At 63.6% G+C, this 57,368-nt stretch carries 51 protein-coding genes (1 of these 51 running past the window's edge); 22 read left to right on the plus strand and 29 right to left on the minus strand.

Going from position 1 to position 57,368, the window contains the following annotated elements; genetic code table 11:
• On the minus strand, positions 1-518 hold a 518-nt coding region (locus ACTJKX_RS28265), incomplete at its 3' end, for a DUF1269 domain-containing protein (RefSeq protein WP_440727283.1).
• Positions 519-671: 153 nt separating this feature from the next.
• Positions 672-1,100 carry a VOC family protein gene (locus tag ACTJKX_RS28270; protein WP_440727284.1) on the minus strand — a complete coding sequence of 143 codons (429 nt, stop codon included), beginning with the start codon at positions 1,098-1,100 and terminating at the stop codon, positions 672-674.
• 68 nt (positions 1,101-1,168) lie between these two features.
• Here ACTJKX_RS28270 and ACTJKX_RS28275 point away from each other — a divergent pair, with 68 nt between their 5' ends.
• The 4 genes from ACTJKX_RS28275 to ACTJKX_RS28290 all read left to right on the plus strand — a co-directional run bounded on the left by ACTJKX_RS28275 (position 1,169) and on the right by ACTJKX_RS28290 (position 5,231).
• Positions 1,169-1,765, plus strand: a complete 597-nt coding sequence (locus ACTJKX_RS28275; RefSeq protein WP_311935261.1) for a TetR/AcrR family transcriptional regulator — start codon at positions 1,169-1,171, stop codon at positions 1,763-1,765.
• A gap of 11 nt (positions 1,766-1,776) precedes the next feature.
• Complete coding sequence (locus ACTJKX_RS28280) at positions 1,777-2,790, plus strand: phosphotransferase family protein (RefSeq protein WP_440727285.1); 1,014 nt, start codon at positions 1,777-1,779, stop codon at positions 2,788-2,790.
• A complete protein-coding gene (gene eno, locus ACTJKX_RS28285; protein WP_311935258.1) occupies positions 2,787-4,088 on the plus strand; it encodes a phosphopyruvate hydratase in 1,302 nt (433 codons plus the stop codon). Before ACTJKX_RS28280 ends, eno begins: the two co-directional genes overlap by 4 nt.
• 642 nt (positions 4,089-4,730) lie before the next feature.
• Positions 4,731-5,231, plus strand: a complete 501-nt coding sequence (locus ACTJKX_RS28290) for a DUF523 domain-containing protein (RefSeq protein WP_311935256.1) — start codon at positions 4,731-4,733, stop codon at positions 5,229-5,231.
• A 16-nt stretch (positions 5,232-5,247) separates the two neighbouring features.
• Here the strand turns inward: ACTJKX_RS28290 and ACTJKX_RS28295 are convergent, their stop codons facing one another.
• Together ACTJKX_RS28295 and ACTJKX_RS28300 are read right to left on the minus strand one after the other, a co-directional pair.
• Positions 5,248-5,700: a GNAT family N-acetyltransferase gene (locus tag ACTJKX_RS28295; protein ID WP_415082385.1), complete on the minus strand. Its 453-nt coding sequence runs from the start codon at positions 5,698-5,700 to the stop codon at positions 5,248-5,250.
• Between the two features lie 31 nt (positions 5,701-5,731).
• Positions 5,732-6,547, minus strand: coding sequence for a phytanoyl-CoA dioxygenase (locus tag ACTJKX_RS28300; protein WP_311935252.1), 816 nt, complete (start codon positions 6,545-6,547; stop codon positions 5,732-5,734).
• On the opposite strand from ACTJKX_RS28300, the gene ACTJKX_RS28305 reads away from it, so the two are divergent.
• The 4 genes from ACTJKX_RS28305 (at position 6,546) to ACTJKX_RS28320 (ending at position 8,836) form a co-directional block, all read left to right on the plus strand.
• On the plus strand, positions 6,546-6,803 hold the full coding sequence (locus ACTJKX_RS28305; protein ID WP_394308257.1) for a hypothetical protein: 258 nt from the start codon (positions 6,546-6,548) through the stop codon (positions 6,801-6,803). The two genes, ACTJKX_RS28300 and ACTJKX_RS28305, sit on opposite strands and share 2 nt — an antisense overlap.
• Before the next feature lie 51 nt (positions 6,804-6,854).
• The gene (locus ACTJKX_RS28310) at positions 6,855-8,120 is read left to right on the plus strand and encodes an AGE family epimerase/isomerase (RefSeq protein ID WP_440727286.1); all 1,266 of its coding nucleotides are present in this window, start codon (positions 6,855-6,857) and stop codon (positions 8,118-8,120) included.
• 117 nt (positions 8,121-8,237) lie between these two features.
• Entirely contained in the window at positions 8,238-8,519 is a 282-nt protein-coding gene (locus tag ACTJKX_RS28315) for a type II toxin-antitoxin system RelE/ParE family toxin (protein ID WP_394308261.1), read from the plus strand.
• A 20-nt stretch (positions 8,520-8,539) separates the two neighbouring features.
• On the plus strand, positions 8,540-8,836 hold the full coding sequence (locus ACTJKX_RS28320) for a HigA family addiction module antitoxin (RefSeq protein ID WP_394309429.1): 297 nt from the start codon (positions 8,540-8,542) through the stop codon (positions 8,834-8,836).
• Between the two features lie 45 nt (positions 8,837-8,881).
• Here the strand turns inward: ACTJKX_RS28320 and maiA are convergent, their stop codons facing one another.
• The 4 genes from maiA to ACTJKX_RS28340 all read right to left on the minus strand — a co-directional run bounded on the left by maiA (position 8,882) and on the right by ACTJKX_RS28340 (position 13,674).
• Positions 8,882-9,517, minus strand: coding sequence for a maleylacetoacetate isomerase (maiA, locus tag ACTJKX_RS28325; RefSeq protein WP_394308263.1), 636 nt, complete (start codon positions 9,515-9,517; stop codon positions 8,882-8,884).
• A 95-nt stretch (positions 9,518-9,612) separates the two neighbouring features.
• Positions 9,613-10,920, minus strand: a complete 1,308-nt coding sequence (gene fahA / locus ACTJKX_RS28330) for a fumarylacetoacetase (RefSeq protein WP_440727287.1) — start codon at positions 10,918-10,920, stop codon at positions 9,613-9,615.
• Positions 10,920-12,278: a homogentisate 1,2-dioxygenase gene (hmgA, locus tag ACTJKX_RS28335; RefSeq protein WP_440727288.1), complete on the minus strand. Its 1,359-nt coding sequence runs from the start codon at positions 12,276-12,278 to the stop codon at positions 10,920-10,922. The genes fahA and hmgA overlap by 1 nt, the downstream gene beginning before the upstream one ends.
• A gap of 52 nt (positions 12,279-12,330) precedes the next feature.
• A complete protein-coding gene (locus tag ACTJKX_RS28340; RefSeq protein ID WP_440727289.1) occupies positions 12,331-13,674 on the minus strand; it encodes an MFS transporter in 1,344 nt (447 codons plus the stop codon).
• Positions 13,675-13,781: 107 nt separating this feature from the next.
• Between ACTJKX_RS28340 and ACTJKX_RS28345 the strand changes: the two genes are divergently transcribed.
• Positions 13,782-14,216 (plus strand): MarR family winged helix-turn-helix transcriptional regulator, encoded by a 435-nt coding sequence (locus tag ACTJKX_RS28345; RefSeq protein ID WP_440727290.1) that lies wholly within the window; start codon positions 13,782-13,784, stop codon positions 14,214-14,216.
• A 28-nt stretch (positions 14,217-14,244) separates the two neighbouring features.
• Here ACTJKX_RS28345 and ACTJKX_RS28350 read toward each other — a convergent pair whose 3' ends face one another.
• The 7 genes from ACTJKX_RS28350 to ACTJKX_RS28380 form a co-directional block, all read right to left on the minus strand.
• Entirely contained in the window at positions 14,245-17,418 is a 3,174-nt protein-coding gene (locus ACTJKX_RS28350) for an efflux RND transporter permease subunit (RefSeq protein WP_440727291.1), read from the minus strand.
• Complete coding sequence (locus ACTJKX_RS28355) at positions 17,415-18,854, minus strand: efflux RND transporter periplasmic adaptor subunit (RefSeq protein ID WP_394308272.1); 1,440 nt, start codon at positions 18,852-18,854, stop codon at positions 17,415-17,417. Before ACTJKX_RS28355 ends, ACTJKX_RS28350 begins: the two co-directional genes overlap by 4 nt.
• Entirely contained in the window at positions 18,851-19,255 is a 405-nt protein-coding gene (locus ACTJKX_RS28360) for a FixH family protein (RefSeq protein WP_394308274.1), read from the minus strand. Before ACTJKX_RS28360 ends, ACTJKX_RS28355 begins: the two co-directional genes overlap by 4 nt.
• A 223-nt stretch (positions 19,256-19,478) precedes the next feature.
• Positions 19,479-19,835 (minus strand): hypothetical protein, encoded by a 357-nt coding sequence (locus ACTJKX_RS28365; RefSeq protein ID WP_440727292.1) that lies wholly within the window; start codon positions 19,833-19,835, stop codon positions 19,479-19,481.
• A gap of 106 nt (positions 19,836-19,941) precedes the next feature.
• On the minus strand, positions 19,942-20,685 hold the full coding sequence (locus ACTJKX_RS28370) for an ATP-binding cassette domain-containing protein (RefSeq protein WP_311935226.1): 744 nt from the start codon (positions 20,683-20,685) through the stop codon (positions 19,942-19,944).
• Positions 20,682-21,719 (minus strand): ABC transporter permease subunit, encoded by a 1,038-nt coding sequence (locus ACTJKX_RS28375; RefSeq protein ID WP_394308278.1) that lies wholly within the window; start codon positions 21,717-21,719, stop codon positions 20,682-20,684. Before ACTJKX_RS28375 ends, ACTJKX_RS28370 begins: the two co-directional genes overlap by 4 nt.
• An 88-nt stretch (positions 21,720-21,807) precedes the next feature.
• Positions 21,808-22,785: an ABC transporter substrate-binding protein gene (locus tag ACTJKX_RS28380; protein WP_311935222.1), complete on the minus strand. Its 978-nt coding sequence runs from the start codon at positions 22,783-22,785 to the stop codon at positions 21,808-21,810.
• A 459-nt stretch (positions 22,786-23,244) separates the two neighbouring features.
• On the opposite strand from ACTJKX_RS28380, the gene ACTJKX_RS28385 reads away from it, so the two are divergent.
• The 4 genes from ACTJKX_RS28385 to ACTJKX_RS28400 all read left to right on the plus strand — a co-directional run bounded on the left by ACTJKX_RS28385 (position 23,245) and on the right by ACTJKX_RS28400 (position 26,793).
• A complete protein-coding gene (locus ACTJKX_RS28385) occupies positions 23,245-24,249 on the plus strand; it encodes a LacI family DNA-binding transcriptional regulator (RefSeq protein WP_311935217.1) in 1,005 nt (334 codons plus the stop codon).
• Positions 24,250-24,278: 29 nt separating this feature from the next.
• Complete coding sequence (locus ACTJKX_RS28390; protein WP_311935216.1) at positions 24,279-25,544, plus strand: D-tagatose-bisphosphate aldolase, class II, non-catalytic subunit; 1,266 nt, start codon at positions 24,279-24,281, stop codon at positions 25,542-25,544.
• Positions 25,545-25,615: 71 nt separating this feature from the next.
• On the plus strand, positions 25,616-26,161 hold the full coding sequence (locus tag ACTJKX_RS28395; RefSeq protein WP_440727323.1) for a sigma-70 family RNA polymerase sigma factor: 546 nt from the start codon (positions 25,616-25,618) through the stop codon (positions 26,159-26,161).
• Positions 26,158-26,793 carry an NrsF family protein gene (locus tag ACTJKX_RS28400; protein ID WP_440727293.1) on the plus strand — a complete coding sequence of 212 codons (636 nt, stop codon included), beginning with the start codon at positions 26,158-26,160 and terminating at the stop codon, positions 26,791-26,793. Before ACTJKX_RS28395 ends, ACTJKX_RS28400 begins: the two co-directional genes overlap by 4 nt.
• A gap of 232 nt (positions 26,794-27,025) precedes the next feature.
• Here ACTJKX_RS28400 and ACTJKX_RS28405 read toward each other — a convergent pair whose 3' ends face one another.
• From ACTJKX_RS28405 to ACTJKX_RS28450, 10 genes are all read right to left on the minus strand, one after another.
• Positions 27,026-28,078 (minus strand): response regulator transcription factor, encoded by a 1,053-nt coding sequence (locus tag ACTJKX_RS28405; RefSeq protein ID WP_440727294.1) that lies wholly within the window; start codon positions 28,076-28,078, stop codon positions 27,026-27,028.
• A 237-nt stretch (positions 28,079-28,315) separates the two neighbouring features.
• Positions 28,316-29,140, minus strand: a complete 825-nt coding sequence (locus tag ACTJKX_RS28410; RefSeq protein ID WP_440727295.1) for an SDR family NAD(P)-dependent oxidoreductase — start codon at positions 29,138-29,140, stop codon at positions 28,316-28,318.
• Between the two features lie 9 nt (positions 29,141-29,149).
• A complete protein-coding gene (gene betC, locus ACTJKX_RS28415; RefSeq protein ID WP_440727296.1) occupies positions 29,150-30,664 on the minus strand; it encodes a choline-sulfatase in 1,515 nt (504 codons plus the stop codon).
• Positions 30,661-31,167, minus strand: a complete 507-nt coding sequence (locus tag ACTJKX_RS28420; protein ID WP_440727297.1) for an acetone carboxylase subunit gamma — start codon at positions 31,165-31,167, stop codon at positions 30,661-30,663. The genes betC and ACTJKX_RS28420 overlap by 4 nt, the downstream gene beginning before the upstream one ends.
• Positions 31,168-31,342: 175 nt before the next feature.
• Complete coding sequence (locus tag ACTJKX_RS28425) at positions 31,343-33,538, minus strand: hydantoinase B/oxoprolinase family protein (protein WP_440727298.1); 2,196 nt, start codon at positions 33,536-33,538, stop codon at positions 31,343-31,345.
• Between the two features lie 178 nt (positions 33,539-33,716).
• Positions 33,717-35,870, minus strand: coding sequence for a hydantoinase/oxoprolinase family protein (locus ACTJKX_RS28430; protein ID WP_440727299.1), 2,154 nt, complete (start codon positions 35,868-35,870; stop codon positions 33,717-33,719).
• A gap of 111 nt (positions 35,871-35,981) precedes the next feature.
• The gene (gene panE, locus ACTJKX_RS28435) at positions 35,982-36,893 is read right to left on the minus strand and encodes a 2-dehydropantoate 2-reductase (RefSeq protein ID WP_440727300.1); all 912 of its coding nucleotides are present in this window, start codon (positions 36,891-36,893) and stop codon (positions 35,982-35,984) included.
• 82 nt (positions 36,894-36,975) lie between these two features.
• Entirely contained in the window at positions 36,976-37,449 is a 474-nt protein-coding gene (locus ACTJKX_RS28440) for a DUF2269 family protein (RefSeq protein WP_394308292.1), read from the minus strand.
• A complete protein-coding gene (locus tag ACTJKX_RS28445) occupies positions 37,446-38,738 on the minus strand; it encodes an SDR family oxidoreductase (protein WP_440727301.1) in 1,293 nt (430 codons plus the stop codon). The genes ACTJKX_RS28440 and ACTJKX_RS28445 overlap by 4 nt, the downstream gene beginning before the upstream one ends.
• 67 nt (positions 38,739-38,805) lie before the next feature.
• Positions 38,806-39,501, minus strand: coding sequence for a helix-turn-helix transcriptional regulator (locus ACTJKX_RS28450; RefSeq protein WP_311935195.1), 696 nt, complete (start codon positions 39,499-39,501; stop codon positions 38,806-38,808).
• Between the two features lie 135 nt (positions 39,502-39,636).
• Between ACTJKX_RS28450 and ACTJKX_RS28455 the strand changes: the two genes are divergently transcribed.
• The 5 genes from ACTJKX_RS28455 (at position 39,637) to ACTJKX_RS28475 (ending at position 44,037) form a co-directional block, all read left to right on the plus strand.
• Positions 39,637-40,092 (plus strand): MarR family winged helix-turn-helix transcriptional regulator, encoded by a 456-nt coding sequence (locus ACTJKX_RS28455; RefSeq protein ID WP_311935193.1) that lies wholly within the window; start codon positions 39,637-39,639, stop codon positions 40,090-40,092.
• Positions 40,089-42,182, plus strand: coding sequence for an FUSC family protein (locus ACTJKX_RS28460; RefSeq protein WP_394308296.1), 2,094 nt, complete (start codon positions 40,089-40,091; stop codon positions 42,180-42,182). The genes ACTJKX_RS28455 and ACTJKX_RS28460 overlap by 4 nt, the downstream gene beginning before the upstream one ends.
• Positions 42,179-42,388 carry a DUF1656 domain-containing protein gene (locus ACTJKX_RS28465; protein WP_068295920.1) on the plus strand — a complete coding sequence of 70 codons (210 nt, stop codon included), beginning with the start codon at positions 42,179-42,181 and terminating at the stop codon, positions 42,386-42,388. The genes ACTJKX_RS28460 and ACTJKX_RS28465 overlap by 4 nt, the downstream gene beginning before the upstream one ends.
• Positions 42,385-43,299 (plus strand): efflux RND transporter periplasmic adaptor subunit, encoded by a 915-nt coding sequence (locus tag ACTJKX_RS28470; protein ID WP_394308298.1) that lies wholly within the window; start codon positions 42,385-42,387, stop codon positions 43,297-43,299. The genes ACTJKX_RS28465 and ACTJKX_RS28470 overlap by 4 nt, the downstream gene beginning before the upstream one ends.
• 144 nt (positions 43,300-43,443) lie before the next feature.
• Positions 43,444-44,037 (plus strand): hypothetical protein, encoded by a 594-nt coding sequence (locus ACTJKX_RS28475; protein ID WP_394308300.1) that lies wholly within the window; start codon positions 43,444-43,446, stop codon positions 44,035-44,037.
• Positions 44,038-44,103: 66 nt separating this feature from the next.
• Here ACTJKX_RS28475 and ACTJKX_RS28480 read toward each other — a convergent pair whose 3' ends face one another.
• From ACTJKX_RS28480 to ACTJKX_RS28490, 3 genes are all read right to left on the minus strand, one after another.
• Positions 44,104-45,012 (minus strand): homocysteine S-methyltransferase family protein, encoded by a 909-nt coding sequence (locus tag ACTJKX_RS28480; RefSeq protein ID WP_440727302.1) that lies wholly within the window; start codon positions 45,010-45,012, stop codon positions 44,104-44,106.
• Between the two features lie 170 nt (positions 45,013-45,182).
• Positions 45,183-45,794: a LuxR C-terminal-related transcriptional regulator gene (locus ACTJKX_RS28485; RefSeq protein ID WP_440727303.1), complete on the minus strand. Its 612-nt coding sequence runs from the start codon at positions 45,792-45,794 to the stop codon at positions 45,183-45,185.
• Positions 45,795-46,643: 849 nt separating this feature from the next.
• Positions 46,644-46,811 (minus strand): hypothetical protein, encoded by a 168-nt coding sequence (locus ACTJKX_RS28490; protein ID WP_156771738.1) that lies wholly within the window; start codon positions 46,809-46,811, stop codon positions 46,644-46,646.
• A gap of 346 nt (positions 46,812-47,157) precedes the next feature.
• On the opposite strand from ACTJKX_RS28490, the gene ACTJKX_RS28495 reads away from it, so the two are divergent.
• Together ACTJKX_RS28495 and ACTJKX_RS28500 are read left to right on the plus strand one after the other, a co-directional pair.
• Positions 47,158-47,892, plus strand: a complete 735-nt coding sequence (locus ACTJKX_RS28495) for a LuxR family transcriptional regulator (RefSeq protein WP_082980089.1) — start codon at positions 47,158-47,160, stop codon at positions 47,890-47,892.
• 76 nt (positions 47,893-47,968) lie between these two features.
• Positions 47,969-48,607, plus strand: coding sequence for an acyl-homoserine-lactone synthase (locus ACTJKX_RS28500; protein ID WP_311935179.1), 639 nt, complete (start codon positions 47,969-47,971; stop codon positions 48,605-48,607).
• Positions 48,608-48,830: 223 nt separating this feature from the next.
• Here ACTJKX_RS28500 and ACTJKX_RS28505 read toward each other — a convergent pair whose 3' ends face one another.
• Positions 48,831-49,595, minus strand: a complete 765-nt coding sequence (locus ACTJKX_RS28505) for a 4'-phosphopantetheinyl transferase family protein (RefSeq protein WP_440727304.1) — start codon at positions 49,593-49,595, stop codon at positions 48,831-48,833.
• A gap of 758 nt (positions 49,596-50,353) precedes the next feature.
• Here ACTJKX_RS28505 and ACTJKX_RS28510 point away from each other — a divergent pair.
• Both ACTJKX_RS28510 and ACTJKX_RS28515 read left to right on the plus strand, forming a co-directional pair.
• Positions 50,354-52,246 carry an amino acid adenylation domain-containing protein gene (locus tag ACTJKX_RS28510; protein WP_440727324.1) on the plus strand — a complete coding sequence of 631 codons (1,893 nt, stop codon included), beginning with the start codon at positions 50,354-50,356 and terminating at the stop codon, positions 52,244-52,246.
• Positions 52,243-57,368: the 5' portion of an amino acid adenylation domain-containing protein gene (locus ACTJKX_RS28515; RefSeq protein WP_440727305.1), read on the plus strand. 2,932 nt of this gene lie beyond the right edge of the window; only the first 5,126 of its 8,058 coding nucleotides appear in the window; its start codon is at positions 52,243-52,245; its stop codon lies off the right edge, out of view. The genes ACTJKX_RS28510 and ACTJKX_RS28515 overlap by 4 nt, the downstream gene beginning before the upstream one ends.

Consider the following 57,368-nt stretch of genomic DNA (forward strand, 5'->3'; position numbering starts at 1 on the left):
GTCGGGGCAGGTGCTGCCGACAGGGCTTCCTGCAGCTTCTGCTCTTGTTCCGGCGACAGCGAGGTCTTGATCACCCGTCCCTTGAGGCCGCTGAATTCGGCCAGGACCTTCTCGGGTTGGACCTTGCGGACCAGCACGAACAGGGCGGAGGAATTGTTGGGAATGGTCTGGCCGAGCGACTTGATGAAGTCGTCGTCGATGCCGTAATCGGCGAGCGAACCGGAGAGGGCGCCGACGCCCGCACCGACGGCGCCTCCGATGGCGAAACCGGCCAGCGGGTTGAGGAAGAGCAGGCCGACAAGCCCGCCCCACAACGCACCGGAGAGCAGGCCGGAACTTGCACCGATGCCGGTCAGGTTGATGCTCTGCTTGAGATGAACCTTGCCCTCGGCATTGCGGGTGACCACCACCGCATCCTCGAGATCGACCAGATATTCCTTCTTGAGCGCGTCCAGCTTGAGCAGGACCTTGTCGGCCTCATCGATGGAATCAAAGCCGACGACAATAAGATCGGACATCAAGAACTCCTGTGTTCACCTGTCATGGCGTGTTGCGCCATGAAGGACGTTTATCCAGCAAGCCTATGGAATCCATGTGACCATTGTCGGGCACGGATCGTGCTTCCGGCACGTCGTGAAAACGTCTGCATAGATGCCCATCCTGCCTCGCCTTCACTGCGGCGCGGCATCGGGCGCATAGTTGCCGGCGAATTCCTGAGCGGGTGGAATGGGCGTGATCACGTCGATCAGCACGCCATTGGGATCGGCCGTGATGAAATGACGCTGCCCGAACGCCTCGTCGCGCAATTCCAGCAGGATCGGCAGGCCCACCTGTTTGAGCCTTGCATATTGGGCATCGACGTCGGCGACTTCGAAATTGAGCAGAAGACCGCCGACCTGCCCACCGCGCCCCTGTTCGGGAATGGTGTGGTGATCGCCGTCGAGCACGGCGAGATTGACCGTCTCGTCAGCTGCCGATTGCAGATGCACATACCAGTCCGCCTCGAACAGGATCCGGAAGCCCAGATGCTCGACATAGAAGGCCGCAGTCGCGGCCACTTGCCTGGTCATGATCACGGGATAATAGCTGGTGATCTTCATGGACTTTCCTGCGCCTCCCCTATAAACATACAGTCTGAATGTTTTTTGATAACATACAGGCTGTATGTATGCAAGAGGACGGCCGACGCTCCAACCAGGATCGCACGCTCAGAACGCGGGCGGCCTTGATCGCGGCTGCGCGGCGCCTGTTCGTCGCCAAGGGCTATGCCGATACGGGAACGCCCGAATTGGTGGCCGAGGCGGGCGTGACGCGCGGTGCGCTCTATCATCATTTCGTCGACAAGCAGGCGCTGTTCCGTGCTGTCGTCGAGGCAGAGAATGCTGCCCTGGCCGCTGAGATCGAACGGGCGGCACCGGAAGAACTCGGTGCGATGGAGGCGCTGATCGCCGGCGGCGAGGCTTTTCTGGCCGCCATGTCCGAACCCGGGCGTACCCGGCTCTTGCTGATCGAGGCCCCGGCCGTGCTGGGGCGCGAGACGGTGGATGCCATCGACGCCGCCCATGGTGGTCGCACGCTGCGAGAAGGTATCGCCGCAGCGGTCGCAAGCGGGTTGTTACGACCGGTACCCCTCGAAACGGCGGCGCTGCTCCTGTCGGCCGTCTATGACAGGGCGGCACTGTCGATGGCCGCGGGAGCGGCCGGAGAGGAATGGCGGGCGCTCATCCGGCGCGTGCTCGATGGCTTGCGCGTTCCGGCTGGATGAAGGATCAGAGGATGCATTCCAATCACCAATCCGATGATGCCTCGCTGACGATCCCTGCGGCTTTGCGCCGAATGGGGTTGCTCGGACCGGGGGAGACGGCGCGCTTTTCAGCCCTGACGGGTGGGGTTTCTTCCGACATCCATCTGGTCGAAACCGCGAGCCGGCGCTTCTGCGTCAAGCGGGCATTGGCCCGCCTGAAGGTAGCGGCCGTCTGGGAGGCGCCGACGAACCGCAACGCGGCGGAAGCAGCCTGGATCCGCCAGATAGGCCAGTGGTTGCCGGATGGCGTGCCCGCCTTGCTTGGCGAGGACGAGCAACTCGGCCTGTTCGCCATGGCCTTTCTGGCTCCCGAACTCAACCCGGTGTGGAAGGAGCATCTGCTGGAACAGCGGGTCGACAGCGCGTTCGCGGCGCGTGTCGGTGCCGATCTCGGCCTCATTCATGCAGCCAGCGCCCGGGAGGGAGAGCTTGCTCTGCGCTTTGCCAATGACACGACCTTCGGGCCGATCCGCATCGAGCCCTATCTCATGGCCACGGCCCGCGCGCATCCCGATCTGGCCGGCAGGATCGAGGCCATCGCCGCCCGCACGCTTGCCAGCAAGAAGGCGCTGATCCACGGCGACGTCAGCCCGAAGAACATCCTGTGCGGACGGAAGGGGCCTGTCTTTCTCGACGCCGAATGCGTCTGTTTTGGCGACCCGGCCTTCGATCTCGCCTTCTGCCTCAATCATCTCCTGTTGAAAGGGGCGCGGCGAGGCGTGCCACGCGCGGCCTATCGGGATGCCTTCGAAGCCCTTGCCGGCACCTATTTCGCCAGGATCGACTGGGAGGACCGCGTTGCTCTCGAGGCCAGGACGGCTGCCCTGCTGCCGGTGCTGTTCCTGGCGCGTGTGGATGGCAAGTCGCCTGTCGAATATTTGACGCAAGAGGACGAACGGGAAGCCGTGCGCCACTTTGCCAGACCGCTGATCGCCGACCCGCAGCAAGACCTGATTGCCATCGCCAATGCCTGGGCCCGCCAATGACCGATATATTCATCCGTAGACTTGATGCGCGCCGCATCTGGGATTCACGCGGCCGTCCCACCGTCGAAGCCGAAATCGAGCTCAGCGACGGCACTATCGCGCGGGGCATTGCTCCGGCTGGCGCCTCCCGGGGCAGCCGCGAGGCGCTCGAGCGCAGGGATGGCGGCGAAAGGCTGGGTGGCCTCGACGTCCAGGGAGCCCTCGCTGGCATGCGTGAGGAGATCGCGCCGCTTTTGATCGGCCGCGACCCGTTCGACCAGGCGGGGCTGGACGCGGCGCTGATCGCGCTGGACGGCACGCCGACCAAGCAAAGGCTCGGCGGCAATGCCACCGTCGCGGTCTCGCTCGCTGTGCTGCATGCGGCAGCCGCCAGTCAGGGCCAGCCGCTGTGGCAATATCTGGCGGGTGAGGGGAGCGTTACCCTTCCCCTTCCGGAAATCCAGATCTTCGGCGGCGGCGCGCATGCCGGCCGCCGCACCGATATCCAGGATTTCATGGTGATGGCGCCCAAGGCGGCGAGCTTTGCCGAGGCGCTCGAGATCACGGCCGAGGTCTATCTGGCGGCTGGAAGGATCATGGCCGAGCGCGGCCTGTTGCAGGGCGTTGCGGATGAAGGAGGCTGGTGGCCTGCATTTGCTTCCAACGAAGAGGCGCTCGACACGCTGGTGCTGGCCATCGAGCGAGCCGGCTTCACACCGGGTGACGACGCCGCGATCTCGCTCGATATCGCCGCCTCCGAATTCGGCCGCGGCGGGCGTTACCGGCTCGGCCTGGAGGGACGCGAGCTCGACCGGGACGGCATGGCGGACTATCTCCTGGGCTGGTGCGAGCGCTATCCCATCCTGTCGATCGAGGACCCTTTCGCCGAGGACGATGCCGAAGGGCTTGCCCGCTTTACTGCGGCCGTGGGCCACCGCATTCAGGTCATCGGCGATGATTTCCTGGTCACCAATGCCGGGCTGGTCGAACAGGCGGCGAGGAACGAAACCGTCAATGCGGTGCTGGTGAAGGTCAACCAGGCCGGCACGGTCAGCGAGGCCAAGGCTGCCTGCGAGGCGGGACGACGCGCCGGTTTCGGCACGATCGTATCGGCTCGCTCCGGGGAGACAGAGGATGTCGCCATCGTGCATCTCGCGATTGGCTGGCATGCCGGACAGCTCAAGGTCGGTTCCTTCGCCCGTTCCGAACGCATGGCCAAATGGAACGAGGCCCTGCGTATTGAAGAAGCCCTCGGATCCAAGGCCCGCTTTGCGGGTATCGACAGCCTGCCCTTCAAGCGTCGGCAGAGCGTTACTTGAGAGCCGCTGGCAGGGCTTTCCGGGGCCCTGCATGGGTGAGGTCGATGAGCTTGCTTGCCTGCAGGTCCGGGGGGAGGTCGGCTGGTCGGTAGACCTGGCGGGGTATCAAGCAAAGAAAAGCCGGAGGAGGAAGCGCCTGTCTTCCTCCTCCGGCGGGCATTTACTTGCATGACGTTAAGTTATTGCAATCGAAATCTGCGCTTGGATGCTAAATTTAAGCATCTCCTGGCAAATAAGGCGTCTGCGACTTCATAACTTCAGTGCAAGCTTGCGCCATCCCGTAACAAAGCTCGCTACGCTCATCAATACAAAAAATAAGCATGTCCGATGCCATCATCGGATAAATCGATTAACTGCTTGGATGGTCGAAAATTGTCTGACATGAACGCCTCAATATGTGAGAATCTTAAGACAATTCGTGCTCTTCGAGCCCGCCTGTATCCGCGAATCCCCACTGCATGCCTGTCAAGAATAGAACCAGAATGCGACTGGACTGATACCAGGACCGTACCAACGGTAACTTATCCGGCTGCAGCGCTGGGGCATTGACAGCCGGTAAGCCGGGAGCCGAAGTCGACGGTTGTCGCAGCCGGCACTTGGTCCTATCACAGCGCTGATGCTCAAGAGCGATACGGGGCGGCAATGACGGCCAAGATCCTGGTGAGCGCCTGTCTCGTGGGGCGGCCTGTTCGTTACGACGGTGCGGCGAAGACGCTCGATCACCCGGCTCTCACACGCTGGCGCGACGAAGGGCGTCTCGTCGTGGTTTGTCCCGAACTCGCCGGAGGATTCAGCGTACCCCGGGCCCCGGCCGAGATCGCCGGGGGACTGTCGGGCCACGACGTCCTGGCGGGCGCTGCGCGGGTGGTCGATATCACCGGCGCCGATGTAACCGCGCTCTTTCTCGACGGCGCCAGGAACGCCCTGGCTTTGGCGCAGACGGAGGGGTGCCGCTTCGCGCTCCTGATCGATGGCAGCCCATCCTGCGGCGGTGCCTTCATCTATGACGGGGCTTTTGCAGGGCGGAAACATGCCGGTGCCGGCGTCACGGCCGCGCTCCTGCGGGCGGAGGGCCTCGAAGTTTTCACGCCGGCGGAAATCGGTGCTCTCGAGGCCAGGTTGGAAAGCGTCGACGCAGACTGAAGGGGAACGGAGCGCATCAGCCCAGATCTTTCTCCATATAGACCCTGCGCAAGCCCTTTTCCTCGATGCGATGTGTCTCGGCATAGCCGCAGCGGCTGTAGAGCGCGATATTCTCCGTCATCGCCTCATTGGTGTAGAGCCGGATCCGGCGATAGGCCGCTTCACGGGCGAAGTCTTCGGCCGCCAGGAGCAGGCGGCGACCCAGTCCTCGCCCCTGCGCGGCGGGAGCGACCGCAACATTGTCCAGGAGCATCGCATCCGCTTGCGGGATCAGGACGAGTATGCCCTGGATATCGCCATCAAGGACGAGGACATGCAGATGCCCTGCCTCTACCAGCGCGGCGTAGTTGTCGAGCATGGGCCCGGGCTTGCGCCCGATGCGCACGACATAAGGCCTGTAGGCTGCCTCGACGATGTGCTCTATGGCCGGAAGATCGGCGGCGGTCGCGAGGCGCAGGGCTTGGACCATAATATCCTCCGGAAGGGGTGAGCGGTCATCGTCAGGTTGGGCCAGTCTCCGAGAGGGCGCGCCGGATGGCAATCTCCACGGGCGAATAGTCCCCATCGTCGCGTTGCAGCCGGAAAGGTTCCCTCGGTATCAACGGAGGCTGCGCCAGAAAGCGCGGTGTGGAGCCCCGATGCTTCTGCGCGGCGTGCACCAGGAAGGGGTGGCAAAGATAGACCGTGCCGGCCTCGCCCGTTGCCAGCGTCTGTTGGCGCCGAACACCCATCTGTTCCAGCTCCATGCGCGAACGCCCGGCTTCGCCCGCCGGAGCGAGGTAGCGCGCCATGTCGAGGTGCGAGCCGATGCGAATGCGGGTCGGCGCATCGTCCGGTCCCACGTCGGAGAACAGGAACAGCATCAGCAGGGCCCGCCCGCGTGAGGTGACGTTCACGCGCCAGGCCGAAAAGTCGGTGCGCTCATCGGGGTCGCAGTCCTCGCCAGGAAAAGAAAGGTCGACATGCCAGCCGGCGTCGCCGGGATCGTCGGGGTGGGGAAAGCGTATCGGGAAACTGCCGAGGCCGTCCCGTGGATGCCAGCGCCCTTTGCCGACGAGCTGGTCGAAGGCCGATTTGAGCACGGGTGTGTTGGCGGCCTCCCGGAACGGGCCTCCGCCATAGCCGCCGAGTCGGATCACGGGTTTTTTCCAGGTGGCGGAATCGTCGGGATCGCAGGGGATGTCCCGCCACAGGATGGAACGGGCCTGCACCGCCAGGTCGCGGGAAAAGGCGCCATCGATCCTCACGAAGCCGTCTTCGATGAATCGTTCGATCTGCGCGGCATCGAGAGCGCGCTCTTGTGGGAGTGTGGGCATGAGAAATCTCAATCATCGCGCCGTTGCGCCGCCACGGGTGAACGGCAACCGCCGTATGATTCACGGCGACAGGTCCGCCGGAGCGGACCGGCATCCAGTCTTTCCTCGGTTAGCGGACGAGGAAGAAGACGGTGGCGATGTTGAGTGTCTGCATCATCATGACCGCGGCAGCATAGGCCTGCGCAGGGCCGGGTCAACCTTGTCGGACGCTATTTCTTCTGACCAATCGGTGGCGCATGCGCCCGAGCTGTTCTAAGCAGGGAGCGGGCTCGACGCCCCAATCAGTGCCGCACCGAGGAGACTTCAGATGACGTCCGCCGCTTCCGCTCCCACCACGCCGAAATGGGTGACGTTGTCGAGCCACCGAGCCTGGCTCCTGCAGCAGGCGGATGCGCTGTTCTCCGTATTCGAACAGAACAGCCTCAATCCCCTGGGCGGCTTCTACGATCTCGACATGGCCTGCAAACCCTTCGTGCCCGGACAACCGCCCGGCAGCCTGCCGACCCGCCAGATCCACTCGACCACGCGCATGGTGCATTGCTTTGCCATCGCCCATCTGATGGGGCGCCCGGGCGCCGACGTGATGATCGATCACGGCATGGATTTCATCTGGAACGGCCATCGCGACAAGGACCAGGGCGGCTATTTCTGGGGCGTCGGCTATGAGGGGCCGACCGACGACACCAAGCAGGCCTATGGCCACGCCTTCGTGCTGCTGGCAGCTTCCAGCGCCAAGGTTGCCGGTCATCCCGACGCCGACCGGCTGCTCGCCGACATCTCCACCGTGCTGGATGAGCATTTCTGGGAGGAGGGGCCCGGTGCCACGGCCGAGGAATTCACGCGGGACTGGCAGTCCTTCGATACCTATCGTGGCCAGAACTCCAATATGCATCTGACCGAGGCCCTGATGGCTGCCTTCGAGGCAACGGGCGATAGCAGCTATCTCAACAAGGCCGAGCGCATCGCCGACCTGATCGTGCGGCGCCACGCCGCCGAGAATGGCTGGCACCTGCCCGAGCATTTCAGCCAGGATTGGCAGCTCAACAAGGATTATTCCGGCAGCCCGGTCTTCCGCCCCTACGGCACCACGCCGGGCCATTGGCTGGAATGGGCGCGCCTCTTGCTGCAGCTGTGGGAACTGGGCGGGCGCAAGCTGACCTGGCTGCCCGATGCCGCCGCCAACCTGTTCCGCCAGGCCGTCAAGGATGGCTGGGACCATGAAAAAGGCGGCTTCTACTATACGCTCGACTGGACCGGTGCGGCGCGCATTCGCGATCGCTATTGGTGGCCCTGCTGCGAGGGGATCGGCGCGGCGGCCTTTCTCAACGCCACCGACGGCGACGGTTTCTACGAAGAATGGTACCGCAATATCTGGAACTTCAGCGCCGCACGCTTCATCGACAAGGTGCATGGCGGCTGGTTCCCCCAGCTCGGCGATGACCTCAAGCCCAACACCGGCCCGTTCTACGGCAAGGTCGACATCTACCATGCGCTTCAGGCCTGCCTCATTCCGCTGCTGCCGACTACCGGCAGCATCACGCGCGGGCTGATCACCGAGGGGGTGAAGATTTGAAGGTGACGGCAATGATGGCCAGCGCAGAGAGAGGCAGGGGCGGCTGTATCGGATAGAGATACATTTCATTGTAAAATGTATCGTGGAATGATACATGTACCTTGCATAGGGTGAGACATGATCCGCTCATTCAAGGATAGGCTGACGGAAGCCGTCTTCAATGGCGGCGTTCCCAAGGGCTTTCCAACGGACATCGTCAGGATTGCCCGCCGTAAATTGGAAGCGCTTCATGCTGCTCATAGTCTCGACGACCTGCGCTCGCCACCAGGCAATCGTCTCGAGGTGTTGAGGGGAGATCGCGCCGGCCAGCATTCCATCCGGATTAATGACCAGTTCAGGGTCTGTTTCATCTGGTCGGATGGTGGCGCGGAGCGTGCCGAGATCGTGGATTATCATTGAGGAGGAGTATCGTGGTCGAAATCGTAGCGACCTTGCCGCCTATGCATCCCGGCGAAGTATTGCGGGAGGAATTCCTGATTCCTCTCGGCCTGTCCGCTGGCAGGGTTGCAACCGCAGCCGGCGTTCCTCGCACTCGAATCGAGCGAATTGCCAAGGAGGAGATGGGTATATCTGCCGATACCGCCATCCGTCTTGCCAAGGTGCTGAGCACCACGCCGGAGTTCTGGGTCAACCTGCAGAGCCGGTACGATATTCTGACGACGCGCGCGCGGCTTGGCTCCACTCTCGAAGACGTGAAATCACTGCACGCGGCATAGCAACGTCATGTCTTGCCTCGCTGCCGATCAAGGACAGCTACACTCTCACTCGCTGTCAGGCTGGTTCGCCGGATGCGCCTTGACGAAGGCGGGATGCCCTTCGGCCTCGGCCTCGACGCGGCGGATGCGAGGATAGGCGTCGAGCGGCACGCCGAAGCGGCGGGCGGCGTAGAGCTGCGGGATGAGGTAGACATCGGCCAGGCCCGGTGTTTCGCCGAAGCAATAGGGGCCGTCGCCGATCAGCGCCTCGACCGCCTTCAGCCCCGAGCCGGCCCAGGTCGTGATCCAGGCGTCGACCTCCGGCTCGGCCTGGCCGAGCGTCCGGCGCAGATAGGTCAGCGGGCCGAGATTGTGCAGAGGCTGGATATCGCAGCCGATGATCGCGGCGACCGCCCGCACCTTGGCGCGCTGCGCGGGGTCGGCAGGCAGCAGGGGCGGTACGGGATAGGCTTCTTCGAGATATTCGATGATGGCCGGGGACTGGGTCAGAGCGGTGCCGTCATCGAGCACCAGCGTGGGCACACGCTCCTGCGGATTGAGGGCCCGATAGGCCTCGGCATGCTGTTCGCCGCCATTGCGCACGAGATGTATGAAGGCCTGTTCCACTTCCAGGCCCTTGAGGGCAAGGGCGATCCGCACCCGATAGGACGAGGTGGAGCGCCAATAGGTGTAGAGTTTCATGGTCGCGTTGCCTTCCTGTCATGGCGATGCGCAGAGCGCGATACGCGCGAGATCGGCACACCAAACGTGCGCCAGCCTCCATCCTTATGACGAAACTACAGCGCCGGCCGGATCACTGCACGGCATTCCCCGAAGCCGATGGAAACAAAGCCTTCGCGGCGGCAGTGCCCCTTGAGGATAACCTCGTCGCCATCCTCGAGGAAGCGGCGCTCCTCGCCCGTTTCGAGGCGGATGGGATTCTTGCCGCCCTGGCTGGCTTCGAGAAGGCTGCCGCAGGCGTCTTGTCCTGGCCCCGAAATGGTGCCCGTACCGATGAGATCGCCCGGGCGCAGATTGCAGCCATTGGAGCTGTGATGGGCCAGCATCTGCGCTACAGTCCAATACATGTGCCTGGCGTTGGAGCGAGCCAGCAAATGGGCTGGGAAGCCCCGGCTTCGTAATTTGGCAGTCGTCAGCAGGACCGCCAGTTCGATATCGAAGGCGCCCTGGGCCTGGTCGCCGGCATCGGTGAGATAGCCAAGTGGCGCAGGATCGCCCTCGGGGCGAGGTGGCTGTGCAATGCGGAAGGGGGCGAGCGCTTCGGCTGTGATGATCCAGGGCGAGACGGTGGTGGCGAAGCTCTTGGCCAGGAAGGGCCCGAGAGGCTGATATTCCCAGGCCTGGATGTCGCGGGCCGACCAGTCGTTGAGCAGGCAGAGGCCGGCGATCTGGTCGCCTGCGGCCGATATCCCGATCGGGGTGCCGAGATCGTTACCCGGTCCCACCCACACGCCGAGCTCGAGCTCGTAATCCAGTCGCGCGCTCGGGCCGAAAGTCGGCGTCTCCGCCTCCGGCCGTTTCGACTGGCCGAGCGGGCGCTGGATCGCGATTCCCGAGGGAAGGATGGAGGAGGCGCGACCGTGATAGCCGATCGGCACATATTTGTAGTTGGGCAGGAGCGGATTGTCGGGGCGGAACAGCTTGCCCACGGCGGTGGCGTGGTGGATGCCGACATAGAAGTCGGTGTAGTCGCCGATCCGAGCCGGCAGTTGGAGAAGGCAGTCGGAGGCCTTGTAGAGCAGGGGCTCGACCCGGGGGCGCAGGGAGCTGGCTTCGGCCAGGAGGTTGGAGAGCGCCTGGCGCAGGGCGCGGCGCGGGCCGGCACCCAGCGCCAGCAGGCCGTTGAGATCGTTCCCCCGCGCCGCTTTCGCTGCTCGTTCGGCGGCACCGCTGAGGAGGCCGCCATCGAGAACGGCGCGCAGGTCGAGAATGGCATCGCCGATGGCGATGCCAGCGCGCGGTGTCGCGCCCCCCGGGCTGAAGATGCCCAACGGCAGGTTCTGGATCGGGAAATCGGCATGGCCGTTCGCCGAGGCGACCCAACTGGTCAGTTTAGGATCGTGCGTCTGGTCGAGTTCAATCATCACGGCCTGCTCGGATCGAAATGCTTGGTCATCTTGTGGCCGTAGCCGCCATAGTCCTTTTGCAAGGCGTCGGAGCCGGCCGCATAGGCGGACACGCGCTGCGGGAAGCGGCTCTCGAACATGAAGGCCAGCGTGTTTTCCAGCCGGTGCGGCTTGAGCTCGACCTGGCTGGCTTTCTCGAAAGCGTCGACATCGGGCCCGTGGGGCAGCATCATGTTGTGCAGCGAGGCGCCACCCGGCACGAAGCCGCCGCCGGTCTTGGCGTCGTACTGGCCGTAGACCAGGCCCATGAACTCGCTCATCACGTTCATATGATACCAGGGCGGGCGGAAGGTGTTCTCGGCCACCAGCCAGCGATCCGGGAAGATCACGAAATCGATATTGGCGGTACCCGGCGTTTCCGACGGCGAGGTCAGTACGGTGAAGATCGACGGGTCGGCATGATCGTAGAGCACGGGGCCGACCGGCGAATAGCGCCTGAGATCATATTTGTAGGGCGCGTAATTGCCATGCCAGGCCACGACATCGAGCGGCGACTGGTTGATCGCAGCCGACCAGAGGACGCCGCCCCATTTGACATAGAGGCGCGAGGGCACCTCCCGGTCCTCATAGGCGGCGACGGGTGTGAGGAAATCGCGTGGATTGGCCAGGCAATTGGCCCCGATCGGTCCTCGTTCGGGCAGGGTAAGGGCGCCCCCGTAATTCTCGCACAGATAACCGCGGGCCGGGCCATCCTGAAGCTCGACCCGGATCTTCACGCCGCGCGGAATGACGGCGATCTCGCCCGGCTCGATATCGATGATTCCGAACTCGGTCGCGAGGCGCAGCGAACCCTGCTGCGGCACGAAGAGAAGTTCGCCATCGGCATTGTAGAAATACTCATCCACCATCGAGCGGGTGATCAGATAGACATGCGCACCCATGCCGGCATGGGTGGCGGCGTCGCCGGCCGTGGTCAGTGTATGCACGCCGTCGAGGAAGGAAACCGGCTCGGCCGGGATCGGGAGTGGATCCCAGCGCAGCGGCGCGATCGGAACCTCGACCTCGGGAGCGGGGGCCGTGCGCCAGAGCCCGATATCGGCCTTGGCGAACGCACCCCAATGGCTCACCGTCGGCCGGATGCGGTAGAGCCAGGAGCGCTCATTGGTGGTGCGCGGCGCCGTGAAGGGCGAGCCGCTGAGCTGCTCGGCATAGAGCCCATAGGCGCAGCGCTGCGGGGAATTGCGGCCAAGGGGCAGGGCGCCCGGCAGTGCCTCGGTCTCGAAGCCGTTGCCGAAGCCCGACATGTAGCCGGCCTGGATGGCACTGACGGCTTGGCTCTTTTGATCGCCGCCTGGCGTGGGAGACTGGAGATTCATGATCGCCTCCTGCATTCGAACGTTTCAACTGTAATCGTTGCGTTTGTAACCATCAAAGCTGCGGCCTGCGCTGCAGATCCTCCTGCCCGAACGGACCGGCATTGGGTTGGCTGGAGATGTCGTCATCCGCGGTTCTACCACGGGTCTCCGGCGTCAATATGAGCACGAGCAAGGCCGGCACCACCATCAGCGCGGCGTAGATGGCGACCGACATCGGCGTGCCCGTGCGCTCGATCAGGAGGGCGCCGATCAGCGGGGCGACCGAACCACCGAGCACGGAGGCAGCCTGGTAGGAGGCGGAAAGGGCGGTGTAGCGCACGCGTGTCGGGAACATCTCGGTGACATAGGGGGCAAGGCCGCCGAGGAGGAACCCGTGGGTGCACAAGGCCAGGACGGCTCGAAGGTAGAGAGCCGATGGCGCCGCGCCCTGCACCAGGGTGAACAGGGCAAACGCGGCGATTGTGGCACCGATGAAACCCGCGATCATCACCGGCCGGCGCCCGATGCGGTCGCTGAACCAGCCCGAGCCGAGGATGACGGGCAAAGAGGCGAGCGAGGCGACGAGGACGACGTCGACGGCCTGGGCCCGGCTCAGCCCGAGCCGGGTCGTCGCCAGCAGCAGGACGAAGGTCGAGAACAGATAGAGCAGCGTGTTCTCGGCTGCCTTGACGAAAAAGACCTTGGCCATCGAGAGTTTCTGGGTAGCGAAGGCTTCGGCCAGTGGCGCATGCGCGACGTCCGTTTCGGCCTTGATCTCGAGAAAGGCGGGCGATTCATCGACCTGCCGGCGGGCCCAGAAGCCGAGGATGATCAACACGATCGACAGCAGGAAGGGAATGCGCCAGCCCCACGCCAGGAACGCCTCCTCGCCGAGCCAGAGCTGGACGAGGCCGAGAATGCCGAGGGCGAGGACATTGGCGGCCGGGCCGCTCGCCATCGGAAAGCTGGTCCAGAAACCGCGATGCCGGGCCGGCATGGATTCGGCCACGATGGTCAGCGCGCCGGTTGCCTCGCCGCCGACCGCAACGCCCTGGAAGATGCGGATGAGCAGGAGCAACAGGGGAGCGGCGACGCCGATGGTGCCATAGGTTGGCAGCAGACCGATGGCGACGGTGGCGATACCCATCATCAACAGGCTGACGATCAGCGTGTTCTTGCGGCCGAGCCGGTCACCGATCACGCCGAAGACGACGCCGCCGAAGGGGCGGGCGAGGAAGCCGGCGGCAAAGGTGCCGAGGCCGAGCAGGGTGCCCACGAAGGGATCGTCGGCTGGAAAGAACACCTTGTTGAAGACGAGCACGGTGCTCGCGGCGAAGATGAAGAAATCATACCATTCCAGTGTCGAGCCCAATGTGGCGGCAAGCATCACCTTCAGGCGGGACGCCATCGAAGCCATCTTCATCCTCCCGGTCGCGGATCGTTGGTTATGCGACCACACGTCGAGAAGCGGCCGCTCGTTTATGAAGTTGCAAGTGTAACTGTCGATAATGTAACTATCAAAGCATGGCCAAGCTCACGCTCGAGAACTTTCTGCCCTACCGGCTCAACCGCATCGGCGCCGCCGTGTCGCGCGATTTTCGCACCGTCTACGGGCCGGAGCACGACCTGACCGTGCCCGAGTGGCGGGTGCTGGCGACATTGGGCGAATTCGATGAGATGGGCGCGAAGGCGATCGGCGCCCATTCTTCCATGCACAAGACCAAGGTCAGCCGCGCCGTGCGAGCGCTGGAGGAACGCCGCTGGCTCAAGCGCCGCGAGAGCGTGGAGGACAGGCGCGAGGAGATCCTCAGCCTCTCGCCGCTGGGGCGGCGGGTCTATGCCGAGATCGTGCCGCGCGCGCTGGCTTTCGAAGCAGCCTTGCTGGCAGCCCTCGGCCCGGAGGCCGAGGCACTGTTGCAGGGCCTCGACAAGCTCGAAGCCAGCATGGACCTGTGCTGAGCGCGCCTGACCGAAGCTTGGCGCGTCCTTATGCAGCCCGATGCTCGACTGCAGGGGCGGGTGTCACGGCATCCGTCTCCTGCTGCCGGCCGGCGGGCAGGCGCCATCCCTTGATAATGCCGTAGATGGCGGGGATGACCACCAGGGTCAGCAGGGTCGATGACACCATTCCGCCGATCATGGGAACCGCGATGCGCTGCATCACCTCCGATCCGGCGCCCGTGCTCCACAGGATGGGGATGAGCCCGGCCATGATGGCGATGACCGTCATCATCTTGGGGCGAACCCGTTCCACGGCACCCAGCATGATCGCCTGCCGAAGATCCGCCCTGGTGAAAGGCTGGTCCTTGCGGGATCGCTCCGCCTTCACCTCGGCCAGGGCCTGCTGCAGGTAGATCAGCATGACGACGCCTGTCTCCGCAGCCACACCCGCCAGGGCGATGAAGCCGACGGCAACTGCCACGGACATGTTGAAGCCGAGCCACCACATCAGCCAGATGCCGCCGACCAGGGCGAAGGGCAGCGACAGCATGACGATCAGCGTTTCCGTCAAGCTGCGGAAGTTGAGATAGAGCAGCAGGAGGATGATCAGCAGCGTGACCGGCACCACGATCTTCATCCGGGCTTCGGCTCGCTGAAGATATTCATATTGGCCGCTCCATCCGACCGAATAGCCCGGCGGCAGCACGATTTTCGCAGCCACGGCCTTCTGCGCCTCGGCGACATAGCCGCCGAGATCGCGCCCGTCGATGTCGACGAAGATATAGGTTGCGAGCTGGCCGTTCTCCGTGCGGATGGAGGTCGCACCCCGCGTCAGTTCGACCTTCGCCACCTCGCCCAGCGGGACCGTGCCACCGCCTGGCAGGGGAACCTGCACGTCGGCGGCGATGGCCTGGCGGCTGGAGCGCAGATCGCGCGGATAGCGGATGTTCACGCCATAGCGTTCCCGTCCCTCGACGGTCGTGGTCACGGTCTCGCCGCCGAGTGCCGTGGCGATGACGTCCTGGACATCGCCCACGGCGAGTCCGTAGCGGCCGAGTGCGTCCCGGTCCGGCACGATGTCGAGATAATAGCCGCCGATGACCCGCTCGGCATAGGCGCTGGAGGTGCCCGGCACGGTTTTGAGAATGGCCTCGATCTGGCGGGCGATCTTTTCCATCTCGGCGAGATCCGTGCCGAAGACCTTGACGCCGACCGGCGTGCGGATGCCGGTCGAGAGCATGTCGATGCGGGCGCGGATCGGCATGGTCCAGGCATTCGACACCCCCGGAAATTGCAGCGCCTTGTCCATCTCCGTCTTGAGGCCGTCGAAGGTAACGCCCGGCCGCCATTGTTCCCTGGGCTTGAGGTTGATGATGGTCTCGAACATCTCGGTGGGTGCGGGATCGGTCGCCGTCATGGCGCGACCCGCCTTGCCGTAGACGGAGGCGACCTCGGGAAACGATTTGATGATGCGGTCCTGCATCTGCAGCAATTCAGCGGCCTTGGTGATCGAGATGCCGGGCAGGGTGGTCGGCATATACATCAGGGTTCCCTCGTCCAACGACGGCATGAATTCGGAGCCGAGCTGGCGCGCGGGCCAGATGCTGACGGCCAGCGCCGCCACGGCGAGAATGATGGTGAGAATCTTGGCTTTCAGGACCCCGCGAATGACCGGCCGGTAGAGCCAGATCAGGAGACGGTTGATCGGATTCCTGTGCTCGGGAATGATCCTGCCGCGCACGAAGATCACCATCAGCGCCGGCACCAGCGTGACCGACAGGAGGGCGGCGGCGGCCATCGCGAAGGTCTTGGTGAAGGCGAGCGGCCCGAACAGGCGCCCCTCCTGCGATTCCAGCGTGAAGATGGGAAGGAAGGAGACGGTGATGATCAGCAGGCTGAAGAACAGGGCCGGGCCGACCTCACTTGCCGCATTGACGAGGATCTGAACGCGGGACTGGCCGGGCGCAGCACGTTCGAGATGCTTATGCGCGTTCTCGATCATGACGATGGCGGCATCGATCATGGCGCCGACGGCAATGGCGATGCCGCCGAGACTCATGATGTTGGAGCCGAGGCCGGTCAGCTTCATGGCGCCGAAGGCCATGAGGATGCCGACGGGCAGCATGAGGATGGCGACCAGGGCGCTGCGCAGGTGAAGCAGGAACACGATGCAGACGAGGGCGACGATCACGCTTTCCTCGAACAGCGTTCCCTTGAGCGTCTCGATCGCCGCCTCGATCAGGTGGGAGCGATCATAGACCGGTACGATCTCGGTTCCCTTGGGCAGGCTTGCGGCGATCTCCGCCAGGCGTTGCTTGGCATTGTCGATGACGGTCAGGGCATTGGCGCCGAAGCGCTGTAGGACGATGCCACCGGCCACTTCTCCCTCGCCGTTGAGTTCGGTGATGCCGCGGCGCTCGTCCGGCCCGATTTCGACGCGGGCGACGTCCCTGAGACGAAGCGGTATGCCGGCGCTGGTCCTGAGCACGATGTTCTCGAGGTCGGCCGGTGATTTGACGTAGCCGCGGCCGCGCACCATGAATTCGAATTCGGACAGTTCCAGCGTGCGCCCGCCCACGTCGCGATTGCTGGCCCTGACCGCATCGCGCACCGTCGACAGGGAGATGCCCTGGGCCTGCAGCCGCAACGGATCCACCACGATGCTGTATTGCTTGACGAAGCCGCCGACGCCGGCGACCTCGGCCACGCCTTCCGCCTTGGAGGCGGCATAGCGCAGCTTCCAATCCTGCAGCGAGCGCAGTTCGGCAAGCGACATGTCCTTGGAAGTGACGGCATATTGATAGACCCAGCCGACCCCGGTGGCATCGGGACCGAGGCTTGGCGTTACGCCGGCGGGAAGGCGCTGCGCCGCTGCATTGAGATATTCGAGAACCCGGCTGCGCGCCCAGTAGGGATCGGTACCGTCTTCGAAGATCACATAGACGAAGGAGACGCCGAAGAAGGAGAAGCCGCGCACCACCTTCGACTTCGGGACCGTCAGCATCGCCGTCGTCAGCGGATAGGTGACCTGGTCCTCGACGACCTGCGGCGCCTGGCCGGCATAATCGGTGTAGACGATGACCTGGACGTCGGAGAGATCGGGAATGGCATCGAGGGGCAGCGTCTTCAAGGCATAAAGCCCGGATGCCACGGCAAAGGTGGTGCCGACGAGGATCAGCACGAGGTTGCGTGCAGACCAGGCGATCAGCCGGGCGATCATGGCGCGGCCTCCGGACTGGTCATGCCGTTCAGCGCGGCCTTGAGGTTGCTTTCGGCGTCGATGAGGAAGGTTGCGGCCGTCACCACGCGGTCACCGGCCGCAACGCCGTCGCGGATCTCGACGAAGCCGCCGCCCTGGGCGCCGACTTTGACCTCTCGCGGCTGGAAACGCCCATCTCCCCTGGCAAGGATGACCGTCTGGCGCGTGCCGGTGTCGATCACGGCGCTGTCGGAGATTGTCACCGCCTCCTTCGCATCGCCGGTTGCAATGTCGACATCGGCATACATATACGGCAGCAGAAGGCCTTCCGGGTTCTGCAACTCGATCCGCACCTTGGCGGTGCGCGTCTCCTTGACCACTTCGGGATAGATCAGCGCGATCCGTCCCTCGAAGACGCGGCCGGGCAGGCTGCGGATCCGGACGGTGACAGGGGCTCCGGGCCTGATGGCGCCGAGCTGATATTCGGGCACATCGGCCAGCACCCACACGGTCGAGATGTCGGCGAGGCGGAAGAGGATGTCGCCGGGCGCGGCTTTCATGCCCTCGGTCGCGTTGCGCTGGAGCACGATGCCGTCTCGCTGGGCTCGCCATGTCATTGCTGGCGGCACCTTCCGGTTTCGTTCGAGTTCGGCGATGGCTTCGGGAGGGACGCCGAGATTTTCCAGCCGCTGCCGTGCGCCGCCGCCCGTTCCGCCACGCCCGCCATTGCCAAGCTCGGTGAGGAACTGGGCGCCGGCAGCCGCGATTTCGGGCGAGTAAAGCTGAAGAAGCGATTCGCCCCTGGCGATCCGATCGCCCGTCGTCACATCCGAGACCTTGGTGATGAAGGCATCCGAACGCGTGGCGACCACGCTGATGCGACGCTCGTCGAGCTGCACGCTGCCCGGGACGCGCACGGGCCGGACGAGGGCGCGCATTGCCGCAATCTCGGTACGGACGCCCGTCTGCTGCTGCCTGCCTGCTGCGACCTTGACGGTTCCCGTTTCCGGTCCTTCCCCGGCAAGCACGGGGATGTAGTCCATGCCCATGGAATCCTTCTTCGGAACCGGTGACGTGTCCGCAAGGCCCATGGGGTTGCGGTAATAAAGGATGGGACGGGGGGCTGAGGCGGCGGGTGCCGGGGCCGCGTCGGCAGGCTTCCCGTCGAAGCTTACTTCCTCGCTGGCGTGGACGGCGACGAAGTCGCGGCCATCGGCTGTCCTGGCCGGCGTTGCCGAATAGGCGGGAGATCCATCGGGGGCGCGATAATAGATCACCGGCTCGCCAGGCCCTGCTGCCGCACCCGCCATGGGCGACGAAGGTCCGCCGGTTAGTGTGAGCATTTGCTGCCAGGCCGCAGCCGAGAGGGCCGGGCCATGCCGGCCTGCCCAATAGCCGCCTGTTCCGGCCGCGACGATCGCGATGAGGACGAGATTTGTTCGACCGACACGGCTCATGGCACGGCCTTGAAGACGAGCTTGCTTTCGAGCGTTCCGGTTTCGCCCTGGACCTTGGCGGCGAGCGACAGGCGCCAGCCGCCCTCCATGCTCAGCCTTGCCTTGAATCGATAGATGCTGGGTTCATCGGATGCGATGGCTTCGATCGGGGCCTTCATCGCGGCCATGCCGTCCGGCGCCATGTCGACGCGCTGGGTGAAAATCACCGCGTTGGGGACAGGCTTGCCAGAGCGCCTGTCGACGAGGCGTACGGCGATTTCCGATGTCTCGTTCAGCTTGATCTCGGGCCGGACGAGTTGAAATTCGTAGTCTGCGATATCGGCTTGTGCGGGGGAGGCGGTTGCGCAGGCAAGGCCGATCACTGCCGCAAGGGCGATGCGGTTGGTGCCAAATGACGTCATGTCTGAAATATTCCGGATTCATCCCTAGCCGACGAACGTCTCCCAGGCCTTTTGCGATCCGCCGTAATCGACGAAGAACGCAAGGTCGCGTCGGAGCGAAAGCCGGGATCGAAAGGCGTTCTCGCCTGGACCCGCTTTGCTCTGGAGGAGGTTCGACGGCTGCTAATGCTGCCCGGCCCCGAAGGCGCCGGACGGACTGCCCCAATACGGGGCGCGGATGAATTCAGGCGCGGGGAGGACGGTCCGGCGGCGCCGTGATGAAGGGCGTCCTGTCCAGGTCGTTGCCGGACGGGGCGAGGCGGCTGGTCTCGAAGAGAGGTGCTTGGGCCATTACCGCGATCGGATCACCGGGCGCGCATTTGGCCATGCAGACGATCGCCACTGGGCAGGACTTCTGCCCTCCGGGTAGCGAGGGGTTCTGTTCAGGGCAGCATGGCATGTCGGAAGCCATGGCTGCCTGGCTCACCGCGTGCAACGGCACGGCCGCCATGGCGGCCGAGAAGGGTGCCATCGGAGCGCTCAGCAGGCTTGCGATCATGACGATCGAGAGCAGGCGGGAAAGGAGATGCCAGCAGGTCACGCCAGAGTGATGTCACGGGCTGAGGGAAATGAGAAGTCCTGCCCTGATCACATTCTCGTCGGTGACCCAAGGCGGCAGAGCGGGCAAGGCGCCCGCTCTGCGGTTCTCAGCCGCCAACCATCAGCTTGACGATCTCGTCATGGTTGGTCTCGGCGATCTTGCGCTCGCCCGCCAGGGTGCCGCGGCGCAGGACCACGATGCGGTCGGAAACGGCGAAGATGTCCTGCAGATTATGCGAGATGAAGATGATGCCGCGGCCCTGGGCCTTGAGGGTCTTGATCAGGGAAACGACCTTGCGCTGCTCGGGCACGCCGAGAGCGGCGGTCGGCTCGTCCATGATCAGCACCTGCGCGTTCCAGTAGACGGCCCGGCCGATGGCGACAGCCTGGCGCTGACCGCCGGAGAAGTTGCCGACGGGGGCATCGAGGCGCGTCACGTGGAAGTCGAGCTGCGCCATGGTTTCCTGCGCCGCCTTGGCCATCTTCTTGCGGTCGAGCACGGGCAGGAAGCCGAAGGCCTTGGTCATCGGCTCGCGTCCCAGGAAGATGTTGGCGCCGATGGAGAGATTGTCGGCCAGAGCGAGGTCCTGGTAGATTGTCTCGATGCCGTGGCCGCGCGCGGCTTCGGGCGTGGCGAACTTCACCACGTCGCCTTTCAGGCGGATCTCGCCGCCATCAGCCTGGTAGACGCCGGAGATCGTCTTGATCAGTGTCGACTTGCCGGCGCCATTGTCGCCGGCAAGGGCAACAACTTCGCCGGCATTGAGCTGCAGTGAGACGCCGTTGAGGGCGGTGACGCCGCCGAAATGCTTGGAGACGTCGCGTATGTCGAGGAGGGGCTGGGTGCTCATGAACGGCGGCCTCCGGCGATGGAGCGCTGGGCCTGGTCGACCAGCACGGAAACAATGATGACGACGCCCACCGAGACGAATTGCCAGAAGGGCTCGACATTGATGTAAACGAGGCCGAACTGGATCACGGCGATGACGAGAGCCCCGGCCAGCGTGCCGGAGATCGAGCCCGAGCCGCCGAACAGGCTGGCGCCGCCGATCACCACGGCGGCGATCGAGTCGAGCAGGAGCGGCTCGCCGGCTTGCGCCGCGCCGGCAGTGAAACGGGCGGCATAGAGCACGCCGCCGATGCCGGCGCAGACGGCCGACAGGACATAGAGCTTGCGGGTGTGCCTGGAGACATTGATGCCGGCGCGAAGCGCAGCCTGCTCGCTGGCGCCGATGGCGTAGGTATGCTGGCCGAAGCGCGTCTGCGAAAGCAGATAATGCATGGCGATCAGGAAGAGGGCGGCCACGATGACCACGATGGGCACACCATAGAAGCGGCCATTGCCGAGCGCCGCGAACCAGGCGTTCGAAACCGGAACGGTGGTGCCACCGGCCAGCAGATAGGCGATGCCGCGAGCCACGCCATACATGCCCAGCGTGCCGATGAAGGGAGGGACCCGGAGCTTGGAAATCAGCAGGCCGTTGATATAGCCGGGGATGGTGGCGACGGCGACGCCGGCCACGATGCCGACCAGCATGGCCGGGAAGGGCGGCATGGAGGCGCCCATGAGATTGGCCGTGTGGGCTGCCACCACCGCCGACAGTCCCATGATGAAGCCGATCGACAGGTCGATGCCGCCCGAAATGATCACGAAGGTGGAGCCGAGGGCCAGCAGGAGCGGTGCGACGGCATAGATCGAGATCGATTGCAGCGTCGGGACCGAGAACACGAAGGTCGAGCCATAGGCGATCCGGGCCCAGCATTCGAAGAAAACCAGGAGCAGGACCAGGAAGAGCCAGGCCCTGAGCTCTGCGATGCGCAGAAGGATGGGATGGGGGCCTGCCGCGGGCTGCGCCCGGCTGAGGGAAGATTGGGCTGCCGACATCAGGCGCTCCGTTCAGGGGTCATGGAGAGGCCGCCGGGCCGGAGTGTCCTGCTCCAAGGGCTCCGGCGGCGCAGATGCGGGAAGGGCCTCATTCCTTATAGATGAAGGCGGCAACTTCCGGCTTGTCGACGTTGGACTTGTCCATCACGGTGAAGCCCGTGCCGATCGAAGCAGGGATCGACTGGCCGGTGAGATGGGCATAGGCGGAGAGCACGCCGAAATAGCCGATCTCGGCCGGATGCTGCGCGATGGCGATGTCGACCAGGCCCGACTTGATGTTGTCAACGATCGAAGCCGGGGCGTCGAAGGCGGCGACGCGGACCTTGCCGCTTTGGCCGGCCTGCTGCACGCCATTGGCGGCACCGAGTGCGGAGAACAGATTGGCGCCGAAGACGCCAGCGAGGTCGGGATTGCGTGCGAAGACCGACTGCATCTGCGAGGCGGCCTTGTTGGCGTCGTTGTCGTTGAATTGGGTTTCTAGGACAGTGATGTTGGGGTAGTTCTTCATCTCGTCTTTGAAGCCTTCCTCGCGCTGATCCGTGGTCGAGATGCCTGGCTTCACGTTGGAGACGTAGACCTTGCCCTTCTCATCGATGGCCTTGGCGAGGGCACGGGCCGCGATGCGTCCGCCCAGAATATTGTCCGAGGCGACATAGGAGAGCGGGAAGTCGGCGTCACCCGCGCCGGTCTGGTACTTGCCGGTGCCGATGAAGGTATCGACGGTGATCACCGGAATGCCGGCATCGGCGGCTTTCTTGAGGGGCTGCACGAGCTGCACCTTGTCCGTCGGTGCGATCAGGATCGCGTCGGGCTTGCGCGCGATCACGGCATCGAGCACGGGCGTCTGCGTCACCGGATTGAAATCGGGCGCGCCCTGGAACACGAGCTCGGCTCCCACCACCTTGGCGGCCGCCTCAGCGCCCTTGCGCATGGAGATATAGAAGGCGTCGGTGGTCAGGCCCGGGATGAGGGCGATGGTATATTTCTTGTCCTGGGCTTGCGCCGGGGCGGCAAGCACGCTGGCCCCGATGGCGAGAGCCGCGAGGGCCGTAAGCAATTTCCTCATATCGTTTCCTCGGTTTGACGAAGGGGTCGATCCCTCCGGCGCGGATCCTCCTCTAACGCGAGGTATCCTGCCGGCTACGGCGGACAGGGCCGCCGATCGAGTTGAGGAAAGGATGCCGGGTAAACGGCCGGGCACGGCAGGTGCGGTGCGCCTACGGTGCCATCTCCCTCCCTGAATTTGTTTTTGTCTTTTATGAATTGTCAGACTATGGTTTCGTGCCGTAGGCGTCAATTAAAGATATTGCGCGTGATAAAATTGACGAAATACCGCTTTGCGAATTGGAGAAAATGCAGAATAATATATTGAAAAACAATGATAATTTATAATGTGAAATGAAGCGGTATCGAATTCGATTGTCTCAATTTTACGGCATGTAAAAAACAAAATTGTTTGCTCGTGTAAAGATTTGAGGCAATTCGAGTGGAAGGGAGCGCCAGGACGGTGCGAAAGATCAGGAACATGGCGGAGTTCGCCGAACTCAGCGGGATCTCGCGGCCGACGGTGTCGAAATATTTCAACGACCCGGGCAGCGTCCGCAAATCGATCCGCATCCGTATCGAGAGGGCCCTAGCCAAATATGACTATCGGCCGAATCTGTTCGCGGTGAACCTCAATCGCAAGCGGCCCAAGATCATCGGCGTGATCGTGCCCGACACCTCGGACATGTTCTATTCGGAGATGGTGCGACACATCGAGCGGCGCTGCGCGCAGGACGGTTACTTCGTGCTGGTGCTCTCCTCGCGCGGGGATGCCTTGCATGAGGCCCGCTCGGTGGAGACGCTGCTTTCGCTCAAGATCGCCGGCGCGATCATCGCCCCCCTCGGCGCCTACACCGATGCGACGCGGATGGAGACCCTGCGCGCCCATATTCCCGTGGTCTATCTCGATTCCTCGCTGCAGGACGGCTCGCCCTTCGTCGGCACCGACAATGAGCAGAGCATCGGTCTGATCACCGATTATCTCTGCCGCACGGGGACGCCACCCAGCTTCTTCGAAATGCCGGCGGTCAATCACAATGCTGCCGAGCGCAGCAATGCCTATGTCCAGGCGATGGAGCGGCTTGGCTTCCAGCCGGAGATCGTTACCGTGGCGGGCAAGCCGGATTGGCGTTTCGAGGAAATCGCCTATGCCGAAGCCCTGCGAGTGATCGATGGGGCGGGATTTCCGACCTCGACGGTGCTGTGCGCCAATGACCGCATCGCCGTGGGGGTGATGGCCGCCGCCTTCCAGCGCGGCCTGAAGGTCGGGCGCGAGGCCGATTGCCGGCTGCGAGTCGCCGGCCATGACGACCAGCCCTATAGCCGCTTCGGCTGTCCGCCCTTGACCACAGTGGCGCAGGACTTTTTCCGCCTCGGCAATCTCGGCGTCGAACTGTTGCTCGCCCAGGTCGAGGGCGAAGAACCTTCACAGGGGCAGCAGCAATTGCGGCTCGGTGCCCAATTGATGATGCGGGCCTCGGCCTGATTGCGATCCTCATTTCACGGAGACCCGACATGACCACCCTTCTCGACCTGGCTCCCGCACGGCGCTCCGGAAAGCCACGGGGCATCGCTTCGATCTGTTCGGCTCATCCGGACGTGATCGGGACGACGCTGGCCCATGGCCGCGAGCGCGGACGCGAGGTTCTGATCGAGGCGACCTGCAACCAGGTGAACCAGGAGGGCGGCTATACCGGCATGACGCCGGCCGATTTCAGGCGTTTCGTGTTCGAGAAGGCGAAAGCGGCCGGCTATGATACCGCCAAGCTGATCCTTGGCGGCGATCATCTCGGCCCCAATCCCTGGCGCCAGTTCGAGGCGGAAGAGGCGATGGCCAAGGCCGAGGCGATGATGGCGGCCTATGTCGCGGCGGGCTTCGGCAAGATCCATCTCGATGCCAGCATGGGCTGCAAGGGCGAGCCCGAGGCGCTCGACGACGAAACCACCGCCGGGCGCGCTGCCCGCCTCACACGGGTGGCGGAACAGACCGCGCGCGACAACGGCCTGCCCCCGCCGGTTTATATCATCGGCACCGAAGTGCCGGTGCCGGGCGGCGCCTGGCACGCGCTCGACGGCCTGCAGCCGACCGCCGCGGGCGCGGCGCGCCAGACCATCGAAACCCACCGGACCATCTTTCGCCAGCAAGGCGTCGAGGCGGCGCTCGACCGCGTGATCGGCCTGGTGGTGCAGCCCGGCGTCGAGTTCGGGCATGAGGAGGTGGTGGTCTACCAGCCCGACAAGGCCCGTGACCTCGTCGGCGTGCTGGACAACGAACCTTCCCTCGTGTTCGAAGCCCATTCCACCGACTACCAGCCGCGGGAGAAGCTGACGAGGCTGGTAGCCGACGGCTTCGCCATCCTCAAGGTCGGGCCCGGCCTGACCTTTGCCTGGCGCGAGGCGCTCTATGGCCTCGATCTCATCGCCGGGGAACTCGATGCCTCCTATGGCGAGCGCTCGCTGGCCAAGGCGATGGAAGCCCTGATGCTGGCCGAGCCCGGCTACTGGCAACGTTATTATCAGGGCGATGCCGCCAGCCAGCATGTGCTGCGCCACTACAGCTACAGCGACCGCATCCGCTATTACTGGCCGCATCCGGTCGCGGCCGCCGCTGTGGCACGTTTGTCGCAGGCGCTGGCGGGGCGCGCCTTGCCGCCGACCCTGGTGCATCAGTTCGTGCCAGCCGTGACGGGGCATGAAGGCCCGCTCGACATGGCCACCTGCCTCTCTCTGGCCATACGCGCGGTACTGGATGATTATGCCGAGGCGACAGCGGCACAGTGAGTCGGTGCCGGTATTCGGTAGTAACAAAGCCGTGAGACCGACCGTAGAGAGGATGGCGCGTGCATAATCCCATGCGCGAAGAGGAGTGGGCGACATGGTTGCGGCAGTCGATCGCCGGGGATGCACCGGCCTATCGGCGGTTCCTGCAGGCTGCGACGCCCTATCTACGCGGGACGGCGCGTCGTTATTGCGAGCGCTTCGGCGCGCCGCCGGCGGAAATCGAGGATGTCGTCCAGGAAGTGCTGCTCGCCATTCACCTCAAGCGCGGAACCTGGGATTCCTCGCGCCCGCTCGGTCCCTGGTTGTCGGCGATCGTGCGCAACAAGATGATCGATACCATGCGCCGCAGGGGGCGGCAGGTGATGGTGCCGATCGAGGACGTGATCGAGGTTCTCGAGGCGGAGGAGCCGGCATCAGGACTGTCACAGCATGAGGCCGAGAAAATGCTGGCGCATCTGAAACCACCGCAGCGGGACATCGTGGAAGGCATCTCCCTCGGTGGCGTCAGCATCCGGGAGATGGCTGGACGGCTGTCGATGACGGAGGTAGCCGTTCGCGTCGCCCTGCATCGAGGCCTCAAGAAGCTCGCAGCGCTCTATCGGAGTGACCAGTCGTGAAGACCGACGATCTCATCAATGCCATTTCCGAGGATGCGCCGATCAAATGGTCCCTCGGCAGGGTTTTTGCGTTGGCGGTGATCGTCGGTACGGCTTTTTCGGCCGTGCTTTTCTTCGTGGGGTTCCGACCCCGTCCCGATATCGCTGCAGCCGCCGAGACGTGGCGCTTTCTGTTCAAATTTGTGGTGACGGCGTCCCTGGCCGTTTCGGCCGGTGGCCTGATCCTGCGCCTGGTCCGGCCGGGCGCCGGATCAGGGGGATGGCGCCTTGCCTTGATCGTCGCGCCCCTGCTCCTGGCCGCCGCAGTCGCTGTGGAATTGATGGTCATGCCGTCCGCGAGCTGGGGAGCGCGCTGGATTGGCGTCAATGCCCGTTACTGCCTGATGCTGATACCCTTGCTGGCGCTCGGGCCGCTGGCCTGCATTCTCTATGCTCTGCGCCAGGGTGCTCCGGAGAATCCCGGCAGGGCCGGGGCGGTAGCGGGTCTTGCTGCGAGCGGCATCGCGGCGACCCTTTATGCCAGCCATTGCGTGGACGACAGCCCGCTCTTCGTCGCCACCTGGTACAGTCTGGCCACCGCTATCGTCACTATCGTCGGATATGTTGCCGGCCGTCGTCTGCTGCGCTGGTAAGCGGGCATCCCGCCGTGACATCGCCAGCCGTCGCGGCGATGCGGGGGCTTCCGAATATTCAAGCAATATATTGATATTGTTGAATTTATTCGATTTGAAATCTGTCCTCGAAGGCGAGGGAATTCGCCAGAAGCCATCGCCGGGTGGCCTCGCCACCTCATCGCGAAGCGGATGATTTGGTTCGAATTTTATGGTTATCATACCGTAAAGACGAACTTTTCTTCTGAGGAGCCTACCCGTTCGCTCTGTGCCGCTGCAGCGCCTGGATATAGGTGAGGAAGAGTTCCCGCTCTGAGGTGATGTCCAGTTTTTCGTAGATGCGCAGCCGGTGGTTCTTCACCGTGCCGCGTTGGAGCTTGAGACGCTGGGCGATGGTGGCGGTGGGGTGACCTTCGAGCACCAGCTTGACGATATCGATCTCCCGAGGCGTGAGGGTCGGATTGAGCTTGGAGATGATCGCCTGGTCGTAATCTGTTGAAGAGGACGCCGATTTCTCCACCGTGAAAAGCCAGCCCTCCGGCGCGGAACTATGGGCCGGCGAGATACGAGTCCTGTGCAGAACGGTGGCGTCGTCCAGTACAGCCTCGCCGGCATTCTCGGCCGTCAGCCGTTCGGCGGCGCGCCGCAGGTTGGTATTCCGGCTCTCCAAGTCCCGCCAGGCCTCGGATGCGTGAATGACGCAGCCTTCGAGATCGCGCAGCATGATGGCCAGCGGCAGCGAGACGCCGCCTGCGCCGCGCCCGATCGCGGCCGCGAGGACGGCATTGACATGCGCGCTCTCCAGCCCGGCGAACAGGGGGTAGAAATCCTCCATCGCCGCTCGCTCGCTCTCGAGGAAACGGCCGATACGGCGTTCGAGAAACAGGGCGACGCTGGCCCGTCCCATCGCAGGCAGGAAGTAGCCGAGTTCGTCGGTGATGCTGGATTCCTGCAGGAATTCGCGGACATAGCGGCTCTGCCGGGTTGCCGTGGCCGGGAACATGTCGAGGCTGACCACGCCCGGCCGTTCGGTTTGCACCCAATAGCGATGGAACGGGTCGAAGACGTGGAAGGTCGTCTCATATTGGCGGGCCAGCGCATCCGAGAAGCCGTGATGCATGAGGAAGCTCGGCCGGCCGACCGCCGAGTAGCGCACCATGGTAGCGATGTCGTGCGAGACCAGGGAACGAAAGGCCGCGAGCAGGGCGGCATAGAAGTCGGATGTTCCCACCAGCCGGGCGGCCTCTCCGATAGCGGCATTGACGGTAGCAAGCGGCAGGCCGGAGGCGATCAGGGTCGATTTCATCCGCAGCCTTCCACGCCGAAGTGACGCTCGGCTATAAGCGTTATCTTACAATAAGTGAGACGCTGCCTTTGTCATGCCCGGGCTTGACCCGGGCATCCAGCGGCCCCGACTTCGATAACCGGAAGGGGGCTGGATTGCCGGGTCAAGCCCGGCAATGACAAAGGCCGAGCCAATTCAATACGTTTATTGACCGGCGAACTCGTAGCCGAAGGGGAGGGTAGCGTTCCCTGAAGCTCTCTACCAGAGCGCGCCTCCGGTGATCTGGATGTTTTCGGCGGTGATGCCCTTCGCAGCCTCGCTGCAGAGAAAGACTGCGAGACCAGCCACTTCGCCGGGTTGGATGATGCGCTGCTGCGGGTTCTGGCCGGCAATCCGCGCCATGGCGCTTTCCAGGCTTTCTCCCTTGCCTTCGCGCTCGGCGACCTGGGCGACGTTGCGGCGCATCAGCTCGGTCTCCACCCAGGTCGGCGAGATCATCACGGCCGTGACACCATGCGGTGCCCCTTCCAGTGCCACGCAGCGCGTCAGGCCCAGCAGGCCGGACTTGGAGGCGCAATAGGCCGGGTTGTCCTTCCAGCCGACACTGGCGGCCGTCGAACCGATATTGATGATGCGCCCCCAGCCGCGCGCGATCATACCCGGCAGGAGGCTGCGTGTGGTGCGAAAGGCCCCGGTGAGGTTGGTGTCGAGGATCTTCTCCCAGAGCGCGTCGGAATGACCGCTGACAGGCTGCTCGGCCGTGGTGCCGGCCGCATTCACCAGGATGTCGATGGGGCCGCAGGCGGCTTGTGCGGCCTGGATGAAGGCGTCGATGACCTCGCTGGAGCGCACGTCGAGATGGCCGGCATGCACCTTGACGCCCTCGGCCTGGAGCATGGCGCGTACGCGCTGCAGCTCGGCCTCAGCGGGATAGGCGGCGGCATCGCCCTGGCGCGCGCCTTCGCCGATATAGGAACCGACCGCGACATTGGCACCGGCTCCAGCTAGAGCCTGGGCGATGGCAAGGCCCTGGCCGGTGAGGCCGCCGGTGATCAGGGCGGTACGCCCTTTCAAGCTGGTCATGGTCTTCCCTTATGGCCGAATGAATTCACGGGCCTCGGCCTCGTGATACGACTTCGTTCCGCGATAATATTGCAACGATGCGTCGCTCCAGGGCTGATAATCCCAGGGCGTGACCTTGCCGGTGGTCAGTGCCTTGTAGACGAGGCGGCGCCGACGCTGGCTGGCGATGATTTCCCGCTTGAGCCTCGGCATGTCCCATCGGCGCTCGACCTCGCCGAGCATGTCTCGCACCACGTCCGCATGACCACTATCTCCCGCGAGGTCATGCATCTCGTCCGGATCGGCTTCCATGTCGAAGAGCTGGGGCGGATCGTGCTCGACATAGGTGAATTTGTAGCGGCCCCTGCGCAGCATCACATAGGGGGCCGCCACGCCTTCCGACATCAATTCGCTGACAGCGATGCGATCGTCTGCATCCTGCCTCAGGAGGGACAGCAGGCTGCGCCCGTCGGGGCGCTCGGGGTAATCGTTCCATTCCGGGCCGGCGGCGATCTCGACCAGGGTCGGCAGGATATCGACGAGCGAAGCATTCGCCTTGATGCGGGCGCCTGCCGGCACGTTGGGGCCGGCCATAAGCAGCGGCACGCGCGACGACCAGTCGTAGAAGCTCATTTTGTACCAGAGCCCGCGCTCTCCCAGCATGTCGCCATGATCGGCAAGGAAGATCACGATGGTGTCCTTGTCGTGCCCGGAGCGTTCGAGCGCATCGAGCACCTCGCCCACGCGCTCGTCCAGATAGGACACGCTGCCGTAATAAGCGTGGCGGGCCGTGCGCACATGCTCGTCCCCCACACCGAATTCACCGCGGTCATATTGCTCCCACAGACGCCGGGAATGGGCGTCCCGCTGGGCCGGCGGAATGAAGGGCACGCGGGGCATGTCGATCTTGTCGTGATCGTAGAGATCCCAGAAGCGCTGCGGCGTCACATAGGGATCGTGCGGATGGGTGAAGGAGGCAACGAGCAGGAAGGGGCGATCGTCGCTATCGCGCGCCTGATCGAACAGCCAGCGCCGGGCATTGTGGGCGACCTCCTCGTCATAGTCCTGCTGCAGGGCCCGTTCGGCGATGCCGGCATCGCTGACATTCTTCATGTTGTGGAACCAGTCCATGGTCCGCCAGGGATCGTCCCAGTCGGCCGTCCAGTTGAAGTCGGACGGGCAGATATCGGTCGTCACCCGTTCTTCGAAGCCGTGCAACTGATCTGGGCCGATGAAGTGCATCTTGCCGGACAGGCAGGTCCGGTAGCCGAGCACGCGCAGGTAGTGGGCAAAGGTCGGAACATCGGACGGGATCTGCGCGGCATTGTCCCAGGCCTGGATGTTCGAGCACAGCCGCCCCGTCATCAGGGCCAAGCGGGCGGGGGCGCAGAGGGGGAAGTTGGAGTAGAAATTGTCAAAGACCGCACCGCCCTTGGCGATGCGGTCGAGGTTGGGGGTCTTGACGATCGGATGGCCGTAGACGCCGAGCGCCGGAGCGCCCAGTTGGTCGGCCATCAGGATGAGAATGTTGGGCCGCCTGCTCACCGGCTCTCTCCTTCCGGTTCGAGGGGCCGTTTGAGCCATTCGCGATAGAAGCCCTCCAGGTCCGGCTCGAAGTCATGGACGATGGGATAGCCGGGAGCGGCCGCCTCGACCTCGTGAAGGGTGCCGCAAGACTGGCAGAGGAATTCGCGTATTTCCATCCATTCCGGATCGGGGATATCGGAATTGGGATAGATCTCGCGCAGGGCCTCCTTGGTCCGCCGCACGCGGATATGGGCGCCGAGCTTCCAGTTCTTCTTGTAATGCCCGAACTCCTGGCCGCATTCGCATTTGGTGACACGGCCATTCTGCGTGTCGGCGATGAAGAGGTGGTCGCCGACCGGCAGCAGGATCGGGTCCTTCCAGGCCATTCGCTCCTGCAGGACCTGGATATAGGTCTGAAAACGGTCATCGTCCTTGTAGGCGCTCATGATCTGCCGGGTCTGGTGCCAGGGCAGGGTACCTGCAACGAGTTCGCGAATGGTTTCCTTGGGATAGCTGGACATGCTGAGATCTCTTCTTACCCTCCCCTGGAGGGGGAGGGTCGACGCTTCAGCGTCGGGGTGGGGTGAGAAGTGGCACGGTTCTTCGATGGGAGCAGTTAAGACGGGACGAGATTTCTCATCCCTCCCCGGCCCTTAGGTCCGACCCTCCCCCTCCAGGGGAGGGTGATTGCGGCGTTCAATATTTCACGGTGAAGTCCTCGCTCAGCCCCCAGAACTTGCGGAAGTCGGCGGCAAAGCGCGGTGAAAGCTTCATCGCATTGGCATGCATCTTGGCGACCTCGGGCGCGAAGTCGCAGGCGGCGACACGCTTGGCCTCCTCGGCGATCCAGGCCGAAACAGGCACGGACGTCGTGATGCGTTCGGCCCGCATCTTCTCGCGCAAGGCGGCGGTGGCGGCAAGATCGGCCTCCAGCCGATCCGTCTGCGGGACTTCGCGGATGACGATGCCGAACACCTGCTCGGCTGCCTCCGGCGTCAGGAAGCCGTTCTCCACATCCTGCGCGGTCTTGATCGGATCACGCTCCAGCACGTCGCCATAACCGCCGCCGCCATTATAGGAGTGGGTGAAGATGTCGCCCGATTTATGCGGGGCGGTGATATAGGGACCTTCCTCTGTGACGTGCCGGCCCTCGACCAGTTTTTCCAGGTCCGAATGGGCCGGGTCGGTGCCGATGGTATGAGGCAGGGGCCGCTTCTCGGCGATGATCTCGGCGAGATTGGTATCGCGCACGGCCCGGTGCATCTGGCAGGTCGGTGCGGGATAGCCGCCGCACAGCCCGCCATTGTCGAACACGCGCGAGGAATGCTCGGAGGTGACCAGGCGCAGATGGTTGGACTTGCTCACCAGCCAGGTCGAGATGAAGGCGCAGCCGCCGCGATATTTGCCGGCGCCTCCGGAGTTGGGCAGGATCGAACGGCCGATATAGAGCATCGGCATGTTCTGTTCCCAGATCTCGATATTGCCCATGTCGGATTCCGGGTTCCAGCCGACATAGGCGGTGTCGAGCCCGTCCTTGATGGCGAGAGCGCCGGAGCCGGCGGCGGCGCATTCGAAATGAGCCATGCCGAACAAAGTGCCGTATTGGCTTTCGCCGCCCATCTCGATCATCGGGGAGTTGACCTGACCGACGAACACCTCCTCGATGAAGCCCCGGGCGAGGAAGCCGCGCGAGAGCAGGCGCTGGAACACGCCATAGGCGGGCAGCAGCAGGGCCCAGGACGTCGCCGTCGCCACCATCTCATTGTCGGGATTGGTCCAGGTGCCCTTGGGGATCTTCAGCTCGGTGGCGAGCCAGGCGCCGTCATTCACCAGCCCCTCGAAGTTCATGTGCTGGGTGAGGGTGACGAACATGCCGCCATCCATGCCGGCGGGCGTGCAGTTCATCGAGTGGTAGCCCCAGGGCTGGGTGCCCTCGAAGTCGAGCTTGATCTTGCCCTCGGTGGTGATCTCCATCTCCACCGGGATGTTGTAGAGCCAGTTGGGATCGGCCAGCGGCTGGAAGCCCGGCTTGCCCTCGGTGACATGGCCATAGAAGGTGTGGCCGCGATAGATGCCGGGCACGGTGAGCTGGCGCGTGCGGGCCAGCTGCGAAAGCCGGCCTTCCTCGATGAATTCCTTGGAGATCTGCTTCCAGTAGTCGAGGCCGATCTCGTCGACGAGGGCGATGAGGTTCTCGCGCATGTCGATGCAGGAAGCGACCTTGGCCTTCTCGTCCAGCACCCAGTAGATCGGCATGCGCAGATTGCGCTCGCAGCGGATGACGTAGTCGCGCCGGATCTCATCATTCTCGCCGATCTTTTCGGCGCAGACGAACAGGCCTTCCGTGAAGCGCTCCTGCGCGAGGCAGACGTCGCCGCCGGGGGTGATGCCGCCGGCTTCAAGCTCGTGGCAGACGGCGCCGGCCCAGCCGATCAGTTCGCCGGAATGGAAGATCGGCACCACGTCCATCACGTCGGGCACCTGCACCGTGCCGATGAAGGCGTCATTGTTGGCGAAGATGTCGCCCGGGCGGATGCCGGGATTGGCCTCGTAACCCTCGCGGATCATCCATTTGATGAAGCGGCTCATCGTGTGGACATGCACCATGATGCCGTTGGAGAGTGCGATGGCATCACCCTCCGGCGTGTAGATGGCAACCACCATCTCGCCGACCTCACGCACGCCGGGCGAGGCGGAGATGCGGCGCGCCATTTCACGGGCGGAGACACAGAAGGCGCGCAGCTTGGTGTGGAGGGTCTCGAATTTCAGCGGATCCTGCCTGCGCAGCTGCAGTGCGGTGATGCCGTCATAGCAGCCGGTCTCCTCCATCAGACGCTCGGATTCGAGCATCCTTTCGCGAAGCGGCATGTGGGCTTTCACGTGGTCCAGCATGGTGTCCTCATCTTCCACCCTCCCCCTGGAGGGGAGGGTCGAGGCGAAGCCTCGGGGTGGGGTGGCGGGGCGACATATCCAAGATGCCGCATGGATCTTGCTTGCTCGACGGGTGGAGGTTCTCACCCCACCCCGGACCTTCGGTCCGACCCTCCCCCTCCAGGGGAGGGTAGAGACGTCAGCCGTGGCGGTAATGCAGGAGGGTCCATTCGTCGACGAAGACGCTGTCGCCGGGGTGGACCACCAGGGTGGTAGCGGGGTGTTCGATGATTGCCGGGCCCTTCACTTCGTGGCCGGGCTGCAGATCGTCCATCTCGTAGAGATTGGCCTTGTGCCAGCGCCCGCCCAGATAGGCTTCGCGGCGGCCCTTATGCGCGGCAGCGGGATCGGCGCCGCCGAGCAGGCGCTTGACCAGCACCGGCTTGACCTTGTCGGCGGTGGCGATCAGGCCGAGCTCCATCACCGAATAGCCGACGGCGCCATAGCGCGAGACCCGATGATTGATCTTGCCGTAGACGGTTTCGAAGGCCTCGATGATCCGGCGCATGTCGTCGGCCGTTTGAGCCTGGTCGAGCGGGGCGGCGACCTCGACGTCTTCGAGCTGGCCGGTATAGCGCATCATCAGGAAGGGAACGGTGCGGACCTTCTCGCGCGGATGGCCATCGGCCACCATCTCCGCGATCGCGGCTTCCCGCAGTTCCTTCCAGACGCCTGAGATGCGTGCGGCATGAGCGGCCAGTTCGTCCTCGCCGGCGGCACTGGGAATGTCGATCTGGGTGGAGATCGAGTGGCGGCGCATATAGTCGGCCGTGGTGCAGCCAAAGGCCGAGAAGGCGGCGGCGAACTGGAAGGTGATGATGTCGCGAAAGCCGATGCCGCGGCTGCAACCGGCCAGGTGCAGTGGCCCCGAGCCGCCATAGGAGAGCAAAGTGAATTCGGAAGGGTGGATGCCCTGGCCGGAGATCACGCGCCGCAAGGCGTTGTTGGCGTCGTCCTCCAGCATGTGGATCATGCCCTCGGCGGCTTCATGCAGGGGCACGCCGAGGACGTCGGCGCATTGCTCCTTGAAGGCCCTGGTCGCCTTCTCGACGTCGAGCTTCACCTTGCCGCCGAGGAAATAGTCGGGGTTGAGACGGCCAAGTATGGCGTCGCAATCGGCAATGGTCGGGCGGGTACCGCCCCGATTGAAGCAGATCGGCCCGGGATCGGAACCGGCGCTCTCGGGACCGAGGCTGATCTTCCGGGTCAGCGGGTCGACCTTGAGGATCATGCCGGCCCCGGCGCCGATGGTATCGAGATGCAGCGTCGGCACGTTGAGCTTGAACCGATCCATGATCGGCTCGTTCTCGATGCGGGTCTGGCCGCGGGTGATCACCCCCATGTCGAAAGAGGTGCCGCCCATGTCCGAGCAGATCAGCGAGTCGTTGCCGATCAACTTGCCGACATAGGCGGCACCGAGAATGCCGCCGATCGGGCCGGAGATCATGGTCTCGTGCAGGCGGGGATGATCGATCGAGGTGAGGCCGCCGAAGGAGAGCAGGGTCTGCACGCGATAGCGGTAACCGTGCTTCTTCGAGATGTCCTCGATGCCTTTCAACTGCTTGCGCCCGCGCGAGGTGGCATAGGCCTCGATCAGCACCGAGTTGAGACGGGACTGCTCGCGGATGACGGGGCGCACCTCATGGCTGGTATAGACCAGGATCTCGGCGCCCGCTTTGGCGATCTCCTCTCGGGCGATCTCGGCGATGCGCTTTTCGTGCGTGGGATTGACGTGGGAGAACACCGTCATGATGCAGATGGCGTCGACCTTGTCGGCGATCAGCTTGCGTACGGACGCCACGACTTCGTGCTCGTAGAGCGGGATGATGATATCGCCGAACTGGTCGACACGCTCGGTCACGCCATGGGTGCGCCGGCGCGGCACCAGGGGATCCGGGTGGTGGTGGGTGATCGCATGCAGGCGATCGGCATAGGAATAGTCGGCCCAGGCCTGCAGGCCGCGGCCCATCAGGATCATATCCTCCAGGCCCTTGGTGGTAATCAGGCCGAGTTTGCGTCCCGTGCGCGAAAGCAGGGTGTTGAGCATGCCGGTGCCGGAGTAGAGCACCACGTCGATGCCGGAGAACAGATCGTCCAGCGAGATGCCCCAGGCCTCGGCCGCATCGGCGGCCGAGATAATGAAGCCTTCCGATTCGTCGCGCGGCGTGGTCGCCGCCTTGCCGATCTTGAAGTGGCCGTTGCCGTCGACCAGGATCGTGTCGGTCATGGTGCCGCCGGCATCGATGCCGATGACGATGGGATTGCCGATTGTCTGCGCGCCTGCCGTTGTCATCGCTGTTCCCGTCCCAGATGAGGTTGGGAACAGGCTAGGCGGGGGACGGCGCGATCCGCCATGTGCCTGCGGTCACTATTCGGGCGGACGTCGGCCGATATTCGCTCTCGGCTACCTGTTCTGATAGATCGCCAGATTTGTATAAGCCGCTGACAGCAATGGGGTTTCCATTCCAGCCTTCTGCGCGCGCGCCAGCAGATCCCCGATGATCTGGTCCGCCTCGATCGGCGCGCCCTTCTGCAGGTCGCGATACATGGAGGAAGCCATGACCGAGCCCTTCTGGGTCAGCATCGAGCATGCCATGTTCAGGATGGGCTCGCCCGGCAGCTTACCCACGGCTTTCACCACGCTCACCACCTCGTCGAAGAAGCGCAGCACGAAGGCCAGGCCGCCGGGTGCCGCCTCGATCTCGCCAACCGAGCCGCGCATCAGGCAGCAGATGCCGCCCAGGCTGGCGAGCGTGATCCACTTGCCCCACATGTCGCGCTCGATATCCTCGGAAAGCTTGGCGTTGAAACCGGCCCCCTGCATGGTCGCATCGACCGTCTCGATGCGTTTGGACCGTTCGCCGCTCATCTCGCCATAGATGAGGTTGTGCATGGGCGTGAGCTGTATGATGCGATCCTCGTCGTCGATGGTGGCGGCGATCAGGCAGACGCCGCCGAGCAGCGCCTTTTCGCCGAAGCGGGCCTTGATGACATCGACGTGGCGCATGCCGTTGAGAACCGGCAGGATCATCGTTTCGGAAGCGACGGCGGGTGCGATGTCATCGAGCGCGGCCTCCAGCCCGTAGGCCTTCACGGCAAGCAGCACGAGGTCGTAGGGCTCGGCGATACCGCCGCTGGTAACCAGCTTTGGTGCCAACTCGGCATTGCCGAAGGGGCTGACGATCCTGAGGCCCTCCGTCCGCAGCTTTTCCGCCCGCGCGGGGCGAACCAGGAAGGTGACGTCACGGCCCGCTTGCATTAGCCGGCCGCCAAAATAGCCGCCTGTCGCTCCGGCACCGACAACCAGGATGCGCATGGTCCCTCCGCCATTGGTGGCCGTATTCGTGCCTGAGGGTATAGGTCTCTGCGGGTTCGCAGACAAGCAAGCCAGGCTTGTACTATCCGAATTGCGGCTTGGTCAGCATCAGCCAGAGAATGGCGAGCACGGCGATGAAGGCCGGAAAGCCGCAGGCAAACCAGATGCGGAAAAGCCTGTAATAGTCTGGCGGCAGAGAGGAATTCTCTTGCACGGCTTTTCTGGCGAGATTCCGCATTTTGACCTGGATGACCACAACCGGAAGCCAGAACAGCCCTGTGAAGACGTAGAGCCCCAGGGACAGCACGATCCAGGGCGAGCTCAACGGCCAGCCGATCTCCTGGGCCAACAAGGCGCCGGTGAGGGGCTGCAGCACGACGGCAGTGGCGGTGAACAGAAGGTCCGCCGTAACCACGGTGCCGGCAACATGGGCGATCAGCCGGGCATCGTCGGTGCGATGGGCGACGAGCATGAAGAAGGCGATGCCCGCGCCGGTGCCCAGAAGCACGGTGGCACCGATGACATGGAGCCAGAGGAGCAGGTCGGCATAGGTCATCGCGCATCCTTGATGGTGAGCGCGACCAGAGCGAGAACGGCTGCCGGCAGCGTCTTGAGGAAGGGGCCGAGCGGGTCGAGCCAGAGATCGGGCGTGAACAGGCTGCCGGCGAGGAGATAGGCCAGGGTGACGCCGATCATGCCCGTCGCGGCGGCCGGCATGGTTCGTCGCCAGAATATGCCGGCGCCGAGAAGAATGTCGACGATGGCGCCGCCAAGCACGAAGAGAGCCGCCATCGCGGGCGAAAAGCCCCGTATCGTCAGCACGACTTCGGCCTGATCTGCCGCAAAGAGGCCGATCAGGCCCGAAAGCAGCCAAAACAAGCCCAGTGTCGCGATGATCACCGGCTTGAGCAGGAAGAGGCGGGCGAACCAGCGTTCGCGCACGGTGCCGCCGACGGCTTCGAGGATTTCCGGCAGGGCCTTGAGCGAGCGGCCGTTTGCTGCTCCGAGCGGTGTCGGATCGCCGTCGATGCCGGACAGTATCTGGTCGAGCGAGGTGGTGCGCATCGGCGGACGCCAGCCGAGCAGGCCCGCCAGATCGCCGAGGCAAAAGCCGAGCCGGAAGATCCACAGGGGCCAGCGGGCAAAACGGGCGGGAGGCAGACCGAGCCTGGCCCGTAAGGCAGCAACGATGTCCCGGAGGCTATGAGCCCTGTCCTCGACGAGATCGTAGATGCGCCGATGCGGCAGACGTGCTTCCACCGCGGCCAGCGCCGTTGCGGCGACGTCATCGAGCGCTACACTGCGGATCGATGGCGCTGGAGGCAGCGGAATGAAGCCGGGCAGGCTGGCCAGGGCGTGGAGCAGGGCGCTGCCGCCATAGGCCGACGAGCCCAGCACCAGGCCGGGCCGCAGGATGGTCCAGTCGAGCGACGAGCCTTCCAACGCCTCGTCGGCAATGCCCTTGCTGCGCATGAACACGGTGGCGGCATCGGGCGAGGCGCCGACGGCTGAGATCTGGACGAAGCGTTTTACACCGGCCTGCTCGCAGGCCTCGAAAAGCGCGACCATGGCGAGTGACTGGGTCACCATGACATCGTCGCCGGGGCCGTCTTGCAGCACGCCCGCTGCATTGATCACGGCATCGACATCGTCAAGGAGAGGACGCCAGGCCTCGGCGCTGACGAGGTCCTGGAGATCGTGCTGAAGCCACCGCGCGCGGGGTTCGCGCAGGCGCGCTTGGCCGACGGAACGACCAAGACCCGTGACCTCGTGGCCGGCCGCGAGCAGGGCCGAAACGATGGCCGAGCCGATCAAGCCGTAGCCGCCTGGAACGAGAATGCGCATGAGGGCCGTTTGCCCGGTTTGCCGGGGCGAGGCAAGGAAGAAGAAGAGCCGGTACCGGCCAGCGAGGCTAGCGCTTGGCGATTTGGTCCATCACGGCCCGCCAGGCCTTCACCAGCTGGCTGCGTCGCCCCGGATAGCGCTCGCCGATCTCGCTGGCTGCGGCGATGCGATCGGTACGGAAATGGCGAAAGTCTTCACGCAACTCGCACCAGGCGGCCAGCATGCGCGCCTCATTCATGAAGCCGATGGCGATCGGCCAGATCACGCGGGTGGTCGCCTGGCCATTGAGGTCGCCATAGTCGATGCGAAGCTTGGCCTGGGCGCGGATGGCACTGCGAAATACCTCGATAGCCACCTTGTTGTCGGGAAAGGCGTTCCGGCTGGGCCCCGGCAGGGCGACGGGGTTGCGGGCGATTTCCTGCGCAGCAGGCGGCAACACCGCCTCGATCTTGGAAAGTGCCTCGCGCGCCGCCTTGCCGAGCGTGTCGTCGCCGCGCTGTTCGACATAGCGCAGGCCGAGCACGATGGCCTCGGTCTCGTCCTCCGATAGCATCAGAGGAGGCAGGAACAGGCCGGGGCGCAGAATGTAGCCGATGCCGGCTTCGCCTTGGATGGGAGCGCCCTGCGCGACCAGTTCGGCGATGTCACGATAGAGCGTTCGTTCTGAGACGGCGAGTTCCTCGGCCAGGGAAGCCGCCGTCACCGGACGGCGCTTGCCGCGCAGGATCTGCAGGAGCGAGAGGAGGCGGCTCGTTCTGGCCATGGCGTCTCATCTGACGTGGAGCCATCATTCTATACGCCTGACTGACAGATGATGTCAGGAGGCTTTCTCTTTGGCGGCGATATCTGTTGCAATAAATAATTTGCATGCTTTTAATTAGGATGCTAATTATTAGACATGGAAAAGATTGACGCCTTGCGTTTCGCATTGACCGGCAAAACCCAACAGATCGGCCGCCATTGGCGCCGCCTGGTGCATGATATCGTCGCGACCCATGGCGTCTCGGACGCCGCGGCGGTGCCGCTCATCCAGATCGAGCGCATGGGCGGCGGCGTAAATCAGACCGAGGTCGCCGATGCGATCGGCATCGAAGGAGCTTCCCTGGTGCGCCTGCTCGACCAGCTTTGCGCCAGCGGCCTGATCGAGAGGCGCGAAGGTGCGGATCGCAGGGCCAAGACACTCTGGCTCACGGCCGAGGGCGAACGGGTAACAAGCGTGATCGAGCAGGAACTCGTCGGCTTGCGTACCCGCATTCTCGGTCATCTTTCGCAGGACGATATCGAGGCCACGCTGCGCGTTTTCCGCGCCATCGAAGAGGCGTCGGCCCGTCAGCAGGCGGAGGCGGCGACATGACCGCCGGCTTCGCCCTGCCAACCGTTCGGGACTGGATCTTCTCGCTCAAGGCTTTTTCGGCCTCGATGCTGGCACTCTATATCGCGTTGGCCGCCGGGCTGGAGCGCCCCTACTGGGCGATGGCGGCTGTTTATGTCGTTGCCAATCCCCTGGCTGGCGCCACGACGTCGAAAGCGCTCTATCGGGCCCTCGGCACCTTCATCGGCGCCTCCGGATCGATCCTGCTGCTGCCCATTTTCTCGTCGGCGCCGGAATTGTTCGTCATCGTGGTCGGCCTGTGGACCGGTGTCTTCCTGTTCGTCTCCCTGCTGGACCGCACGCCGCGCAGCTATGTCTTCATGCTCGCAGGCTATACGCTTCCCCTGATCGCGTTGCCGGCCGTCAGCGCGCCCGAGACCATCTTCGACGTCGCTGTTTCGCGCGCCGAAGAGATCACGCTCGGTATCGTTTGTGCCGCCCTGGTGAATTCCCTGTTCTTCCCGGCCCGGATCGGGCCGGTGCTCGGGCAGCAGATCAAGGGGTGGCTGCGCGATGCGGGAGCCTGGGCAAGCGCCGTACTGACCGACGACAATGGAGCCGGCGCGACGCTCGAACGCCAGCGGCTGGCCAGCGACATCCGCGCCATGGACATGCTGATCAGCCAGCTCAGCTACGACACGGCGAACCAGGCCACCGTGCGCGTTGCCCATGAGCTACGGGGGCGCATGGCGTTGCTGCTGCCTCTGCTGTCTTCCCTGGACGACCGCTTGGCTGCCTTGCGTGAGGCGGGCGGCGAGATCGTCGGCATCGAGGCCTTGCGTGCCCGCCTGCTCGACTGGATGCGCTCGGGCGAGGGCAATGAACGCGGTGAGGCCGATCAATTGCTCGCCGCGATTGCCGCACTGGAGCCGAAGGTCGACCCGGATGATGCCCAGGAGGCGCAATGGCCGGCCCTGGTGCTGTCGAGCACTCTGGAGCGCATGAAGGAACTGGTCGATCTATGGGAAGATTGCCGCCAGTTGCAGCGGCAGATCGAACTCGGCGACCGTATCAGCCGCTGGCGCCCGACCTTCCGCATGCGTCGGACCGTCGGCAAGGTCAGCCACTATGATTATGCACTGCTGGCCTTCCAGGTCGGCTCCGTGGCGCTCGCCACCATCCTGTCCGGCCTGATGTGGATATGGACCGGCTGGAGCGAGGGATCGGGCTGCGTGATCATGACGGCGGTCGGCTGCTCCTTCTTTGCCGCTATCGACAATCCCGTCAGCCAGATCCGCAGCTTCACGATATGGATGACCATCAGCGTCGGCTTGTCGGCGGTGTACCTCTTCGCCCTGCTGCCGCTGGCCCATGATTATGTCGGGTTGGTGGTGATGTTTGCCGTACCCTTCATCCTTGTCGGGACGCTGGTGTCGCGCCCGCAGTTCAACATGATCGCCATGCTGCTCGCGGTGAACACGGCGTCCTTCGTCGGGCTGCAGGCCAATTACAGTGCCGAGTTCGCGGCATTCATGAACTCGTCCGTCGCCTCGATCCTCGGCGGTGCCTTCGCCCTGGTCTGGACCCTGGCCACCAGGCCCTTCGGGGCGGCCATGGTCGCCAAGCGCCTGGTCAAGGCCGGCTGGGCGGATATTGCCGCGACCTCGCGCGGTGGGCGCAACGCCGATGCCGAGGCCTTCGCCGGCCGGGTCTTCGATCGGCTCGGTCAATTGGTGCCGCGGCTGGCACAGGGTGTCAGCGAGGACGTTGCGGCGGCCGATCTCCTGGTGGAACTGCGGGTCGGCATCAACGTGCTCGACCTGCAGAGGCTGCGCGGCAAGCTGTCATCGGCGCAACGTCGGCGCCTGCAGCAAGTGCTCGATGCCATTGCCCGCTTCTATGGCACGCGGGCGGCGACGGGCAGGGCGGTCGATCCGCCACCTTCGTTGCTGGGTGCCATCGACGAGGCCCTGTCGGATTTCGCCCAGGGAGTCGAGCCGGGCGTGCGGCGGAATGCGGTGCAGGCGCTCGTCGGCCTGCGGCGCGCCCTCTTTCCCGCCTCGCCGGCGCCCGTGAACCTCGCCGCGCCCGTGGCCATGCCCATCCTTCCCAAACTGGAGCTCGCATCGTGAACGCCGACATCGATATCTTTGGCGTCTATGTACCGAGCCTGATGATCCTCGCGCTCGTCGCCATCATCGCCAATCTTCTGCTTCGTTCTGTATTGGCCAGGGCTGGCGTCTATCGCCTGGTCTGGCACCGCTCCCTGTTCGATCTCGCACTGTTCGTGATCGTGCTGAGCGGGTTGTTTTCCATCTTTCAACGGTTCGTGTCGTGAAACGCTTTTTTGCCTCGCTGGGGCGAGTCCTCATCACCCTCATTGTCGTCGTCATCGCTGCCGGCTTCGGCTGGCGGTTGTGGGACTATTACATGAACGACCCTTGGACCCGGGATGGTCATGTCCGCGCCGATATCGTCGGCATCACGCCGGACGTGTCCGGCCTGGTCAGTGAAGTGCTGGTGCGCGACAACCAGGAAGTCCATCGCGGCGACGTGCTGATCCGCATCGATCCCAAACGCTTCGAGCTTGCCCTGCAGCAGGCCGATGCGGCCGTCTCCGGCACCAAGGCCACGCTGGAACAGGCGAAGCGCGACTATGTGCGCTACAGCGAACTGGGCAAGGACGTGGCCTCGGCCCAGAAGATCGAGCAGGCCCTGGCAAGCCAGGATGTTGCGAGCGCCAATTACCAGCAGGCCCTCGCCAATCAGGCCGTGGCCAAGCTCAATCTCGAACGCTCGGAGATCAAGGCGCCGGTCAATGGCGTGATCACCAACTTCAACCTCAATCCCGGCGACTATGTCTCGGCCGGCAAGGCGGTGACGGCGCTGCTCGATACCGATTCACTACGGGTCGAAGGCTATTTCGAGGAGACCAAGCTGCCCCGGATCGCGGTGGGAGATCCGGTCGACATCCATCTGATGGGCCAGCCGGCCGTCATCACCGGCCATGTCGAGAGCATTGCCGGCGGCATCGAGGATCGCGAACGCAGCGATGGTTCGAACCTCCTGGCCAACATCAACCCGACCTTCTCCTGGGTGCGCCTGGCCCAACGCGTGCCGATCCGCGTGGCACTCGACAAGCTGCCGGAAGGCTTTCACCTGGTGGCGGGACAGACGGCAACCGTCACCGTCAAGTCGAAGCCGCCGCAGGTCAGCGCGGGCGGATCGGCCGGAACGACCAGGTCCTGAGGAGAGACGACGAAGCGGCATCGGCTACGGAGGTGTCGCCCCGATCTTTCAAGTTCTCAAATTCAGAGCAAACAAGCATATGGTCGTGAATGCGCTTTGCTCCCGGTCTATGAAGTAACGTCCCTTTCCTGCAGAGGACTCTTCATGACCGCCTTGATGACAGCCGAACTTGCCTGGTACGCCACCGGGCGCTTCTACCGCGCCAATGATGGCTCACTGGCCGACTACGGCTACTTCCTGCATTTGCCGTTTGCAGATGCGCCGCTGTTCGATGGCAAGCCGGCAGAGACGACGGCGTATTTCACCTTCGCCGCCACGCCGTTCAAGGCGAACGGGATCGACAATGGTGCACTTTCGCTTGGCCTCGATCCGGTCGGCGAATTCTCGCTGTATCTGCAGCGCCGGCCAGAGGCGACCTTTGCCGATCCAGCCTCCTTCGCCCTGGGCGAGTGCATTGCCACCTTCCGCCGCACCAGCCTGGTGGTCGGCACCACGGTTGACGCTTCCCTCGCGCAAACAAGCGGAGCCATCATAGGCACCAACATGTTCTCGGCGCGCCTGATCGCGAGCCGTGCATTCGAATTTGCGGGAAAGCACTACGATCTCGCCGAGGCTGTTGGGGCCGGCATCACCCAGTTCGGTACCGCGGCGACTACGCCGATCTCGCCGCCCCCGACCGGTTACGATCTCGTCCTGCCCTTTACCGGATCGGCCATTGCCTTGGGGCGAGCCGGATAAGCCGAGGATATTGCGGCGTACCTCTCCACCGGAGGCCGGCGTGGTCCGCCGCCGCGGTTGCCAGGTTCAGCGTCTCAAGGCGGTTGCGAGGCTGTGTATATGCCGCGCGCCGATGCCACAGCAGCCGCCGATCAGGGTGGCGCCCGCTTCGGCCCAGTCACAGGCAAAGCGGGAATAGGCCATGGCCGTCAGGTCCTCCCGCGTGCCGTGCAGGGTCTCGTTGGCGGCGCCGTCCCCGTCCTGCTCCTCGAAGGCATTGGCATAGACGCCGATTTCGAGATCTGATTGCCGCTCGCGCAGGATCTTGCCGGCTACGCGCACGGCCTTCCCCATCACCTCGGGCCGGCTGCAATTGAAGAGCAGCGCTTCGGCCCCTGACCCGGCCGCCCAGGCAGCGGCATCGGCCACGCTTTCGCCGGAGCGCAACTGCGGCTCGCCGTCCTCGGCGCCCACTTCGTCGGCCAGGGTGAAGGAGACCCAGAATGGCTTGCCTGTGGCGGCCACGGCCTGGCGCACGGCCTCGCCTTCGGCGATCAGGCTGAGGGTTTCGCCGAGCCAGACATCGGCGTGGGGAGCGAGGCCGGCGACCAGCACTTCCAGATAGCCCTGGACGCGGGAAGGATCGAAGCGTTCGGGTTCATAGGAGCCGAAGATCGGCGGCAGCGATCCTGCCACCAGCACCTTGCGGCCGGAATTGCTGTCGGCGGCCTGCCGGGCGAGGCGGCCGGCGAGGTCGATCAGGGCTGGCCCCTGCTCGCGGAAGCGCTGCTCACCGATATGGAAGGGGACCAGGGCGTAGCTGTTGGTGGTGATCACCTCGGCTCCAGCCTCGATGAACTCGGCATGAACCCGGCGGACGATGTCGGGAGCCTCCATCAAAGCGAGCGCGGACCATTCGGGTTGGCGCAGCTCGGCGCCGAGGCGAAGCAGTTCCCGGCTCATGCCGCCGTCGAGAATCCGGATGGTTCCGGGCATGTCACGTCCTCCAACGATGATGGACAAGCCAGTAGCCATCCTCGAGCAGGAGAACAAGACGTCGCTGAAGGAGCAGGGCCGGGGAGTTGCGTTTGCAAGACAAGGCGCCGGCACCGCCAGGAAGCGATCCTGTTCCAGCCCGTTCCATATCCGCTGCTACGGCGTCTGTCTCAGTCGCTCGAAGTTTCGTTGGGAAGCAGCAACTCGTTGGTCAGAAACGCAACTTCGGTGCGGTTCTTGGCCTTGATCTTGCGCATGATGTTGCGGATGTGAACCTTGACCGTACTTTCGGTCATATTGAGCTTGTGGGCGATGATCTTGTTCGGCTCGCCCTTGCGTACGCAGGCGATGATTGCCAGCTGCCGTTCGGTGAAATGCGGCCGCCCCTCCACAGCGGGCGGTTGGCCATCGAGCTGGGCTGTAAAGCCCTGGCGTGCCGACAACAGGCCACTGGCCGGAACGAAGGTGCCGCCGACATTCACGATGCGGATTGCCTCGATCGCCACTTCCAGGCTGAGGCTCATGGTTACGAAGCCGCGTGCCCCGCGTTCCAAGGCGGAGACCATCGTCGCCGGATTGTCGATATCGGATAGGAGGACCACGCGCGCGCCCGGCACGCTGGAGAGAATGCGATCGAGCCCGGACTGTATGGCTCGGGCCGTGCCTTCCTCGCTGGTGGCGCATAGCAGGATGATCGTCGAAGGGGCATGCGTGGAGGCTGTCAGCCAATCATCGATGGTGTCATAGCCGACGGCAGCAAGGTTTGCGGAAGAGGCCGTCAAGCACATCGTCAGACAATCGCGCCAGAAGGCTCGCTTGTCGATTACACAAACGGGGATCTTCAAGTAACGCTCTCCCTCGTGTGTCAGGCCACTTTCACCGATCGATCTCACCTGCTTCCCCTCCTTCAATCGCGAAATAGGCAAGGACTTTCAGCGAAATGTCAAACTTCCATATTCTCGCAATCCAAGGCGGAGACAGTTTCCTTTTTGGGGAAATATTCAATACGCCGGCGTCGTGGCGCGTGGAATTGGCGCGGCATGACTTGGATTCGACACTCTTCCTCAACACGATGGGTGGACACCCATCCTCTCAGTGAGAAACACCATGGCGCAGGGCTGCGATGTGCGATTTCGCACATTGCCTTCAGGCCATGCGGCCCATGCGCGCGATCGGCAAGTCGGCGCAGCCATGCCGGGCGCGCCTCTAGGCACTGCAAGCGTGGTGGTGCCGTATCCGCAACATGGAAGCCATGAGATTGCTATCTGTCGATAGCATTGCGCCTATGCGGGTATGTGACAGCGCTTGGGGCAGGAGCAATAGAGCGCGATGAGCCAAGCCCAGAAGCTCGGTTTGGGGTGTCCTCGTGGATAGAGTGCCGGCGGGATTGGATGTTTGCGGAAAGACGATGGCGTCGCGCTGCCCTTGGAAATCATCGAGGAGCGACGCTGGCCACACATATCCGCGCATGGCGGCCTTGCCGATGCCCATAGGAGGGACCTGCCATGTGGGCATCCTTGGCGGTGCCCTGCAGATCAAGACATGACGGAAACCCGCGGCAGCATGACCGCCCGGGCTTCATGTCATTCAGCAGAGTGTGTCGATCTCAGCCAGGTTTCCGGCGGCGACTTTTAGGCCCGCTTGGGAAGCTCGTTGCCAAAACTCGTCCAATGAGCCGTGTTCAGGATGCTGCGACCCTCGACCTCGATGTCGCCATCGGCCGTCATCACGATTCGCACCGGCCCATAAGCCACCAGATCGATGGTGATCGTGCCGGTGTCGTCATCGATGGTGACCATCGATTGACCTTGTTGAACTTTAGGCATTGCGTCGTGACCCTTGTTTATCATCGGTTCGACCCCACCGTTCGCGGGAATGGCGAAACATCGTCGTATCGAAGGTTGAAACGGTTGTCGTTTCTTGACAGATATTCAACCGATCAACCTTGGTTGGTTGGTTACTAACTGGCATCGGACTGAAATGAACTCAGAGTGCTGCCATTCTTCTTTCGAGATTTAAAGAGACATCGAAGTATATAATCCAAGTCTTCATTCTATCCCGCCGGGCACCCAAGAAGTAATCTAGGAACTAGCATCCCGCTACGTTTTGCACTATCATACCGCCCCGAGGTTTAGGGGGCGGCATATGAGAGCGCTCGACAAGATATATTATGATATTGTCGATGAAATTGGCAGTGTACCGACGTCTCGTGACGTAAAAGGGATGCTGAATCGTGTTGTTCAGAGTTACGGGTTGCGTACGGCGGCCTATTTTGCTGTAAATATTCCTAGCTCTAATGGTGACGATCCCTATTTGGCCGTTACTTACTCCGATGATTGGGTTGAACACTATAAGAGCGAGAATTACGTTAGAATAGATCCGGTTCTAAGGGAGGGGTTTTCGGCCGTCCTGCCCATTGACTGGCGCAAATTCGACCTGAAGGGGTCGAAGCTCCGAGCCTTTTTCGGCGAGGCCGCCGAATTCGGGCTGGGGCGTCAGGGCCTGACCTTCCCTATCCGCGGCCGCCATGGCGAGCGCGCCCTCTTCACCATCACCAGCGACGTCTCCGATCAGGAATGGGATCAGACGTTAGGGGCCTTCCAGCGCGACTTCCAGGTCTTGGCCTACCATATCCACAATGCCATCCTGCGTACGGAGGCGGTTGAAGAAGAGGAAGTCCATCTTTCTCCGCGTGAGATCGAATGCCTGAAATGGGTTGCCCGCGGCAAGACGGTCTCGGAAACTGCGACGATACTCTCCCTTTCGGATCGGACGGTGCGGTTTTACCTCGACCTGGCTCGAGCAAAACTGAATGCAACTAATGTTACTCATGCCGTCGCCAAGGCAATGAATATGAGCATTTTTTTCGGATCGAGGTAACCCGTCAAATACGCCGTATTTCTAAGGGAATAAGTGACCAATAAATTCGAGCAGATTCCGACGGAGGGTCTGTTCGATGATTGAAGTCATTCAAAGTTACGAACGTCATTTACATACTGAAACCCTGGATGCACTTTACGAGATGCGTGCGAGGGTCTTTAAAGACAGGCTTGATTGGGACGTTAATGTTTCCAACGGTCGCGAGATAGACTATTTCGACGATTGTGATCCTGTCTACTTGATATCGCGAAATCAATACACGGGTCGTGTGGAGGGCGGTCTGCGCCTGTTGCCTACGACCGGCCCGAATATGCTGCGCGATGTCTTCTCAGTACTGTTGCCGGATGGCGAAATTGTGGAGAGCCCGCTCATTTGGGAAAGCTCCCGCTTCGCGATCGACCCCGACTTGGCCAATGACGGCAACCGTCGCCTGCATTCGGTGACGACGGAGCTGCTGTGCGGCATCGTCGAGGTCGGCATGCTTGCTGGCATCGATTTCGTGGTGTCTGTCTACGATGCCCGCATGGCCCGCATCTTCAAGCTGGCCAACTGCCCGGCGGACGTCATTGGTGTGCCGACCAGAATCGGCCGCGTGATGACCTATGCCGGTCTCTTCGAGATCAGCGAGGAGATGCGCGCCGGGATCGCTGCAGCCGGCCAGATCACAGGTTCGGTCCTGCGTTCCGAAACGCAAGTCCACGCGGTTGCAGCTTAAGCCGCAATCGTTGAGTTTGCGAGCCAATTGGCTGGAGAAGCGCAAATTTCGATGCCCGAGGCCAGGAAGGCTCCGGGCTCATCCCAGTCGCCTTGGGAATGTGGGCTGGATGCCGTCGCCAGGAGCTGGCGCCACATTCTGAGGTGTCATAGGGCGTCCAAGGGCCGCAAGCCCTCGGCATGCTGCTTGTCTGGCGTATCGGCAGAGTGGCTGGTGCTGTCCGTCAAGCCATTTCGACGATCGACCAATCGAGGCGCCGTGCTGCCACCGAGCCAGTGCGGTTCATAGCGGATCTCAGAGCGTGAATACGCCAACATTTCGCTTCGTCGGGATCGCCACCGACGAAGCGGGGTGCCGTGTCGCCCCGGATGGCAAGATCGAATTCGAAATGGGTTGGCGGGTGAGCAAAGCCCGTGCCGAGCGCCTTCAGGCACGCTTCCTTGCGCGCCCAATTCTCGAAGAAGACGCCTTGCCGCACGCCGGCTGGCAGTGCCTCGAATTGTGTGTGCTCGGCAGGTGAAAATACCTGCGATGCGATGCTGTCCTCGATCGGGCGGATATGCTCGATGTCGATGCCGATTTCGCAGTCGTTCGCGACGGCGAGGGCAGCCGTGTTTTCGCTATGGCTCAGATTGAAGCAGATCCGCCATTCCGAAGGCTGGGTCGTGCAGAAGGGCTTGCCTTCGGCGCTATAGCCGAAACCAACCGCTTGCGGCGATACCGCGAGATAGTCGGCAAGAATTTGCCTAAGCCTTCCGCGCGCCGCCACGAAGCGGCGACGATGCCGCTCGAAGCGGAATTTGTCAGCGCGACCGCGCTCCTCCCCCGACAAGACCTGCCAGTTGCGCTCGAAGTCGTCTTCGTCGGCGTCAAGGCTCCATTGCCAGACATGAACGTCGTGTGGAGTAGGGGGGATGAGCAGGGGAAGCGGCATCGAAAGCTTGGATTCAACTGGCGTGGCGGTTGACTGATTCCACTCGATCAGCATCGAGGCCGGCGCGCAACCTCTCCCGGGTCGAGCGATGGCGGAGGCGTTTGAGCCGTCACTCCCACCTTCAGCCCTGTGCCTTACGGCTATCGGGGTAGGGGCGTGAGTCTCAGGGATCGATGGAGCCTACTCCTTTTGGTCCGATTTTGCCTATCGGGTGGGGGGAGGGCATTCAATTTCCCGAATTGAGGCCGTGATCTTCAAACTCTACAATAATCGCAGTGTTTCGCTGGATGGGTTCTTTGGGTCTGCATTGAGCTTCAACTGTTTTCTTGGTTTCCGCAAAGGTCATTTTGGTTTTTCGGCGTCAAGAGAGCGAAAGAGGTATACCACCTCAATAATTCCTTCGTAGAATGTAGTGTGCCTTGTAGTTTTTGAAATCTACGTGCGAAGATTTTTTCGTTTCACGGTAAATTCACGCATGTTTTCGAAACATATGTTTATGTCGATATTGAAGTATTTCTCACGCATATCTGGAATGAGAAAGGCAATAGCTGATCTGGGAATGTTCGGCGCAATTATGGGACTGGGTTGCTGGGGAATGTGTGAAAACGCACACGAAGCGTCCGAAAGCCAGGATATTCCGGTTCGCGCGCAATCGTAAGCTCGGCACCTCTGGCCGTCCCGACGGGCCGAAGGAAAGCAATGGATATCACATCGGTGCTGTAGGCGTCGGCAACGACGGCTTGGCGGCACGGCCTGCGGCGGAACGATCCTCCGGGGCACTGTACACGATTTTGCATGGGGGCTCCGTGAGTATGTTTCAAACCAACCTTTCCGTCCATCAATTGATCAGCGAGCAGGCCGCGCTTCGCCCCGACAGCCTTGCGGTGACCTGTGACGGCGTTTCGATCACCTTCGGTGAGTTGAACGCGCGCGCCAACCAGCTCGCTCATCGCCTGCTCAAGATGGGCGTGAAGCCCAACACGTTGGTCGCCATCGGCCTGGAGCGGTCGATCGACATGATCGTGGGCATGCTGGGCATCATGAAATCGGGTGCTGCCTATTTGCCGCTCGATCCGAGCTATCCGCGCGAGCGCCTGACCTTCACGCTGGAGGATGCCCGGCCCCTGGCATTCGTGACCACGGCCAGCGGCCGCCCGGCGCTGCCGCCGAGCGATCTGCCGATGATTCTGCTGGATCAGGACGCCGATAGCCTCGGCACTGAACCGGCCACGAATCCGGACATCGCCATCGATCCCCAGTCGCTCATCTACGTCATCTATACGTCGGGCTCCACCGGCCGCCCGAAGGGATGCCGGCTGACCCACCACAACGTCGTGCGGCTGTTCCACGCAACCGACCACTGGTTCGGCTTCGGCCCGCAGGATGTGTGGACCTTCTTCCATTCGCATGCCTTCGACTTCTCCGTGTGGGAGATCTGGGGCGCGCTGGTCTATGGCGGCCGCGTGGTTGTGGTGCCCCATCGCGTCAGCCGCTCGCCCGAGGATTTCCTGGACCTGCTCGTTCGCGAGCAGGTGACCGTGCTCAACCAGACGCCATCCGCTTTTCGCACTTTGATCGAGGTGGAGCGCCGCCGCCCGGAAGCGTCGGCCCTCGCCTTGCGCTATGTGATCCTCGGCGGCGAAGCCCTCGAGTTCCAGATGCTGCGGCCGTGGTTCAACCGCTATGGCGATGCCAAGCCACGCATCATCAACATGTATGGCATCACCGAAACCACTGTGTTCGTCACCTATCGTCCCGTGTCTGCGTCCGAGCTCGACAGCAACCGGGCAAGCCTGATCGGCGTGCCGATCCCCGATCTGACCATCCATGTGCTCGACGAGAACCGCAGGCCTGTCCCGGTGGGCGAGGAAGGCGAGATCTATGTCGGCGGGGAGGGGGTGTGCCTGGGCTATCTGAACCGTCCCGAGCTGACGGCGGAGCGTTTCATCGACTGGCAGCCCTCGGAAGGTCAGGCAGCCGAGAAGTTGTACAAGACCGGCGATCTCGTCCGGCGTACGGCGGACGGTGACCTCGAATATCTCGGGCGCAGCGATCACCAGGTTAAGATCCGCGGCTTCCGCATCGAGACGGGTGAAATCGAAAACCAGCTCATGCGCCATCCTGCCGTTACGGCTTGTGCTGTGATCGCTCGCACGGATGGCCCCGGGGAGGCGAAGCTGGTCGCCTATATCGTGCCTTCGGCCACTCCGGCCGATGCCGCCACCCTGAAGGCACATCTGGCGCAGACCTTGCCGGACTACATGCTTCCCTTCGCCTTCGTCGACCTCGGCGAATTGCCGATGACCGAGAACGGCAAGCTCGACCGCAAAGCGCTGCCCAGCCCGACTTTCGCGGCCAGCCCGATCGTGCCGGAGGCGCGTGACGAGCTTGAGCAGAAAATTGCGGCCATCTGGTCGCGGGTTCTGTCCGTGCCCGACGTCAGCACCAAGATCAATTTCTTCGATCAGGGTGGAAGTTCGCTGCAGATCCTGACTGTTCTCAACGAAATCCAGGAGAGTATCCATCCTGAGCTTCGTTTGAGCGACGTGTTCGAGCGTCCCACCATCACGGCTCTCGCCAATTTCATCCGCTCGAGTTCCGCGCCTGCCGCGAGCCCGGCCGCCAGGCCGGAGAATCTGCGCGCCCGCCAGCAGGCCGAGGCGCTCCAGCGCATGCGCCAGCGCCAGATGGGAGCGGCAAGGTGAGCTCCATCTCCGACCCTCCCCTCAACGCCATTGCCGTGATCGGCATGGCGGGCCGCTTTCCCGGTGCCCGCACTGTCGGCGAATTCTGGCAGAATCTGCGCAACGGTGTGGAATCGATCACCCGTTTCGAGGACAGCGAGCTCGAAGATACGTACGGGCCCGACATTCGGCGGGCGCCCAATTTCGTGCGGGCCCGTCCGATCCTGCCCGATGTCGAGTTTTTCGACGCCGAGTTCTTCGGCATGTATCCGCGCGAGGCAGAACTGACTGACCCGCAGCATCGCATCTTCCTCGAATGCGCCTGGGAAGCGCTCGAGGACGGTGGCTACGATCCGGCAAGCTATCCCGGCAGCATCGGCGTCATCGCCGGTTGCAGCATGAACACCTATTTCCTCCATCACGTCGTCGGCAATCGCAACGTGTCGGAGGATTTCACCAATGCCTTCCAGGTCGGGCAATATCCGATGCTGCTCGGCGCCAGTCGTGAATTTCTGGCGACGCGAGTGTCCTACAAATTCAACCTGAACGGACCGAGCTTCAGCTTGAACACGGCTTGCTCGACCTCGCTGATGGCGATCGCGCAGGCTTGCCAGCAATTGCTGCTGTTCCAGAGCGACATGGTCATTGCCGGCGGCGTTTCGATCACCTTCCCGCAGAAGCGCGGCTATCTGACCCAGGAAGGCGGCATGGTGTCGGAGGATGGCCATTGCCGCACCTTCGACGCCGACGCCAGAGGCACCGTCTTCGGTAGCGGCGCCGGCGCCGTGCTGCTGAAGCGGCTCGAGGACGCGCTTGCCGACGGCGATCATATCTATGCCGTGGTGCGCGGCAGCGGCGTCAACAATGACGGTTCGGCCAAAGTCGGCTACACCGCGCCGAGCTCCGATGGCCAGGCGGCTGCCATCATGATGGCGCATGCCAATGCCGGGGTCGATCCCCGCTCGATCAGCTATGTCGAATGCCATGGTACCGCAACGCCGCTCGGGGACCCGATCGAGATTGCAGGCCTGACCAAGGCTTTCCGCGCCACGGGCGACGCGGGCAGGCAGTATTGCGCAATCGGGTCGGTCAAGAGCAATGTCGGCCACCTCGACGCGGCTGCTGGCGTGGTCGGTTTCATCAAGACGGCGCTCAGCCTCGAAAACCGCCAGTTGCCGGCGACCCTGCACTTCAAGAAGCCCAATCCGCGTCTCGACATCGAAAACAGCCCATTCTTCGTCAATGCGGCGCTGAGGGACTGGCAGGAGGGGCCGGAGCCGCGCCGGGCGGGCGTCAGCGCCTTCGGCGTCGGTGGCACCAATGTGCATGTGGTGCTGGAAGAGGCGCCGATGCCGACGCCGCGTCCAGCGGCAAAGGGCGTCGAGATCCTCACTGTGTCGGCCCGCAGCGAAGCAGCTTTGGGCAAGGCCCGCTCGGCTCTGGCCGGATACTTGTCTGCCAATCCCGGGCTGGAACTCTCGGACGTCGCGCACACGCTGCAGCTCGGACGCAAGGCTTTCGACTATCGCTGGTCCGCCGCTGCCAGTGATATCCCGGCAGCCGTCGCGGCCCTGAACGACCCGGCGGCGCGTGTCTTCAAGGCCGCCAGCGATCCTGGCGTCGTGTTCATGTTCCCCGGACAGGGATCGCAATATCCCGACATGGGGCGTAGTCTCTACGAGGCCGAACCAGGCTTCCGGGCCGACATCGACCGTTGTGCGGCGATCCTGCGGCCGCATCTGGAGCGCGATCTCAAGGACCTGCTCTATCCCGGCAGGCGCGAGGCCGATGATCACAAGCAGCTGGCTGCCACCTGCTATGCCCAGCCTGCGATCTTCGCGGTCGAGTATGCATTGGCCCGTTTGTGGATCGCCCGGGGGATCGTGCCGCGCGCGATGATCGGGCACAGCGTCGGCGAATTCGTCGCAGCCTGCCTGGCCGGGGTTTTTACGCTCGAAGAGGTGCTGCCGCTCGTCGCCGCCCGTGGTCGCCTGATGCAGGACCTTCCGCCGGGAGGCATGCTGGCGGTGAGGCTGCCCGAGGCGGAGCTTGTGCCTTTGCTCGGCGCCGATCTTGCCATCGCTGCCATCAACGGCCCAGCCTTGTGTGTCGCATCCGGGCCGGACGACGCCATCGATACGCTGGAAGCGCAGCTGAAGGCACGCGGTGTCGTCAGTCGCCGACTCCACACCTCGCATGCCTTCCATTCCCCCATGATGGACCCGATCCTCGCCCCCTTCACCGAGGAGGTGCGCAAGATCGGACTGAGGGCGCCCGCCATTCCTTATGTCTCCGGCGTCACGGGCCAATGGATCACGGCTGAGGCTGCAACATCGCCCGACTATTGGGCGCGGCATTTCCGCGAGCCGGTACGCTTTGCCGACGGCCTGGCGCTTCTGCTCGGCGATACGGCGGCGATCCTGCTTGAAGTCGGCGCCGGCAACACCTTGACCACGCTGTCGCTGCAGGGTGCGGCGCGGGGCCGGACCGTGGTTTCCTGCCTGCCCGACGCGGCACGCGAGCGGCCCGACCAGGATACCGTAGCGGAGGCTGTGGGCCGGTTGTGGACTGCCGGCGTGGCCGTCGACTGGGCCTTGCAGTCGAGCGAGGCGACGCGACGCAGAGTGCCTCTGCCGACCTATCCCTTCGAGCGCACGCGCCACTGGATAGAGCCGCCCACGCGCCAGCCTGCTTCCGCGGCTGTGGCCAGTCCGCCGGTCGCTCCGCGATCCGAGCCGGCGCTTCCTGCCAATACGCCGCCTGCCGAAATCCTCGCAATGCCGCTCCCCGAGCAAAACGTGATGTCCGATATGACCGCCCGCACCGACACCATCAAGGCCGCTATTATCTCGATCTTCGCCGACCTGTCCGGCGAGGACGTGGCCTCTGCCGAACCCGGCACGACCTTCCTGGAAATGGGCTTCGACTCCCTGTTCCTGACCCAGGCTGCCCAGGAGCTCCTGAACAAGTTCGGCCTCAAGATCACCTTCCGCGCCCTGTTGGGGGATCTCGGCAGCATCGAGGCTCTGACGGAACATGTCGCAGCGGCGTTGCCGCCCGAAAAATTCGCACCTGCACCGGCGCCGGTTCCGGTTCCGGTTGCAGTGGCTCCGGTCGCCGCACCGGTTCCCAATGTTGTTTCGCCGGTCGGCCAATCTGCGCCTCTCCTTTCGACTGCGTTGCCGCTTGCCGGTACGGGAGCTGGCGTGGAGGGCTTGATGCGCGACCAGCTTCAGGTCATGGCGCATCTGATGCAGCAGCAACTCGAAGTGCTGCGTGGTGGGGCGGTATTGCAGGCTCCGGCTGTCCAGGCCGTGATGGCACCCCCCGTGTTTCCTTCCCCGACGCCTGCGCTTCAGGCCGCGGCCGCCCCGCAGCCTGCCGCAGCACCTCAGGCAGATGCGGCCCCGGTCAAGGAATTGCCGTCGCGCTTCGCCGTCTACAAGAACAGCCAGAAGTCGCAGGATCAGGGGCTCGATGCCCGCCAGCGCAGCCATATCGAGGCGCTTACCTCGCTCTGGAATGCCCGCAGCCCCGGCTCCAAGCAGCTGACGCAGGATTATCGCAACGTCCTGGCCGACCCACGCGCAGCCTCCGGCTTCAATCCTGACTGGAAGGAGATGGTCTATCCCGTGATCGCGGCCCGCTCGAAGGGTTCGCGGATCTGGGACGTCGACGGCAACGAATATATCGATCTGGTCAATGGCTATGGCCAGACGATGTTTGGCCATGCCCCGGATTTCGTGGTCGAGGCGGTCGACAGACAGTTGCAGGAAGGCTTCGCCATCGGCCCGCAATCCGCAAGGGCGGGCAAGGTTGCGGCTCTCTTCTGCGAGATGACCGGCAATGAGCGCGCCACCTTCTGCAACACCGGCTCGGAAGCGGTGATGGCAGCCATGCGGGTGGCGCGTACGGTCACTGGGCGCAAGCGCGTCGTCATGTTCGCCGGCGACTATCACGGCCAGTTCGACGAAGTGCTGGTCAGGGGGCAGGTCCGTCAGGGCGAACATCGCACTTTGCCGGTGGCACCGGGTATTCCGCCGCAGTCGGTCGAGAACGTCACCGTGCTGGAATACGGCTCCGAGGAGGCTCTGGCCTGGATCCGCGAGCATGCGGAAGAACTCGCCGCCGTGGTGGTCGAGCCGGTACAGAGCCGCCGCCCGGACCTGCGCCCGGTCGAATTCCTCAAGCAGGTTCGCGCCGTGACCGAAGCGTCCGGCACTGCGCTGGTGTTCGACGAGGTGGTCACGGGCTTCCGCATGCACCCAGCGGGCATGCAGCACCTGTTCGACATCAAGGCCGATCTCGCCTGCTACGGCAAGGTGGTCGGCGGCGGGCTGCCCGTGGGCGTGCTGGCCGGTAAGGCCAGCTTCATGGACGCGCTCGACGGTGGCGACTGGCGCTATGGCGACGAGTCCTATCCGGAAGTCGGGGTCACCTTCTTTGCCGGCACCTTCGTGCGCCATCCGCTGGTCCTGGCCGCGCTCGAGGCGGTGCTCGAGCATCTGAAGGCCAGGGGGCCGGCCTTGCAGGAGGAGGTTTCGGCCCGCATGGGGCGCCTGGCCGAACAGCTGTCTGGTTGTTTCGCCGCGTGCGGCCTGTCCCTGCCGGTCCCGAGCTTTGGCAGCCTGTTCTACATCAATCCGAGCCATGACTACCGCTTTGGCAGCCTGCTCTACTATCATCTGCGCGCCCGCGGCATCTATGTGCATGAGGGCTTCCCCTGCTTCCTGACCACCGAGCATACGGACGAGGATGTCGCGCGGATCGTGCGGGCTTTCCGCGAGAGCATCGAAGCCATGCAGGCCGACGGCATGCTGCCCGGTGGCCCTCCGCTTGCAGGCGGCGACGGCAAGACCGGAGCGGCAGCCAAAATGGCCTCACCGACCGGTCCCATTGCACCGACCGCTTCCCAGACCGAGGTCTGGCTCTCGGCGCAGCTCGGCGACGAGGCCTCCTGTGCCTTCAACGAATCCATCAGCCTGAGTTTCGAGGGAGCCCTCGACACGCAAGCCCTGCGCGCATCGCTCAACGACGTCATTGCGCGACACGATGCGCTGCGTATCCATTTCGATACGACCGGCACCCGCATGAGCTTTGCACCTGAGCTTCGTCTGGAGCTGCCGCTGGTGGATGTTTCCGG

This window comes from Labrys sp. 22185 (genome assembly GCF_052045555.1).
Taxonomy (GTDB): Bacteria; Pseudomonadota; Alphaproteobacteria; order Rhizobiales; family Labraceae; genus Labrys; species Labrys neptuniae.

Coding starts and splice junctions, on each gene's coding strand:
- ACTJKX_RS28270 (WP_440727284.1), bottom strand. CDS start 1,100: ATGAAGATCACCAGCTATTATCCCGTGATCATGACCAGGCAAGTGGCC.
- ACTJKX_RS28275 (WP_311935261.1), top strand. CDS start 1,169: ATGCAAGAGGACGGCCGACGCTCCAACCAGGATCGCACGCTCAGAACG.
- ACTJKX_RS28280 (WP_440727285.1), top strand. CDS start 1,777: ATGCATTCCAATCACCAATCCGATGATGCCTCGCTGACGATCCCTGCG.
- eno (WP_311935258.1), top strand. CDS start 2,787: ATGACCGATATATTCATCCGTAGACTTGATGCGCGCCGCATCTGGGAT.
- ACTJKX_RS28290 (WP_311935256.1), top strand. CDS start 4,731: ATGACGGCCAAGATCCTGGTGAGCGCCTGTCTCGTGGGGCGGCCTGTT.
- ACTJKX_RS28295 (WP_415082385.1), bottom strand. CDS start 5,700: ATGGTCCAAGCCCTGCGCCTCGCGACCGCCGCCGATCTTCCGGCCATA.
- ACTJKX_RS28305 (WP_394308257.1), top strand. CDS start 6,546: ATGAGAAATCTCAATCATCGCGCCGTTGCGCCGCCACGGGTGAACGGC.
- ACTJKX_RS28300 (WP_311935252.1), bottom strand. CDS start 6,547: ATGCCCACACTCCCACAAGAGCGCGCTCTCGATGCCGCGCAGATCGAA.
- ACTJKX_RS28310 (WP_440727286.1), top strand. CDS start 6,855: ATGACGTCCGCCGCTTCCGCTCCCACCACGCCGAAATGGGTGACGTTG.
- ACTJKX_RS28315 (WP_394308261.1), top strand. CDS start 8,238: ATGATCCGCTCATTCAAGGATAGGCTGACGGAAGCCGTCTTCAATGGC.
- maiA (WP_394308263.1), bottom strand. CDS start 9,517: ATGAAACTCTACACCTATTGGCGCTCCACCTCGTCCTATCGGGTGCGG.
- fahA (WP_440727287.1), bottom strand. CDS start 10,920: ATGATTGAACTCGACCAGACGCACGATCCTAAACTGACCAGTTGGGTC.
- hmgA (WP_440727288.1), bottom strand. CDS start 12,278: ATGAATCTCCAGTCTCCCACGCCAGGCGGCGATCAAAAGAGCCAAGCC.
- ACTJKX_RS28340 (WP_440727289.1), bottom strand. CDS start 13,674: ATGGCTTCGATGGCGTCCCGCCTGAAGGTGATGCTTGCCGCCACATTG.
- ACTJKX_RS28345 (WP_440727290.1), top strand. CDS start 13,782: ATGGCCAAGCTCACGCTCGAGAACTTTCTGCCCTACCGGCTCAACCGC.
- ACTJKX_RS28350 (WP_440727291.1), bottom strand. CDS start 17,418: ATGATCGCCCGGCTGATCGCCTGGTCTGCACGCAACCTCGTGCTGATC.
- ACTJKX_RS28355 (WP_394308272.1), bottom strand. CDS start 18,854: ATGAGCCGTGTCGGTCGAACAAATCTCGTCCTCATCGCGATCGTCGCG.
- ACTJKX_RS28360 (WP_394308274.1), bottom strand. CDS start 19,255: ATGACGTCATTTGGCACCAACCGCATCGCCCTTGCGGCAGTGATCGGC.
- ACTJKX_RS28370 (WP_311935226.1), bottom strand. CDS start 20,685: ATGAGCACCCAGCCCCTCCTCGACATACGCGACGTCTCCAAGCATTTC.
- ACTJKX_RS28375 (WP_394308278.1), bottom strand. CDS start 21,719: ATGTCGGCAGCCCAATCTTCCCTCAGCCGGGCGCAGCCCGCGGCAGGC.
- ACTJKX_RS28380 (WP_311935222.1), bottom strand. CDS start 22,785: ATGAGGAAATTGCTTACGGCCCTCGCGGCTCTCGCCATCGGGGCCAGC.
- ACTJKX_RS28385 (WP_311935217.1), top strand. CDS start 23,245: ATGGCGGAGTTCGCCGAACTCAGCGGGATCTCGCGGCCGACGGTGTCG.
- ACTJKX_RS28390 (WP_311935216.1), top strand. CDS start 24,279: ATGACCACCCTTCTCGACCTGGCTCCCGCACGGCGCTCCGGAAAGCCA.
- ACTJKX_RS28395 (WP_440727323.1), top strand. CDS start 25,616: ATGCGCGAAGAGGAGTGGGCGACATGGTTGCGGCAGTCGATCGCCGGG.
- ACTJKX_RS28405 (WP_440727294.1), bottom strand. CDS start 28,078: ATGAAATCGACCCTGATCGCCTCCGGCCTGCCGCTTGCTACCGTCAAT.
- ACTJKX_RS28410 (WP_440727295.1), bottom strand. CDS start 29,140: ATGACCAGCTTGAAAGGGCGTACCGCCCTGATCACCGGCGGCCTCACC.
- ACTJKX_RS28420 (WP_440727297.1), bottom strand. CDS start 31,167: ATGTCCAGCTATCCCAAGGAAACCATTCGCGAACTCGTTGCAGGTACC.
- ACTJKX_RS28425 (WP_440727298.1), bottom strand. CDS start 33,538: ATGCTGGACCACGTGAAAGCCCACATGCCGCTTCGCGAAAGGATGCTC.
- ACTJKX_RS28430 (WP_440727299.1), bottom strand. CDS start 35,870: ATGACAACGGCAGGCGCGCAGACAATCGGCAATCCCATCGTCATCGGC.
- panE (WP_440727300.1), bottom strand. CDS start 36,893: ATGCGCATCCTGGTTGTCGGTGCCGGAGCGACAGGCGGCTATTTTGGC.
- ACTJKX_RS28440 (WP_394308292.1), bottom strand. CDS start 37,449: ATGACCTATGCCGACCTGCTCCTCTGGCTCCATGTCATCGGTGCCACC.
- ACTJKX_RS28445 (WP_440727301.1), bottom strand. CDS start 38,738: ATGCGCATTCTCGTTCCAGGCGGCTACGGCTTGATCGGCTCGGCCATC.
- ACTJKX_RS28450 (WP_311935195.1), bottom strand. CDS start 39,501: ATGGCCAGAACGAGCCGCCTCCTCTCGCTCCTGCAGATCCTGCGCGGC.
- ACTJKX_RS28455 (WP_311935193.1), top strand. CDS start 39,637: ATGGAAAAGATTGACGCCTTGCGTTTCGCATTGACCGGCAAAACCCAA.
- ACTJKX_RS28460 (WP_394308296.1), top strand. CDS start 40,089: ATGACCGCCGGCTTCGCCCTGCCAACCGTTCGGGACTGGATCTTCTCG.
- ACTJKX_RS28475 (WP_394308300.1), top strand. CDS start 43,444: ATGACCGCCTTGATGACAGCCGAACTTGCCTGGTACGCCACCGGGCGC.
- ACTJKX_RS28480 (WP_440727302.1), bottom strand. CDS start 45,012: ATGCCCGGAACCATCCGGATTCTCGACGGCGGCATGAGCCGGGAACTG.
- ACTJKX_RS28490 (WP_156771738.1), bottom strand. CDS start 46,811: ATGGTCACCATCGATGACGACACCGGCACGATCACCATCGATCTGGTG.
- ACTJKX_RS28495 (WP_082980089.1), top strand. CDS start 47,158: ATGAGAGCGCTCGACAAGATATATTATGATATTGTCGATGAAATTGGC.
- ACTJKX_RS28500 (WP_311935179.1), top strand. CDS start 47,969: ATGATTGAAGTCATTCAAAGTTACGAACGTCATTTACATACTGAAACC.
- ACTJKX_RS28505 (WP_440727304.1), bottom strand. CDS start 49,595: ATGCTGATCGAGTGGAATCAGTCAACCGCCACGCCAGTTGAATCCAAG.
- ACTJKX_RS28510 (WP_440727324.1), top strand. CDS start 50,354: ATGTTTCAAACCAACCTTTCCGTCCATCAATTGATCAGCGAGCAGGCC.